This is a genomic window from Pseudonocardia acidicola, from assembly GCF_012911935.1.
GTDB classification, from domain to species: domain Bacteria; phylum Actinomycetota; class Actinomycetes; order Mycobacteriales; family Pseudonocardiaceae; genus Pseudonocardia; species Pseudonocardia acidicola.
This window is the reverse complement of sequence record NZ_JAAXLA010000008.1, coordinates 1-57,142: the sequence shown is the minus strand read 5'-3', so window position 1 is coordinate 57,142 and position 57,142 is coordinate 1. Positions and strand designations below refer to the sequence as shown.

The following is a 57,142-nucleotide window of genomic DNA, read 5'->3' as shown; positions in this document are numbered from 1 at the left end:
CCCGAATGGATCCGGGGCGGCGGGCGCACTACGGCGAGTTCTACGGCGGTGCCGGTGGTGGCGGGATCGGCGGCGCCGATGACCGGCCGCTGGCGTTCGTGCACGGCAACTGCCATGCGGAGTCGTTGCGGGTGCTGCTCGCCGGATCGCCGGCGTTCCCGTACCGCACGGTCCGGGTGCCACCGGTGCACGAGCTCACCGCGGACGACCTACCGCACCTGCGGGCGTTGCTGGGACGCGCCGCGCTGCTGCTCTCCCAGCCGGTCCGCGACGGCTACCGGAACCTGCCACTGGGCACTGCGCAGGTCGCCGCGCTGCTGCCTCCGGGCGGGCAGGTGCTGCGCTGGCCGGTGGTGCGCTACACCGGGCTGCACCCGTTCTCCGCGATCGTGCGGCACCCGTCGGATCCGGCAGCCGTCCCACCCGTCGTGCCCTACCACGACCTGCGAACCCTCGCCGTCGCCGCGGGCGGGGCCGGGCGTACGACCGCACCGCCCGACGCGTTGCGCGCGGTGGCCGCGGGGTCGGCCGCCGAGCTGCACCGCCGCGAACGCCGCGACTGCGACGTCGCCGTGTCCGATCTGCTCGTCGGCCTCGGCGCGGACGCCGTCCACACGCTCAACCACCCGGGCAACCCGCTGCTCGTCGCGCTCGCCCGGCGAGTGCAGGATGCCCTCGGCGCGCCGGCTGACGCCGCCGATCCCGGCCGGACCCTGCTCGGCGGGGTACGCGCGCCGCTGGAGGAACCGGTGATCGCCGCGCTGGACCTGGGCGTCGCGGCCCGCGCCGACTGGCTGGTCGACGGCGTCGCGGTGCCGGCCGGGACCGTGCACCGCGCCCAGCTCGACTGGTATGCCGCGCATCCGGCATGGGTCAGCGCGGGCCTGCGCCGGCACTCCGACCGGATGGCACTGCTGGGGCTGAGGTCCTGACCGGGTGTGGCGTCGAGTTGTGCGCCGACGGGGGCGGACCGATGATGGTCTTGATCGGGTTCAGCAAGCAGCTCGAGTAGACATCCATTCATACGGACCCGATCGGTCGTCGCCTCGGCGGCGAGCGGCGGATCCGCGCGGCTCGACGCACTCGGGGACGGCACAGATGGCTCAATCGGCACGTCACGGCGATCCTGCGCTGCCGCGGTGAGCGCACTGCGTATCGCCCTGATCGCCTCGGCCCGCCACCCGATCCGCCAGCCGTTCCCGGGCGGGCTGGAGGCGCACACGTGGCAGCTGGCGCGGCAGCTGCACAGCCGCGGCCACCAGGTCCAGGTCTTCGGCGGGCCGGGCTCCGACGCGAGCCTCGGCGTGCGTGAACTCCCGGTGCGGGTACCGATCTCCGACCACGCCCGCCGCGATGTGAGCATGCCCCCCGAATCGTTCCTCAGCGAGCACCACGCCTACCTGGCGCTGATGCTCGAGCTGGCCGACGACGGCGACCGCTACGACGTCGTGCACAACAACTCGCTGCACTATCTGCCGGTCGCGATGGCGCCCAGCCTGGCGATGCCGCTGGTCACGACGCTGCACACGCCGCCGACGCCGTGGCTGGAGTCGGCGGTGCAGGCGCGGCCGGGGAGCAGCTCACCGGTGCGCTTCGCCGCCGTCAGCCGGTACACCGCGGCGCAGTGGTCCGGCTCCGTGCCGGGCGCGACCGTCGTCCGCAACGGCGTCGACACCGCCTTCTGGACGCCGGGGCCCGGCGGCGGCTCGCCCGTGTGGTCGGGTCGGCTGGTCCCGGAGAAGGGCACCGAGCACGCCGTCCGCGCGGCCCGCCGGGCCGGCACCGGGCTGCGGCTCGCCGGGCCCATCTCCGACCCCGCGTACTTCCGGGAGCGGATCGAGCCGCTGCTCGGCGACGACATCCACTACGTCGGGCATCTCGACCACGCCGAGCTCGTCGAGCTGGTCGGGTCGGCGAGCGTCGCGGTCGTCTCGCCGTGCTGGGACGAACCGTACGGTCTGGTGGTGGCCGAGGCGCTGGCCTGCGGCACGCCGGTCGCCGGGTACGCCCGCGGCGCGCTGCCCGAACTGCTCGACGACAGCTGCGGCGTGCTCGCCGCCCCCGGCGACGTCGGCGGGCTCGCCGCGGCAATCGTCCGGGCGGCCCGGCTCCACCGCGCCGCCGCCCGCCGGCGGGCGGAGCGGGTGTGCTCGGTGGAGGCCATGGTCCTCGGCTACGAGCGGCTCTACCGGGACCTCGTGGCGTGATCGGCTACTACGTGCACCATCACGGCAGCGGTCATGCGCACCGGGCGGCGGTGATCGCCGCGGCCACCCGCACCCCGGTCGTCGGGTTCTCCACCCGGCCCGCGCCCGACGGGTGGCGTGGCCGGTGGCTCCGGTTGCCCGACGACGCCGGTGGCGAGGCCCGCGACGTCAGCGGGGGCGGCACGCTGCACTGGGTGCCCCGCCACCACGACGGCCTGCGAGCCCGGATGGGCCTCATCTCCGACGCCCTGGTCAACGGCGCGATGCGTCTGTTCGTCACCGACGTCTCGGTGGAGGTGGCGCTGCTGGCCCGGCTGCACGGCGTCCCGGTCGCGGTGATGGCCCAGCCCGGCGACCGCACCGACCGGGCGCACCGGCTGGCCTACGACCTGGCCGACCGGCTGCTGGCCCCGTGGCCACGGCGGCCCGCGCCCGACTGGCCCGAACGCTGGCGGGCCAAGACCGTCCACCTCGGCGGCATCTCCCGGTTCGACGGCCGGGTGCCGTCGCCGGTGCCGGGTGAGCGCCGGGTGCTCGTGCTGTGGGGTTCCGGCGGGCTGGACGTGAGTGCCGGGCAGGTGCGCGCGGCGGCCGCCGCCACCCCGGACTGGTGCTGGGACGTCCTCGGGCCACCGCCGCCCGCGCCCGGCGACACGGCGAACCTGCGCTGGCTGGGCTGGCTCGCCGACCCGTGGCCGGTGCTGTGCGCCGCCGACGTGGTGGTCACCCACGCCGGGCAGAACGCGATCGCCGAGGTGGCCGCGGCGCGTCGGCCGGCGGTCGTCGTCCCGCAGGACCGTCCGCACCGCGAGCAGCGGACCACTGCCGCCGCGCTGAGCCGAGCCCGGATCGCGCGCGTCGCGGCGCGCTGGCCGGAGCCGACGCGGTGGCCGGGCCTCCTGGCCGGGGCCGTGGCGCGGGGCGGCGCGGCCTGGCGGGAATGGTCCACCGGCTGCGGCGGCCAGCGGGCCGCGGCGCTGCTCGACGAGCTGGCCTGCGCATGAGGACCGCCGTCGTCACGATCACGCACCGCCGCGATCGGCACCTGCACCGCCAGCGGGCGGGCCTGGCCGCGGGGCCCCCGGACCTGCACGTCGTGGTGGGGATGGGGGAGGAGCCGCGGCTCGCCGCGGTCCGCGGGGCCCCGCCGACCAGGATGCTGTGCGTCCCGCTGCCCGCGGAGGGACTGCCGCTCGCGGCCGCGCGCAACGCCGGCGCCGAAGCGGCCCGGGCCGCCGGCGCCGAACTGCTGGTCTGGCTGGACGTCGACTGCATCCCCGATCCGCGGCTGCTGCCGCGCTACGCCGAGGCAGCCGGCGGGGTGCCCCGGCGGCCCGCACTGCTCTGCGGCCCGGTCGGCTACCTGCCGCCGGCGCCGCCCGGGGGATACCCACCCGACGGGCTCGGTGAGCTGGCCGTCGCGCACCCGGCGCGGCCGGTGCCCGCGGCGGACGAACTGCGGGCCGAGGACCGCTTCGAGCTGTTCTGGTCGCTGTCGTTCGCGCTCACCACGGGGGACTGGGAGCGGCTCGGCGGCTTCTGCGAGGACTACGTGGGCTACGGCGGCGAGGACACCGACTTCGCGATGTCCGCGGCGGCCGCCGGTGCCCGGATGTACTGGGTGGGCGGGGCGTGGGCCTACCACCAGCACCACCCGAGCACGCGGACAGCGCCCGGTCAGGTCGAGGCGATCGTCCGCAACGCCCGGACGTTCCACGACCGGTGGGGCTGGTGGCCGATGTCGGGCTGGCTCACCGAGCTGGCCGAGGCCGGGACGGTGGAGTTCGACCCGGCGCGGGACGTGTTGCGGATACGGTGATCGTCCGGCCGACCCGAACGGACCCCCATGGAGCCCCCGGCACGTCGAGGGCCGGCACACCGTGGTCCACGTCGGCGACGACGTCCGTCCGGCGCGGTGGCCTGGGTGTTCGTCCTGATCGGGAGATACTCCGGCGGGGATGATCGTCGACGGCGACGTTGACTCGTCGGTGCTCACCCGGGCTCTGACCGCGCCGCCCGCGATCGGGCGGAGCCGCGGAGGTGGGCCCGTCGCCACTTGGCGGATCCCACCGGATCGGCCCGGCGCGGCGGGGCGCCGGTGGGCGGGTCAGGTGCGCCGGGCAGTCCGGCCTCGCCGTCGGCGAGCCGGTGGGTATGTCACGTGCGCGGGCGCAGCCGGAGGAACCGGCCTTTCCGGGGACGTGGACCGGGGTCCCGGCCGTCGTCACATCGCCACGTTCCGCAGCCGGCACCGCCGGGTGATGTGCCCGATATCTGGTACTATCGAACATGTGTTCGAACCGGTCGCGGGTGTCACCACGGTGTCGCAGCCGTGGCACCGCGGCTGGTTCGCGCGGGCTGGTGGGCGTTCGGGCGCCCCGCGGTGGTCGTGGGAGCGCCCGGACGGGTTGCTCGCCGACGCGCTGGAGAGCGCCCGGGATCGGACGGATGGCTTCGAGTGCCTGGAGCGCATCGGCGGCTGGCAGAAGGTGATCGCCTGGGCCCAGGCCTGCCAGGCCAGGGAGATCGCCGGGTTCGTCGGCCGGGCGGAGGCTGATCCACCGCGCGGATGCACCCGGGCGGAGGCGGTGGATCCCGCGACCGCGGAGATCGGGTTGATGCTGCGGGAGTCGGCGGGGGCGGCGGCGTGGAAGGTCGACGAGGCCCGTCGGTTGGTCGAGCGCTTCCCGGCGACGTGGGCGGTGCTGGCCGCCGGGGAGATCACCGAGTACAAGGCGCGGATCATTGCGGAGGGCTGTGCCGACCTGGATGACGAACTGGTGGCGCGGGTGCAGGCGCGGGTGTTGCCGAGCGCGCCGAAGCAGACGCCGGGGCAGTTGCGGGCGGCGGTGCGGCGAGCGGTGCACCAGGTCGACGAGCGGGCCGCCGAGCGCCGCCATGAGCGTCAGCGCCGCAAGCGGGCGGTCGCGCTGTATCCGGAGCGTGACGGCATGGCCACGCTTTCGGCGACGTTGCCCGCGGTGGAGGCTGTCGGGGTGTACGCGGTGCTCGACGAGTGTGCCCGCCGAGCCGGTGGGGCCGGCGAGGGGCGCGGGATGGACGCCCGGCGGGCGGACGCGTTGGTGGATCTGGTGCTGCACGGCACCGGGAACTGCAGCGCCGGCACCGCGGCCGCGCTGGCCGGCACCGGCGCCGGTGGTGCGGCCGACCCCGGCACGCGGGAGGCCGGTGCCGCGGAGACCGGGACGCGCCGGGCGCCGGGCTGGGCGCCGGGCCGGGCGGCTCACCCGGCAACCATGGCGGCCGGCAGCGCAGCCGGGCCCGGTGCTTCCTCGGAGAACAGCCCCGAGCCGACCGCCGCTGCGTCCGGGACTGCTGCCGCGTCTGAGATTGCCGCCGTCTCCGAGGCCGGCGCAGCGTCCGAGACCGGCGCCGGGCACGAGCTCGGGGGTACGCACGAGACCTCCCCGGGGGAGGACACCGCCCGGGCTCGGCACGAGTCCGGCGCCGAGGCTGCCGGTGGTGGCGTCGGGGCCGGTGCGGCTGCGGTAGCGACCGGGGCGGCGTGGGCCGGGCGGCTGCCCGGCGTCGTGTCGTCCGGGGGCATTCCCACCCTGGCCCGGCCGGTCGCGATGAACGTGCAGATCCGGGTCACCGTGGCGTTGTCGACCCTGATGGGGCTCGACGACCAGCCCGGCGAGCTCGCCGGCTACGGCCCGATCACCGCCACTCAGGCCCGGGGGCTGGCCGCCGACCCGGGCAGCACCTGGCGCCGGCTGGTCACCGACCCGCTCTCGGGCACCCTGCTCGATGTCGGGACCACCCGCTACAGCCCACCGCCGGGCCTGGCCGAACATGTCATCGCCCGGGATCAGACCTGCCGGTTCCCCGGCTGCCGGGTGCCCGCACACCGCTGCGACCTCGACCACACGATCCCGTTCGACCCCGCCGGTGGCACCGGCCCCACCGCCGCCACCAATCTCGGACCCCGCTGCCGGCGCGACCACCGCCGCAAGCAACGCCCCGGCTGGCACGTCCAGCAGTTCACCGACGGCACCGTCGTGTGGACCACCCCCAGCGGCCATACCTACACCGTCGAGCCCCCACCGCTGGCCCCACCCGAACCGGCAACCCCACCGGCCCCGCCCGGCGACGACCCGCCACCGTTCGACCCGCCGCCGTTCTGACGACCGGCATCCCACGCGCACGATCGTGTGCGTGACCGCCCGGTACGCCGGAGAACGTTTCAGCCGTTCGCTTCGGCCCACCCCAGGACCGCGCGGAACCGGCATCTGCACCGCGCCTGCGAAGGGACGGTGAGCGCCGTGGCATTGACCGACGAGAACCTGGACGCGATGGAGGTTGGGCCGCCTCTCGGTCACCACCCGCTCGTCGCCCAGCCTCATACCGACCGAGAGGGTCCCATCGCCGAGGCCGAACGGGAGGCGGCATTGCTCGCCACCGTGGACCGCCCCCTCGGCCAACCCGGCGCCCCGCTCAACCGCCGGTCCCCGTTCATCATCGGCCTGACCGGGGCCGCGGGGGTCGCCGTCACGTACGTGCTGTTCCAGGTGGTCGTCTCCGCCCACCAGGCGCTCGTGCTCATCGGCCTCGGACTGTTCGGCGCGATGGGCCTGGAACCGGCGGTGTCCTACCTGGCGCGGCGCTGGCTGCCGCGGTGGGCGGCGGTGACGGTGGTCGTCGCCGGCCTGGCCGTGCTCGTCGGCGGCTTTCTCGCCGCGGCCATCGTTCCGCTCGCCACCCAGTCATCCGCGCTCGCTCAGGAGGCGCCGCGGTTGCTGCAGCAGATCCACGATCGCAGCACGGTCCTCGGCCAGCTCTACGATCGCTTCCAGCTCCAGCAACGCCTGGAACATCTGCTCAGCGGGGACACCTCGGCGCTGCTGACCGGGATCTTCGGCGCCGGCGCGGTGGTGTTCAGCCTGGTGACGAGCGTGGTGGTGGTTCTGGTACTCACGGTGTACTTCCTGGCCTCGCTGCCCATGATCCGGGCCGTGCTGTACCGCTTCGTCCCGGCGTCGCGGCGGCCCCGGGCCGTCCTGATCGGCGACGCGGTGTTCGCCAAAGTCGGCGCCTACGTGCTGGGGACCGGGATCCTCGCGGTGATCGTGGGGCTGGGTACGTTCATCTGGCTGGAGATCTTCCACGTGCCCTACGCGCTGACGCTCGCCATCCTGGTGGGCCTGCTCGACCTGATCCCGGTGATCGGCTCCACGCTGGGTGGCCTGATCGTCTCGCTGGTGGCGCTGACCGTGTCGTGGCCGGTCGCGCTGGCAACCGCCGCCTTCTACGTCGGCTACCGCTTCTTCGAGGACTACCTGCTCGTCCCGACGATCATCGGTCGGACGGTGAAGGTGCCCAGCGCCCTGACGGTGGTCGCAGTGCTGCTCGGCGGGGTGCTGCTGGGCGTCGTCGGCGCCCTCGTCGCGATCCCGACCGCCGCCGCGGTGCTGCTCATCGTGCGCGAGGTCGTCTTCCCGCGCCTCGACCGGGCCTGACTCGTCGGTGTCAGTGGCTGCTGAGTACGGCAGATGAGACTGATGGATGGGTCCGTCAGAGGAGTGCATACCCGGGGGTGGCAGGGCAGCGGCTGCACAGAGCGGTGGGATGCGGAGTTGCCGGAGGGCTGCCTTGTCATCCCCGGGTTGACATGGCCGGAGCGGTTGTCGCAGACTCTGCGGCGTGAGGCGTCAACCCAGAGGTGACACCACGCTCGACTGGGACGTGGCGCTCGCGCATCGGCCACAGCCGCAGGCGCGAGCGGAGGCCGCGGCCCGACTGGCCGAGTGCGGAATCACCGCGGAGCAGGTGGTGCAGGTGCTCGCCGACGGCGGCGACGACCTGTTCGCCGCCAGCCGCTCCGGCGATCCGCAGTGGGCCGATCGCTTCGGCGGCCCGCTGGCGGTCGCACTGCTGGCCGCCGAGGTCGGCGCGCTGACCGCGCACCTGACCTCGCGAGCCGCCGCAGTGCGGGCCACCGCCGTCGACGCGCTGCTGGAGGAGTTCAGCGCTGTCTCGGTCGCGGCAGCGCTGGGGGTCTCCCGGCAGAAGGTCTACGACATCGCCAGGGCTCAGCGGATGGGCCCCTTTCTCGACCACGTCCCCTGGAGCCGACCGTGAAGGAACTGACCGAGCTCGTCGATCTGCCCGACCCGGCGGTCCAGCCGCTGGTGCATCCGCTCGACCTGCCCGAGTCACGGCGCCCGTTCCGGACCGCCCACCTGCTCGATGCCGTAGCCGGCCCGGCGGTGAGCGCCTGTCTGGCCGCGCTGGTCTGGTTCGCCAGCACCAGCGCGGTGGTGCCGCTGGTCGCCTTCGTCGCGACGGCGGGACTCGGTGCCCTGGCCCGACGCCACTACACCGCCCAGGCGTGGTCGTTCATCCCCCGGCGCCGCCAGGACCGAGACCGGGCCTCGCCTCTGGCCTGGGAACTGGCCGGTGCGGCGTTGCTGGCGGTTGCACTCGGCGCGGTTCTGCTGCTCGTCGCCGGCCGTCTTACCCGCGCAGACGTCCCGGTCGGGGCGCGGGAGTTCACGCTCGGTGCGGCGGTGGCGGTCGCCGTCCTCATGGCCATCGACCTGGCGGTGACGCTGCTTCGCTCGCCGCGAAGGGCCGCCCTGGCCCTGCCGGCCGCCGCCGTGGTGGCCGTGATCGTGGCGATGAGCTACCCGCGCCTCCATGAAGGCGCGGCGTGGGCAGCGATGGTGGGGGGTGCGGGCACGATGCTGCTCGCCGCCATCAGCTGCGCGGCGGTCGGCCATGCGAACCACCGGCGTGCGTCCGGGAGCATGGACCCACCGCATCAGTCTCATTAGCCGTGCAACAGGCGCTCCAGCACCTCCCGTGCCGCCGCATCCCGCGCGGCCAGTCGCGTGATGTCCTCCGCGAGCGCCTGCAGCCACTGTTCGATGCCGACAGCCTTCCGGCTGATCACCACCCCGCGCACGACCTGCCGCACCTCGGCCTCGACCCCGCCGCGCGGGCCCTCGCGCAGTGCCAGCTCGCGGTTCTCGCCGTGCACGGTCACCCCGACTGCGCGGCCGTCGCGTCCCGCGACTCGGTCGGCGAGGCTGCGCCGCGTCTGGACCTCCACCATGCCCGGTGGCAGTGCGTCGGCCAGCGCGCCGCTGAGCACCCGGGCGTAGGAGGCGACGTCGGTCCGGTCCGCCCGCAGCCTCGAGGCGAGCAGCTGGACGTCGCCCATCGGCCCCAGCCCGCTCGGCTCCATGGTCATGAGTCGACCAGCGGGAGCACGAGCTGCGGGGTGGCGATCCGGTGGTCCGGGCGCAGCGGACGGACCGCCGTGCCGATCGCGAAGAACTCGGTGGTGTGCCCGCCCCACCGGTGTCCGTGCGAGAGCAGCTGCACCCCGACGATGCCCTCGGCGTGCAGCTGTTCGGCCTCGGTCTGCATCCGGCTCATCGCGAGCTCACGCGCGTCGTAGAGCGCCTCGGTGAACTGCGGCAGCTCCACGTTCTGCCCGATGTTGCTCATCGCCTGCCAGAACCGCTGGTGGGCGATGTGGTAGACGCAGGTCCCCATCACCATGCCCAGCGGCGCGTACCCGGCCTGGATCAACGTCCAGAAGTCCTGCCCGGACAGGTCGGAGGTGAACGGCTGATTGCGGTTGTTGCGCCACGATCCGCCGTCCGGAGTCTGCGGCTCGTCGGCCTTGACCGCCGTGCCGACGGCGATGAACTCGGCGAGATCGGAGCCGAACTCCTTGAACTCGATGTCCAGCCGCACTCCGACGATCCCGTCGGCGCCGAGCTGGTCGGCCTCGGCCTCCATCCGGGTCATCGCGAGCTCGCGCGCGTGGTACATCGCCTGCGACAACGTCGTCAGCTCCTGATTGCGGTTCCATCGCCCCACCTGGAACCCGACGTGATAGATGCTCGAACCCAGTACCAGCCCGAGCGGGCGGAATCCCGCCTCCCGGACCAGCAGGAACTCGTTGACCGACAGGTCCGAGGTGAACAGGCTGGTCGTCTGGCCCGGGCGCATCTCGGCCAGCCGGCGCATCGCATCGGAGGGGATGCCCAGCTCGGTGGGATCGGCGGTCACGACTCTCTCCTCGGCGGTCGGGAGCTCGGGCGCAGCGGTAGGACGGTCAGCGAGCGGGTGGGTGCGGTGGGCTGGGCGTGGAACCGCACGAGCGCGGTGCCGAACACCGTCGCCTCGGCGACGTGGTCGCGATGGTTCTCCGACGGCTCGATCTCCCCGACGTGCAGGCTCATCGACGACACGATCGCGCCCTCGGCGCCCACCTCCTGCACCTGCCGGGCGAGCCGGGCCCGGGCGTCGGCGCGCGCGTGCGTGATCAGCTCGGTGTAGCCGGAGACCTCGACGTTGCCCGCGCCCCACGACGCCTGCCGCTGGGTCTGCCAGTCGTCGTGCCGGATCGCGACCGAGATGCCGTAGACGATGTCGGTGGGCATCCAGCCGGCCAGCACCAGCTTGGCGACGTCCTGGCCGACCAGGTCGGTGCTGAACAGCCGCCCCGGTCGCTGCCGGCTCCTGGCGCGCACCGCGGTGCCCAGCGCGGTGAACTCGCGGGCCCCGCCGTCGAGGTGCGACATCGTCAGCCGGACCCCGACGACGCCGTCGCCGCCGATCGCGGCGGTCTCCTGGCGCATCCGCGACAGCGCGGTGCCGTAGCCGCGGTAGAGCGCCTCGACGTAGGGCCGGTAGCCGGCGAACGAGCTCGGTGCCGAGGAGGTCACGGTGCCCGGGCCGAACCCGCCCCCGAACCCGCCTCCGAAGCCGCCGTACCAGCCGCAGCCGCGGTAGCCCGCCCAGCCGATCCGCTGGACCATGGAGCCCATCACCTCGCCGGCGGGTTCGAAGCCGGCGGCCTGCAACCCGGCTGCGCCCGGGACCGGCAGCAGGGACGTCCACGGCCCGCCCGCCGCCGCGCGGCGCACGCGTTCAGCGGCCACCGGCGGCAAGCCGTGCCCGTCCCACTCTGCCACCGCGTCTCCTCCGTACCCGGTTCCGGAGGCGACCCTATCCCTCTCCGCTGCCAGGTCGCGAGCGGATCACCGCAGGTCAGGGACGGTCCGGACACGGCGGGACATCACGGGACACACCGGACGCCACGGCGGCTCAGGAGATGGCCGCCCACCCCAGCTGGACCCCGGTGCGGCCCGCGTCGAGCAGGTCCTGGATCTCCGGCAGCAGGTAGCCGTCGGAGTCGAGCATGTCCCGCCAGCTCCGCGAGGGCTTCCAGCCCAGCAGCCGGACGGCCTTGGCACACGAGATCCCCGACGCGTCCGCGCGTGGCACCGGACGCAGTTCCACCTCGTCACCGAAGTGCCGGCGGACGAGTTCGTGCAGCGGCATCCCGTTGGCATTGTCGGCAGCCGCGGCGTAGAGCACCTCGTGACCGGGCAGGTCGGCGGTTGCGGCCAGGCCGATCAGGTCGGCCACGTCGTAGACGGACACGTACGACCAGAACGACGCGCTCGTGTCGGCGCCGCGGGCGCGCACGATCGGCCCGACGTTGCGCTCGATGTTGCCCTCCCACTGGATCCACGTCGGCCGGATCGACACCCCGGCCATGTCCGAGCGCGCGACGGCGGCATCCATGAGGGTCTCGCCGACCCACTTGGAGAGTCCGTAGCTGTCCTGCGGCGCGACGCGGTGCTCCTCGTCGACGGGCGCGTAGTCGGCGTGGAAGTAGCGCGTCGGATAGGAGAAGCCGGGGACGGTCTCGCTGGACAGGTGCACGAAACGCCGTACGCCGGAGCGCTCGGCGGCCTCCAGCGTGTTGTAGGCCGCCATCACGTTGTTCTGGAAGATCACGTGCGGTGGGTTCTTCACCGGGCTGGCGATCGCCGCGGCGTGCACCACGGCGTCGTGCCCGGGGACGACGGCCGCGGCGTGCCCGGCGTCGGTCAGGTCCGCCTGGATGTAGCGGACCTCCCGGGCCCGCTCGTAGACCGGCGGTGCGCTGTCGACGGCGGTGAGTTCGTGACCGGATCGGAGCAGATGGTGGATCGTCGCGGCACCGACCTTGCCGCGCGCGCCGGTGACCAGGATGCGCATTCTGCAGGCTACCCACGGCGACCCGGCGTAACCCCCGGCACACGCGCTGGAAGCGCGCGCGTCGCGCTGACTAACCTGCCGAACGCCCTGCGCGCCGCATTCCGGGTGCTCCCCGTCTTCCCGGCGACCGGCGCGCGCATGTGGGAGGAGAGTTCGTGAGCGTTCGGTATCCCCTGGTGCCTGTTCCCTGCAAGCACTGCCGCGCGACCCGTGTATCCGGCGAACTGCAGCACCAGCCGGGCTGCCCCGTGGACCACCGGAACTTCGCGTTCTTCGCGCACCCCGACCTCATGGAACTCGACGTGCTGCTCGCCTCCTTCTACCCGGAGGTCTAGCCGCATCAGTGCTGGAGGGCCTGCAGCATTCCGAGGGTGCGCGACGCGGTGTCCTTGGACGACGCCGGGTTCTGCCCGGTGATCAGGTCACCGTCGACGACGACGTGCGGCTGCCACGGCGGGCCCGCTTCGAAGATCGCGCCGCGTTCGCGCAGCCGGTCCTCCAGCAGCCAGGGTGCGCGGTCGGCGAGCCCGCCCTGGCGTTCCTCCTCGTCGGTGAACGCGGTGAGCCGGCTCCCGGCGAACAGCCAGCTGCCGTCCTCCCGGTTCGCCGACAGCAGCCCGGCCGGCCCGTGGCAGAGCGCGACGATCAGCCGGCTGCTGTTCCACAGGTCGGTCAGGATGCTGCCGAGCGCGGCGTTCGTCGGCAGGTCCTCCATCGGCGCGTGTCCGCCGGGGATGAACACGGCGTCGTGGTCGCCCGCGCGGGCGGCGGCCTCCTCGAGCGGCAGCGGCCGGGCGAGCTCACCGTCGATCGACTCGAGGTACTGGCGCAGCTCCATGACCTTCTGCTCGTCGCCGCCGTTGCGCTCGGGGCTGAGGCTCACCGGGTCGACGATCGGCCGCACCCCACCGGGAGTGGAGACCTGCACGTCGAGCCCGGCCTCCCGGAACATCCGGTGCGGCACCGCGAACTCCTCGGCCCAGTAGCCGGTCGCGTGGCGGGTGCCGTCCTTGAGCGTCCAGTGGTCGCTGCCCGACAGCACCATCAGGATCCGAGCCATGCCCACCTCCAGCTGATCGCGGGCCGTCACCCGCGCGACCCAGCCTCGTCGGTGGTGCGCGCCGGCTCCCCGGCCCGTCGGGTGGAATCCCGGTGACCCCGGTGGCCCTCCCGGGTCAGCCGCGGTGGGCCCGGGCGAACGCGTCCTCGGCCTCGGGGTTGAACAGCACGAAACGGGCTTCCCGGACCGATGTGGGGGTGGCCCGCACGGTCTGCACCGCGATCCGCGCCGCGTCGTCGAGCGGCCAGCCGTAGACCCCGGCCGAGACCGCCGGGAACGCGACCGTGGCCGCGCCCAGCTCATCGGCGACCCGCAGCGACTCGCGGTAGCAGGAGGCCAGCAGTTCGGAGCGGTCCTCCGACCGGGAGTGCACCGGGCCCACGGTGTGGATCACCCAGCGGGCCGGCAGCCGACCGGCGGTGGTGGCGACCGCGTGCCCGGTGGGCAGCCCCTCGGGATAGCGGGCGGCCCGCAGCTCGCGGCACGCGGCCAGGATCTCGGGGCCGCCGCGGCGGTGGATCGCGCCGTCGACGCCGCCTCCGCCCAGCAGCGAGGAGTTGGCGGCGTTGACCACGGCGTCGACCTCCTCCTCGGTGATGTCGCCGCGGACGAGGACGATCTCGGTTTTCATGACTGACCTCCCTGCCCCATGGTGCCCTGGCGCAGTGCCTGCAGCAGCGGGATTGCGGCGATCTTCTCCTCGGTGAGCTCGGACCAGCGGATGAACTCCGCGGGCCGCTCGCCGCGCCGTCCCCGGCAGTCGATGATCCGTTCCGGGGTGACGATCAGGTCGACGGGGGCGTCGTGCGCGGCCGTCGGGATCGTGCCGGCCGGGCGGACCTGCAGTTCGTGCACGGTGGTGACGACGACGGTGTCCGGCCCGATCAGCCCCGCCTCGGACGCGAGCGCGAACTCCAGATCGGCGAACCCGCCGCCCTTGCCCAGCCGCGCCCCGTCCTCACCGACGGCGACGCACCCGGTGACGACGAGCTCGACCGGGCTCAGGTCGGCCACCGCGACCCGCCGGGCCGACCGGGTCGCGTTCTTGATCGACACGGCGCGGCGCGGCGGATCGGCGAGATGGTCGGGGTCGAGCAGGAAGAACGGGTCGGGCTCGGCCAGCTTCGGCACGGCCATGTAGACGGTCTTGCCGTCCTCCAGTGCGCGCTGGCGCACCGGCAGCTGCGCGGAGTCGGGGTTGGATTTCACGCACCGGGCCCGCGCCCACTCACGCGTCTCGCGCAGTCGCTGCGCGGCCGCCTCGGCGCCGGTGAAGTTCGAGATCCGATTGCGGGCGCCGGGGAAGCGGGCCACCCCGGCCTCGGCCAGGGCCGTCCACACCTCGTCGCGCAGTGCGGCCTTGGCCGCCAGCAGTTCCGGGTCGCCACCCGCGTCGTGATCGTGTCGTCGGCCTCGTGCCATGGGGGAAGCCTGTCACGGGGGGCGGTGCCGATGGTGATCGACGTTCCCGGGACGTTCCGGTCACCGATGGCCGGGTGGTCCCGGGACCGGCGATCATGAGTAACGCACGCGGCGAGCCGGAACGAGCCGGTCGTCGACCGCAGCTGTCGCGTACGCGCACCGAGGAGGCAGGCAATGAAGTACGTGGTGTTCTACGAGGCCGTCGACGACGTCGCGACCGCGGCGGCGCCGCACCTGCAGGCGCACCAGGAGCGGCTGAAGGACTTCCACGCCCGCGGAACCCTGCTGATGGCCGGTGCGCTCGGCTCCCCGCCGACCGGCGCCATGGGCGTGTTCACCTCCCGCGAGGCCGCCGACGAGTTCATCGCCGGCGACCCGTTCGTCACCGGTGGCGTGGTGCGCAGCCACCGGGTGCAGGAGTGGAACGAGGTCCTCACTCCCTGAGCATCAGCTGACCAGGACGACGATCAGCGTCCGCGGCCCGTGCACGCCCTCGACCCGCTGCAGTTCGATGTCGCTGGTGGCCGACGGCCCGCTGACGAACGTGATCGGCCGGTCGGGGACGAGCCGTCCGATGAGCTCCGGGACGGTCTGCACGACCTGGCCGGTGTGCACGACGCAGAGGTGTACGTCCGGGACGAGCGTGATCGCGCGGCGCCCCTGGTCCGGGGAGCCGTCGAGGGCGATGGTGCCGGTCTCCGCGCACGCGGCCGCGCACCCGCTGACCACGGCGGCGAACCCGTCGAGGTCGACGGGGGTGGGGGTGCCGTCGTCGAGGGTGCCGTGCAGGCCCCAGTCGGCGGGCGGCTCCGGCGGCAGCAGCACCGGGCGGCCGGTCGCGCCGACCTGGTCGAGCGCAGCCCGCAGGGTCGCGGCGAGTTCGGCCGCCGGGGTGCGGTGCACGACGGCCTTGTAGTCGACGAGCCGGTCGGCGAACAGGTCGAGCAGCGCGGGGGAGCCCGGCAGGTGCTCGCCACGGCGGCGGTAGGTGCGTTCGATCGCCGGCACCACCGGCGCGGAGGTGTTGGCGGTGCGGATCGCGGCCAGGATCGCGTCGCGGGAGCTCATCGCGCAGGTCCTCTCGTCCGGCCCCACCATTCGCGGAACGTCTCCTTCGGTGGCACCGGGGCGTTGCGGCTGGCGGTCCACGCCGACAGCGGCGGGGGCAGGACGCCGATGCTGCCCGAGTCGCGGCCCAGCAACCGGCCCAGCCGGGAGGCCTTCTCGGCCCGGGCGAAGCGGGCGGGGGAGGCCATCGTCCAGGCTGCTGCGGCCATCGCGACCGCCTCGGCGGTGGGCACCCGGTGCGTGGCCCGGTGTTCCTCCACGTGCTCGGCGCGCAACCGGACCAGCAGCGACGGGATGTCGATGCGCACCGGGCACACGTCGAAGCAGGCTCCGCACAGGGTCGAGGCGTAGGGCAGCGACGCGTTGTCCTCCACCCCGGTGAGCTGCGGGCTGAGCACCGCACCGATCGGCCCGGGGTAGACCGAACCGTAGGCGTGGCCGCCGGTCCGCTCGTACACCGGGCAGATGTTGAGGCAGGCGGAGCACTTGATGCAGTGCAGCGCGGCCCGGCCCACGTCGTCGGCCAGCGTCGCGGTGCGGCCGTTGTCCAGCAGCACCAGGTGGAAGGCCTGCGGGCCGTCCCCGGGGGTGACCCCGGTCCAGGCCGAGGTGTACGGGTTCATCCGCTCGCCGGTCGAGGAGCGGGGCAGCAGTTGCAGGAAGACCTCCAGGTCCTGCCAGGTCGGCACCACCTTCTCGATGCCCATCACGGTGATCAGTGTCTCGGGCAGGGTCAGGCACATCCGGCCGTTGCCCTCGGACTCGACGACGACGAGCCCGCCGGTCTCGGCGACCCCGAAGTTCGCCCCGGAGACGGCGACCTTGGCGTGCAGGAACTTCTCCCGCAGGAACCGGCGGGCGACCTCGGCGAGCTGGTGCGGGTCGTCGGTCAGCGAGCGGTCGACGCCGGGGATGGTGTGCAGGAAGATCTCCCGGATCTCCGCACGGTTGCGGTGGATGGCCGGGACCAGGATGTGCGAGGGCTGGTCGTGGCTGAGCTGGACGATCAGCTCGGCGAGGTCGGTCTCCTGCGCGCTGATGCCGGCGGCCTCGAGCGCCTCGTTGAGCCCGATCTCCTGGGTGGCCATCGACTTGACCTTGACCACCTCGCGGTGGCCGGTGGCCAGGACGAGATCGGTGACGATCCGGTTGGCCTCGGCGGCGTCGCGGGCCCAGTGCACGGTGCCGCCGCGGGCGGTGACCTCGCGCTCCAGGCGTTCCAGGTGCTCGTCGAGCCGGGCCATGGTCGCGGCCTTGATCGCCTCGCCGGCCCGGCGCAGTTCCTCCCAGTCGGTGAGCTCGGAGACGACGGCGGCGCGTTTGGCGCGGATGGAGTGCGTGGCGTGGCCGATGTTGCGCCGCAGCTGGGGGTCGCCGAGCGCCTTGCGGGCGGCATCGGGGAACGGCTCGGCGCCGCGCAGGTGCCCGACGCCGCGCGGGGCGTGCACGGGCAGTCCGAGGAATGTGCTCACGCCGGGGCCTCCGTGTGGGCCAGGATCTGGGCGAGATGCACGGTCGTGGTGCCGCTGCGCAGCCGTCTCAGCCCGCCGTCGATGTGCATCAGGCACGAGGAGTCCCCGGCGGTGGTGAACTCCGCGCCGGTGTCGAGGGCGTTGCGCATCTTGTCGGCCAGCATCGCGGTGGAGGTGTCGGCGTTCTTGACCGCGAACGTGCCGCCGAACCCGCAACACTGGTCGGCCTCGGGCAGCTCCAGCAGCGTCATCCCGCGCACCCGGCGCAGCAGCCGCAGCGGCTTGTCGCCCACCCGGAGCATGCGCAACGAGTGGCACGTCGGGTGGTAGGTGACCCGGTGCGGGTAGTAGGCACCGACGTCCTCGACGCCGAGGACGTCGATCAGCAGTTCGGACAGTTCGTAGGTGCGCGCGGCGACGGCCTCGGCGCGCGCGGCGAGCGGCTCGTCCCCGGCCCGGCGCGCGACCATCGTGTGCTGGTGGCGCACCGACCCGACGCAGGACCCGGACGGCGCCACGATCACGTCGTAGGGCTCGAACGTCTCCACGTGGTGGCGCACCAGCGGCAGCGCCTCCCGTTGGTAGCCGGTGTTGACGTGCATCTGCCCGCAGCACGTCTGCGCCGCCGGGAACACCACCTCGTGCCCGAGCCGCTCCAGCAGCGTCACCGTCGCCTTCCCCACGTCGGGGTACAGCGCGTCGGCCAGACACGTGACGAACAGCGCGATGCGCACGAGGGCCTCTCCTCTCCGCCGGCCGGTCGGGCCCGGGGTACCCACTATCGCGGTGCTCCCCGGGACGCGCAGCGGCGGACCCGTCCGGCCGGCCTACACCGGGCCGCCGCGGAGCACGGCCCGCAGGTGCTCGGCGGACGCATGCACGTCGGCGACCGGGCCGTCGCCCCGCGGTTCCTCGGTGAGGATCGTGTCCTGCTCGAGGACGTACCAGCCGTCATAGCCGTGGGCCCGCAGGTGCCCGACGATCGCGGGCACGTCGACGTCGCCGGCACCGAGGGGGCGGTACATCCCCCTCCGCACGGCCTCGGTATAGGTGAGCCGTCCGGACTGCACCCGCGCGGCCAGCGTCGAGTCGACGTCCTTGAGGTGGGTGTGGGCGATCCGCTCCGGCGCCTGCCGGGTCAGCTCCGCGGGATCCGTGCCGCCGATGAGCAGGTGCCCGGTGTCCAGGCACAGCGGGATCGACGATCCCTCGAGCACCCGCTGCACGTCCTCGCCGTTCTCGACCATGGTGCCGACGTGCGGGTGCAGCACGGCCCGGACCCCTCGGCCCGCGGCGAGCGTGGCGAGCCGGTCCAGGTTGGACAGCAGGGTCGCCCATCCCGGCTCGTCGAGCTCGGGACGGGTGTCGTAGCCGTCGGAGCCGGTGACGGCCGACAGGACCAGGGTCGCCGACCCCGTCGCGCGGTAGGCCTCCAGCAGGGTCTGCACCTCGGGGACCGGATCGTGGCCGGGGACGTGCAGCAGCAGCGGGGTGAACCCGCCGACGGCCTGCAGGTGGTGCCGGGCCAGCACGTCGGCCGTCGCGGCCGGCGCGGCGGGCAGGAACCCCTCGGGCCCCAGTTCCGTCGCCGCGAGCCCGACCTCGTGCATCTCGGCGAGCACCCGCTCCGGGGCCAGCTGGTAGCCCCATCCCGGCACCTCGCAGACGCCCCACGAGATCGGCGCCCCGGCGATCCTGCCGGTGGCCGTGTCGGCAGCGGTCATGCTCGCCCCTCCAGCTCGTAGACGACGCCGTCGTCCCTACGGTGCGGCTTCACCGCGACCGGCAGCCCCGTCCGCCAGGACCGGTCGGCGGCGCGTGCCAGGTCGAAGGCGGCGAGCGCGTCCAGTCCGGTCACCCGCGGCGGGCTGCCGTCGCGGACGCAGCGCGCGAACGCGTCGAGCTCCTCGGCGTAGGCCCACGGGAAGCGGTCGGAGAAGTCCCGGACCAGGTCGCGCGACGCCTGCCCGGGTGTGCGCCATTCGTACTGACGGCGCTGCGGGGCGTCGATCCGGGCGGTCGCCCTGCTCCCCATCACCTCGGTCGAGCACTCGTAGCCGTACCCGGCCGCCCGGCTGTTGTCGATCACACCGAGCGCGCCGTCCTCGAACCGCAGCACGACGACGGCGGTGTCGATGTCGCCGATCTCGGCGAGCGCGGGATCCGACACGGCGGCGCCGTGCGCGCTCACCTCCACGATCTCGCCGACCATCCAGCGGGCGGTGTCGAGGTCGTGCACCGTGACGTCGAGGAAGAACCCGCCGGAACCGGCCAGGAACTCCACCGGCGGAGCCGTCATGTCCCGCAGCGAGGTCCGGAACAGGTGCACCTCGCCGAGCTCCCCGGCGCGGATCCGGTCCACGACCGCGACCCAGTCCGGGTCGAACCGGCGGTGGAACCCGACCTGGAAGGTCACCCCGGTCCGGCGCATCGCGTCGATCGTGTCCAGTGCGGTCCGCCGGTCCAGCGAGATCGGCTTCTCGCAGAAGACGTGCTTGCCGGCCTGTGCCGCGGCGACGGACAGGTCCGCGTGCGACCCGCTGGGCGTCGCGACGGCGACCGCCTCGACCCGGTCGCCGGCCAGCAGGTCGGCGAACGAGGTCACCCAGGGCACGCCGAACTGCTCGCCGACCTCCCGCGCGACCGCCTCGTTGGCGTCGTAGACCCACGCCAGCCGGGCCGCCGCGCAGCGCGACGCCAGGCTGGTGGCGTGGATGCGCCCCATCCGGCCCAGCCCGGCGAGCCCGACCGCGACCTGCCCGCTCACGAACGGCCCGCGCCGTACTTGGTCACGTATTCCTGTACCTTCTCCCGGTTGAACACCAGGGACTCGCGCGCCCGCTCCTCCCAGGCGAAGACGCACACCGTCGCGATGCCGTCGAAGCCGACCTCGGCCAGGGTGGTGAAGAACAGCTCCCAGTCGACCTCGCCCTGTCCGACGTCGAGGTGCTGGTGGATGCGTGCGGTGGAACCGGGCGGGTTGACGATGTAGCGCAGCCCCGACGACCCGGTGTGGTCGAACGAGTCGGCGATGTGCAGGTGGGTGAGCAGCGGACCGGCGTGGCGCATGATCTCCGCGAGGTTGCCGCCCTGGTGGAAGGTGTGCGGAGCGCAGTAGAGGAACGACACGAACTCGGAGTCGATGCCGCGGATCATGTTCACCGCGGCGATGCCGTCCTCGATGAAGTCGTCCGGGTGCGGTTCCAGGACCAGCCGGACGCCCTCCCGCTCGAACACCGGCAGCAACTCCTCGAGGGAGCGCCAGAACTGCGCCTCACTGGCCGCCGACGCCTCGGGCCTGCCGTTGAACTCGGAGTTCATCACGTCGCAGCCGAGGTCCACGGTGATCTCGATGGCCCGTCTCCAGTAGCGGACGGCGGCCTGGCGTTCGTCCTCGTCCGGGCCGGACCACGCGTAGAGCGGCAGCACCGACGAGATCTCCACGCCCGCCCCCGCCAGCGCCTGCCGGAACGCGGCGATGGTGGCCCGGTCCGCCCGCGGATGCAGGAAGAACGGCATGAAGTCCTCGCGCGGGGACAGCTCGATGTGCCGGTACCCCAGCTCCGCGACCAGTGCGGGCAGCTCGAGCAGCGGGACCCTGCGCAGCATGTACGGATCGACGGCGATCTTCACGATCAGATCTCCTTGTAGAGGTCGGGCCGCTCGCCCAGGACGACCGGGATGCGCTGCCCGCTGCTCAGCGCCGCCAGACCGGCGTCGCACACGACGGTGGCGGCATACCCGTCCCACGCGCTCGGACCGGTGGTGGTGCCCGCGGTGACCGCGTCGATCCAGGCCTGGAATTCGGTGTCGAACGCGCGGGCGAAGCGCTCCCGCCAGTCCGCGGGCACCCGCCCGGAGAAGTGGCCCGCGCGCTTGACGATCGCGCCCGCGCTCTCGGACAACTCGACGGTGCCGTCCTCGCAGACGACCTCGCCGCGGATGTCGTAGCCGTACGCCGCGTTCACCGAGGCCTCGACGTCGACGAGCACGCCGCTGGTCATCTCCAGCAGCACCACCAGCGGGTCGTCGAACCCCGCCGCGGCCTTGCTGCTCACCCGCGGCTTCAGCACCGTGACCGCGGCGATCTCGTCGTCGAACATCCACCGGGCGACGTCGATGTCGTGGACCGCGCTGTCGTTGATGATCATGTCGCTGGTGAAGAAGGACGGCACCGACGGGTTGCGGTGCGACGCGTGCATCAGCAGCGGCGCGCCGATGTCCCCGCTGGTCACGGCCTCCTTCATGGCCCGGTACCGGGCGTCGTAGCGGCGCATGAAGCCGACCATCACCAGTCGCCGACCGGCGGCGACCTCGGCATCGACGATGCGCTGGCAGGCTTCCCGGGTGGTGGCCAGCGGCTTCTCGCAGAACACCTGCTTGCCGGCCGCGATGCACGCGAGCACGTACTCCTCGTGGGTCGGTCCCCACGAGGTGACCAGCACCGCGTCGACGCCCGGGGCCGCGATGAGGTCCTGGCCGCTCGGGTGCAGCGTGGCGCCGGGCAGGTCGTCCGCGACCGTGCGGGCGCGGTCGAGGTCCACGTCGGTGACCGCGGCGACCCGCGCCCCCGACAGGACGTCGGTCAGCCGGCGGATGTGGTCCTGGCCGATCATGCCCACGCCGATGACACCGACGTTGAGTGTCACGTCGAGTACTCCTCTGGTTGGGAAGGGGCTTACCGCTTCAGCTCGTGCGACAGTTCGGCCAGCTCCTGGCCGCCCGCCATCTCGGTGGTGAGCTCCTCGAGGGTCACCTCCGCACGCTTCTTGTCCAGCACCCGGCGGCCGAGCTTCAGGATGATGAAGTGATCACCCACCATGAAGGCGTGGTGCGGGTTGTGGGTGATGAACACGACGCCCAGGCCCGCGTCACGGGCGGCGGCGGTGTACTTGAGCACCACGCCGGACTGCTTGACGCCCAGGGCCGCCGTCGGTTCGTCGAGGATCAGCACCCGGGCGCCGAAGTACACCGCGCGCGCGATCGCCACGCACTGGCGCTGACCGCCCGACAGCGTGCCGATCGGCTGGTTGATGTCCTTGACGTGGATGCCCATCTTCTTGAGCTCGGTGTCGGCGATCTCCCGCATCGCCTTGATGTCGAGCGGGGCGAGCGGGTAGTTGCCCTTGCGGATCTCCGAACCGAGGAAGAAGTTGCGCCAGACCTCCATCAGCGACACCACGGCGAGGTCCTGGTACACGGTTGCGATGCCGAGGTCGAGCGACTCCCGTGGCGAACCGAAGTGGACCTCGGTGCCGTCGACGCGCAGCGTGCCCTCCGTGTGCGGGTGCAACCCGGAGATGATCTTGATCAGGGTCGACTTGCCGGCGCCGTTGTCGCCCAGCACGCACGCCACCTCACCGGCGTTGACCCGCAGGTTGATGCCCTCCAGCGCGCGGATGGCGCCGTAGGCCTTGCCGACGCCTTCCATCTCGACGAGCGGTTCGCCCCGGTGCAACTGCGGATCGGCGTGCTCCATGATCGTGTCGGTCATGGTGATCACCTCCTCCGGCTCGAGTAGTTCTTCACGTAGAGGTTCACCAGCACCGCGAGCAGGAGCATCGCGCCGAGGAAGGTGAAGAACCAGTTCGGGTCGAAGCCGGCGAAGACGATGCCCTGCGTGGTCATCCCGAAGATGAACGCACCGATCGCCGCACCGATGACCGAGCCGTAGCCACCGGTGAGCAGACAGCCACCGACCACCGCCGCGATGATGTAGATGAACTCGTTGCCGACGCCGAGGCCGGACTGCACGCTGCTGAAGTTGAACAGCAGGTGCATCCCCAGGAACCAGCCCAGGAACGCCACGGTCATGAACAGACCGATCTTGACCTTCGGCACGGGCACGCCGACCGCGCGGGCGCTGGCCGCGTTGCCACCGGAAGCGAAGATCCAGTTGCCGATCCGGGTGCGGAGCAGGACCCAGGTGCCGATGGCCACGAACAGCAGCCACCACAGCACCGTCACCTTCACGGTCATGAAGCCGAGGTTGAGATCGGAGGCGAAGATCGCCTTCGCCGTGCTGAAACCGTCCAGCCTGGAGGCGTTGTCCGACGCCACCGTGCCGGTCAGGGCCTTTGTGACACCCAGGTTGATCCCGCGGAGCATGAAGAACGTGCTCAGCGTGATGAGGAAGCTGGGGATCCCGGTGCGCACCACCAGGTAGCCGTTGATGAAACCGATGAGCAGCGCGACGCCCAGGCTGATGACGACGCCGGCCCACACGTTCAGGGACAACTGGTAGGACACCAGGGCCGCCGCGAGCGCCGAGGTGACCACGGAGACGCCGGCCGACAGGTCGAACTCGCCGCCGATCATGAGCAGGGCCACGCCGACCGCGACGATCCCGATCGTCGAACTGGCGTAGAGCACCGTCGACAGCGCCGCGGTATCCCGGAACGGCGGCGCGACGGCGAAGAAGAAGATGAAGATCGCGATGGCCGCGGCGACGGCGCCGATCTCCGGCCGCGCAAGCAGCCGCGAGAACAGCGACCGAGGGGGACGTACCGGTTCTTCGGTGATGGGCGACGGCTGCGTCGCCACGGGTGAACTCATGGGGTGCTCCCGGGGTGGGCGGTGGGCCGGGGGAGCCGATCGGTGTCGGCTCCCCCGGGGCCGGGCTACCGCTTGTTGTTCTGGGTGTACTTGGCGATCTGGTCGATGTTGGTCTTGTCGACGAAGGACGGTCCGGTCAGAACCGGCCTGCCGCCGCCCAGGTCGTTGCCGTTGGTCAGGTTCAGCCACAGCGCGGTGACGGCCATGTAGCCCTGGACGTAGGGCTGTTGGTCGATCGAGAACTCGATCTGGCCGTTCTTGATCGCCTGCGCGGCGTCGGCGTTGAGGTCGAAGGTGGCGATCTTGGCCTTGCTGTTCACGGCCTGCTCGGCCTGCAGCGCGGCCATCGCGATCGGCGCGCCGAGGGTGACGATGTGGGTGATCGACGGGTCCTGCTGCAGCTTGGAGCCGATCGTCTGCTGCACCGACGGCAGGTCGGCGCCGTTGACCTGGAGGTTCTCGGTGTTCGGGTTGGCCTTCTTCACGCCGGCGCACCGGGTCTCCAGCGCCACCGAACCCTGGGCCTGGATGACGCAGACGGTCTTCCCGCCGCCGCCTTCCTGCGCGATCCGCTGACCGGCGGCCTGACCGGCGAGATCCTCGTCGGAGCCGAAGTACATCTTGCCGCCGTACTGCTTGTACTGGTCGAAGCCCTGGTTGAACACCACGACCGGGATGCCCGCGGCCGCGGCCCGCTGGACCGCCGGGCCGACCGCCGCCGGGTCGGACAGCGTGACGGCGAGGCCGTTGACCTTGCTGTCGATGGCGTTCTGGACCAGTGTCGCCTGCTCGGGCGAGTTCTCGTTGTTGGAGTACTTCAGATCGATGTTGAGCTGTGCCGCCGCGTCCTGTGCGCCGGCCCGGATCTTGTCCCAGAAGGTGTCACCGGCCTGCTCGTGGGTGACCATCGCGATCGTGTATCTCGTGCTGGTGGCGCCGCCGGCCTGGCTGGACTGAGCCTTGCCGCCCCCGCTGCTGCAGGCCGCCAGCACCGTCGCGAGGATGGCTGCGACGGCCAGCCCGCGCACCGACTTCCGGGTACTCCTCATCGAGTGATCCTTTCTGTGGGCAGCCGACCGGGCGGAGGGCTGCGCGAGGGGGTTGTCGGGGATCTCAGGCGCGGCGCGAGACCGGGCGGAGTCCGCAACTGCCGAGGTACTGGGCCGTGCGCGTCGCGATGGGCAGCGGCACGTCCTTGTCGCAGGGGTAGAGGTCCTGCTCGACGATCGCGAACAGATCCACGTCGAGGCCGCCGAGGACGTCGAGCAGCGGTTGCATCTCGGGGACACCGTTCGGCGGTTCCACCATCACACCGAGCCGGACCGCCGGGGCGAAACCGAGCTGCTGCTCGCGCACGCGCTGGACCACCGCCGGATCGACCTGCTTGAGGTGCACGTAGCCGATGCGCTCGGGGAAGGTCCGGATGATGGCGATGTTGTCGCCGTCGTAGTAGGAGATGTGCCCGGTGTCCAGGCACAGCTGCACGTGGTCGGGGTCGGTGTCGGCGAGGAACCGCTCGACCTGCGGCTGGGTGCCGACGTGGCTGTCGGCATGCGGGTGGAACACCAGCTCCACGTCGGACTCGTCGTGCAGGGTGCGGGCCAGCGTCGACATGCCGGTGGTCAGGTCTCGCCACTGATCCGGGCTGAGGTCGACGGGCTGGTTCAGCGAACCGTCCAGTTCGGAGTAGATCTCCGGGAGCAACACGAGGTGCCTCGCGCCGAGCGCGGTCAGCAGCCTCGCCTCCTGCCGGCAGTCCTCGACGGCCCGAGCCAGCGCGTCGGCGCCGCGGTGCAGGCCGGCGAACACCGCGCCGCCGGACAGCCGCAGGCCGCGGCGGCCCAGCTCGTCGCGCAGCCGCTCGGGGTCGGTCGGCAGGTAGCCGTACGGACCCAGCTCGATCCAGGAGTAGCCGGCCTCGGCGGCCTCGTCGAGGAAACGGTCCCACGGGACCTGGTTCGGGTCGTCCGGGAACCAGACGCCCCACGAGTCGGGGGCGGTGCCCAGGCGGAGGCGGGAGAGATCGGTCATCGGTGACCTTCAGTTCGCCGTAGGGAAGTGGTAGGTGGCACCGCTGGCGGCCTCGACGTGCGGCCACCGCGAGGTGACGACCTTGGCGCGGGTGTAGAACGAGACACCCTCGGGACCGTGGATGTGCTTGTCCCCGAACAGGGAGTCCTTCCAGCCGCCGAACGAGTAGTAGGCCATCGGCACCGGGATCGGGACGTTGATGCCGATCATCCCGACGTTCACCCCGCGCTGGAACCGCCGCGCCGCCTCACCGCTGGAGGTGAAGACGGCGGTGCCGTTGCCGTACGGATTGGAGTTGATCAGTGCGATGGCGTCGTCCACCGAGTCGGCGCGCACCACCGAGAGCACCGGTCCGAAGATCTCCTCGCGGTAGACGTCCATCTCGGTCGTGACGTCGTCGATCACCGTGGGGCCGACGAAGAAGCCGTTCTCGTGGCCCGGGACCGACAGGCCGCGCCCGTCGACGGTGAGCCGCGCACCCTGCTGCTCACCGGTGCCGATGAGGCCCACGATGCGGTCGCGGGCGGCGCGGGTGACGACCGGACCCATCTCGCTGTCCGGGTCGCGGCCGGGGCCGACCTTGACCGCGCGGGCCTTGTCGCTCACGGCCGCGACGAGCTCGTCGGCGGCGGAGCCGACGGCGACGGCCGCGGAGATCGCCATGCAGCGCTCTCCCGCCGACCCGAAGGCTGCGGCGACCAGGTGGTCCGAGGCGTAGTCGATCGGCGCGTCCGGGAGGACGATCGCGTGGTTCTTCGCCCCGCCGAGGGCCTGCACGCGCTTGCCGTTGGCCGTGCCGCGCCGGTGGATGTACTTCGCGATCGGTGTCGACCCCACGAACGACACCGCCGCGACTCCCGGGTGGTCGAGCAGCGCGTCGACGGCCTCCTTGTCGCCCTGCACGACGTTGAACACGCCCTCGGGCAGCCCGGCCTCGGCCCAGAGCTCGGCGACCAGCAGCGACGCGCTCGGGTCGCGCTCGCTCGGCTTGAGCACGAACGTGTTGCCGCACGCGATCGCAACCGGGTGCATCCACATCGGCACCATGATCGGGAAGTTGAACGGGGTGATCCCGGCGCAGACGCCCAGCGGCTGGCGGAAGGAGAACACGTCCACCCCGGTCGAGACCTGGTCGGAGTACCCGCCCTTGAGCAGGGTCGGGATGCCGCAGGCGAACTCCACGACCTCGAGCCCACGCTGGACCTCGCCGCGGGCGTCGGAGACGACCTTGCCGTGCTCGTCGGCGATGACCTCCGCCAGCTCCTGGGTGCGGGCGTTCACCAGCTCGCGGAAGGCGAAGAGGATCTTCGACCGCTGGCTCAGCGACGATTGCGACCACCGCTCGAACGCCGCCTGCGCGGTCCGGACCGCCGCGTCGAGGTCCTCCGCGCCCGCGAGCACCACCTCGGCCTGCTGCTCGCCCGTGGCCGGGTTCCACACCGGACCGGTGCGGGTGGACGACCCGGACACCGGCTTGCCGCCGATCCAGTGCGTGATGGTCCTCAACGCGATCCCTCCTGGGAGATTGGCGTGATCAGGGGCCGTTGGTCGGCCTTGTGCGCCTCGTAGGTCTTGCGGGCCTGCTGGGTGCTCGTCAGCTGGGCCACCTCGGAGACCGGCACGTCCCACCAGCTCTCCGGGGAGGGCACGGGCGCGAGCGGGTCGGTCTCGATGTGGATCGCGGTGGTGCGCGTGGCGGCGCGGGCCTGCGCGACGGCGGCCCGGAACTCCTCGATGCTCGTCACCCGGATCACGTCGGCGCCGAGGCTCTCGGCGTTGGCGGCGAGGTCGATCGGGAGCTTCGCGCCGTCGAGCAGGCCGGTCCCGGCGTCGCGGTAGCGGTAGCTCGTGCCGAAACGCTGGGAGCCCAGCGATTCGGACAGCGCGCCGATCGAGGCGAACCCGTGGTTCTGCACGATGACGAGGTTGAGCTTGATCCCCTCCGACACCGCGGTGACGATCTCCGACGCCATCATCAGGTAGGAGCCGTCGCCGACCAGCGCGAACACCTCGCGGTCCGGGGCGGCCATCTTGACCCCCAGTGCGCCGGCGACCTCGTAGCCCATGCACGAGTAGGCGTACTCGACGTGGTACTGCTTCGGGTCCTGCGCGCGCCACAGCATCTGCAGGTCACCGGGCATCGAGCCGGCCGCCTGCACCACCACGGCGTCGGGACCGATCGTCTCGTTGAGCGCGCCGAGCACCTCGGTCTGCGCCGGCCGCGGCTGGTGTCCGAGGTGACAGGCCTCGGCGACGACCCGGTCCCACCGCTCGCGGTGCGCGCTCCACGTGTTCTGCACGCGGTAGCCGTCCAGCGCCTCGGTCAGCGCCTCCAGCCCGCTCCTGGCGTCGGCCACGAGCATCTCGCCGGCGTGCTTGGCCGCGTCGAAGGAGGCGACGTTGAGGTTGACGAACCGCACGTCCGGGTTCTGGAACGCACTCCGGGAGGCGGTGGTGAAGTCGCTGTAGCGGGTGCCGACACCGAGCACCACGTCGGCTTCCCGGGCCAGCGCGTTGGCCACCGGGGAGCCGGTCGAGCCGACCCCGCCGACGGCGAGCGGGTGCTCCCAGAGGATCGCGCCCTTGCCGGCCTGGGTGTCGGCCACCGGGATGCCGGTGGCCTCGGCGAAGCGGCGCAGCGCCGCGGTGGCCTCGCTGTAGTGCACCCCGCCGCCGGCCACGAGCAGCGGCCGCCGCGCCGAGCGCAGGGTCGCCACCGCGCGGGCCAGCGCGGCCGGCTCCGGCACCGGGCGCGGGATGTGCCAGACGCGCTTCGCGAACAGCTCGTCGGGCCAGTCGTGCGCCTCGGCCTGCACGTCCTGCGGCAACGCCAGGGTGACCGCGCCGGTCTCGGCCGGGTCGGTGAGCACCCGCAACGCCCCCAGCAACGCGGCCGGGAGCTGCTCGGGGCGCCAGACCCGGTCGAAGAACCGCGACAACGGGCGGAATGCATCGTTGACCGACACGTCGTAGCCGTCGGGCCGCTCCAACTCCTGCAGCACCGGGCTCGCGACCCGGGTGGCGAAGACGTCGCTGGGCAGCAGCAGCACCGGGATCCGGTTCGTGGTCGCCAGCGCGGCCCCGGTCAGCATGTTCGTCGAGCCCGGGCCGATCGAGGCGGTGCAGGCCAGCGCTTGCAGGCGGTTGCGCATCCGGGCGTAGCCCACTGCGGCGTGCACCATGCCCTGCTCGTTGCGGGCCAGGTAGTAGGGCAGATCCGCCGACCCCACGGCGTGCGCCTCCAGCAACGCCTGCCCCACCCCGGCCACGTTGCCGTGACCGAAGATCCCGAAGCAGCCGGGGATCAACCGCTGCTGCACGCCGTCGCGCTCGCTGTACTGGTTCGCCAGGAACCGGACCAGCGCCTGGGCGACGGTGAGACGGACGGTACTCACTGCTGCTCCTCGGTGATGGTGAGCGGGAGGCGGGAGTCGACGGGTTGGCCCTCCCAGGTGCCGCGGACCCAGGAGTGCGCCGGGTCGTCGCAGATCAGCCAGGCCCGCTCCGGACTCGGACCGGCCATGACGTTGAGGTAGTAGAGGTCGTAGCCCGGGGCGGCCATCGACGGGCCGTGCCAGCCGTGCGGGATGAGTACGGTGTCACCGGAGCCGACCTCGGCGCAGATGTCGATCTCCCGGCCGGGCCCGGAGGTGTAGACGCGCTGGTATCCGACGCCCGGGCCGGCCGGCCCGTCCGCGACCTCGAAGTAGTAGAGCTCCTCGAGCTGCGCCTCGCCGTCGCGCTGCTCGTCGTGCTTGTGCGGCGGGAACGACGACCAGTTGCCGGCCGGGGTGAGCACCTCGACGGCGATGAGCTTGTCGGCCTCGAACGCCTCCGGGGTGCAGAAGTTGTTCACCTGCCGGCTGGCCTGCCCGGCCCCGCGCAGCTCGACCTGGACGTTCTCGGCAGGGCCGTAGCGGGCGGGCAACCGGCGGGTGGCCCGCGCGCCGGGCAGGGCGAACCGGCCGCCGGCCTCGGACGAGACCGTGACCTCGGCGTCACGGGGCACGTAGACGAAGTCGCTGACACGGCTGAAGACGTTGCGCCGCCCGGCGAGCTCGAAGCGCTCGTCGTCGCAGATCACCGTGCAGGACCCGGACAGCGGGAGGACGACCATCTCGTCCTCGCCGGTCCCGAACGACACGCCGCCCCCGGCCGGTAGCTCCAGGACCCGCAGGCTGCTGTAACCCCAGCCGGCCTGCTCGGGGGCGATGACGAGTGAGAACGTGCCGTCGGCGGTCTCGCCGCGGCGGACGACGGGGGGGAGCCGGGTGGGGGAGTGCCGGCCGGTCACAGCAGGCTCACCGCTGCGTCGACGGCCGCCGCGACGTCGTCGCCCGGCGGGTAGAGCAGCGAGCGGCCGATGACCAGCCCCTGCACGGTGGGCAGCGTCAGCGCCTTGGCCCAGCTCGCGAACGCGGCGTCCTGGTCGTCGGTGACCTCGCCGCCGAGGATGAGGGCCGGCAGGGTCGTGGCCGCCATGACTCGTTCCATGTCGTCCACCATCGGGACCTTCAGCCAGGTGTAGGCCGACGTCGATCCGAGCCCCGCGGCCACGGACATCGCCCGGGTCATCGCCTCACCGGTCAGCTCGTTGCGGACCCGGCCGTCGAGGCGGTGCGAGATGAAGGGCTCGATCATCGCCATCAGGCGGTGCCGGGCGAGGTCGCTGACCGCCCGCCCGCAGGCCTCGAGGGTGGCCACGGTGCCGGCATCGTCCGGGTCGATGCGGGTGAGCATCTTGCCCCCGTCGAAGCCGGCGGCGGCGATGCTCGCCGCGTCGTAGGCGGTGAACCGGTCGTCGATCTCGAAGGAGGTTCCGGCCAGGCCACCGCGGTTCATCGAGCCCACCACGACCTTGCTGTCCAGGGCCCCGAGCAGCAGCAGGTCCTCGAGGACGTCGGGGGTGCCGAGCACCCCGTTGACCCCGGGGCGGGACAGCGCCAGGCACAGCCGATCCAGCAGGTCGACCCGGTCACCCATCGCCATCGGCCGATCACCGGCCCGTAGCGCCCCCCGCGCCGGGTGATCCGCTGCGATCATCATCAGCCTGCCGTGCTCGCCGAGGAGCGAGTCGGGCCGCCGGCGGCGGCTCGCGGCCTCCGCGATCGCAGCGGGCCGCTGGACGCGCGTCTCGATGAGCTCGCGGAGCTGGTCCTCACGCACGGACGGCCTCCTCGATCTTGGCCTCGACCTCGGCTGCGGTCGGCATGGCGTCGGCACACGCGAGGCGTGATGCGACGATGGCACCGGCGGCGTTGCAGAACCGCATGGATCGCTCCAGTTCCCACCGTGCGAGAAGGGCGTGGCAGAGCGCGCCGCCGAAGGCGTCGCCCGCGCCCAGTCCGTTGAGGACGTCGACGGGCACCGGAGGGACCTCGACCTCGGCCCGGCCGTCGGAGGCCAGGACACCGGCCGGTCCCTGCTTGACCACCGCCAGCTCCACGCCGGCCTCGTGCAGGGCCCGCGCGGCCGTGCGCGGTTCGCGCACCCCGACCGCCGTGTCGCACTCGTCGAGGTTGCCGACCGCGACGGTGACGTGCGGCAACGCCTCCTGGACCCAGCGGCGCGCCGTCTCGCGAGAGGGCCAGAACATGGGGCGGTAGTCCAGGTCGAGGACCGTCGTACCGCGGCGGCCACGGGTGCGCAGGGCGTGCAGGGTCGCCTCCCGGCTGGGCTCCTGGCACAGGCCCGTGACCGTCACCCAGAGGATGCCGGCGTCGCGGACGGCGTCGAGGTCCAGCTCGTCGGCGTGGATCTCCAGGTCGGGGGCCTTCGGGAAACGGTAGAAGTACAGCGGGAAGTCGTCGGGCGGGAAGATCTCGCAGAAGGTCACCGGCGTGGGCAGGGACGGCACGGCCGACACGTACCGGTCGTCGACGCCGAACCCCCGAAGGGCGTCGTGCACGAACTCCCCGAACGGATCCGCACCGGTCCGGGAGATGATCGCGCTGCGCCGGCCGTAGCGGGCGGCCGCCACCGCGACGTTCGCCGGGCTGCCCCCGAGGTACTTGCCGAACGTCTCGACCTCGCGCAGCGACACCCCCACCTGCAACGGGTAGATGTCGACGCCCATCCGGCCCATGGTCAGCACCTCGGGGGCGCTCGCACCGGCGCTCATCGGTGGGGCCCTGGGTAGAGCATGTACAGCGCCATCGCTGTCCTCTCGTTCGCTCCCGCACATCGGCGCCGGGGACCCGGCGAGGCGGCCCCGCGTCCAGCTGGAAGCAGGTGTCGGTGCTGGGCGACTTCGGCCGCCGTGACGTCGGCCACCGCGTCAAGGTGTACGCTCGTTACAGCAGTACGTCAATACTTTGTCCTGACATAAGATGTCAGGACATACGAGGGGTTGCAGTGGTGAACGGATCAATCGGCGGCGGACTGGTTCCTGACGTGGCGCTCGACCGGTCCAGCCCGGTCCCGCTCTACTTCCAGGTGGCCACCCGGTTGCAGCAGCAGATCGAGAGCGGCGAGATGCCGGTGGGTGGCCGGCTGGAGAACGAGGTCGAACTGGCCGACCGCCTCGGCGTGTCGCGGCCGACGATGCGGCGCGCGATCGCCTACCTCGTCGAGCGGGGGATGCTCGTGCGCAAGCGCGGTGTCGGTACCCAGATCGTGCATCCGAAGGTCCGGCGCCCCGTCGAGCTGACCAGCCTCTACGACGACCTCGTCAAGACCGGTCAGCAGCCGCGCACGGTCATCCGCTCCCTGGAGATCAAGCCGGCACCCGATGCGATCGCGGAGGCGCTGGGCGTGCCGTTCGGAACCGAGGTCACCTGGGTCGAGCGGCTGCGGTACGCAGGTGACGAACCGCTCGCCCTCATGCACAACGCGGTACCGCTCGATGTCCTGCCGCTGCGCCGCGCCGACCTCGAGGAGAGAGGGCTCTACGAGTTGCTGCGGGCGGCCGGGCACGTCCCGCGCATGGCGAACCAGGTGGTGGGCGCCAGGGCGGCGACCGCCGCCGAGGCGCGGGTGCTGGGCGACTCCCGCGGCGCCCCGATGCTGACCATGGCCCGCACGGCGTGGGACGAGCAGGGACGGGCCGTCGAGTACGGCTCGCACCTCTACCGTGCCAGCCGGTACTCCTTCGAGCTCACGCTGACCAGCTAGGACCGCGTCCGGCCCCGTGCGGGAGCGGAGCGGATCAGAGGCCGCTCGCGGCGCTGTGCAGGTTCTTCGCGGCCAGGGCGAGTCCCTCGGTCCGGGAGTAGGCGGCGTCCTCGTGCTCGATGTTGACGGCCATGTCCGGGTCGATCTCGGCGAGGGCGCGCAGGAACTCGGTCCAGTAGGAGAGGTCGTGTCCGACGCCGACGGCCACGAACCTCCAGGCGGGGTTCTCCGGCCAGGCGTTGCACCAGAACCCGTAGCCCGTGGGCACCTTGCCGGGGGCGTCGGCGGGCACCCGGGTGAACGAGGTGTCCAGCACTCCCCGGATGTCGGCGCCGGGGCAGAGCATCGCGTCCTTGGCGGCGGCGTGGAACACCAGCGGGCCCAGCCACCTGACGGAGGCCACGACGTCCATGCCCTGCCACATCAGGTGCGACGGGTCCATCTCCGCGCCGACATTCGTCGCGCCGGTCTCGTCGACGAGGCGCTTGAGGGTGACGGGGGAGAACACCACGTTGTGCGGGTGCATCTCGATGGCGACCCGGACGTCGTTCTCCCGGGCCAGGGCGTCGATCTCGGTCCAGAACTCGACGGCCACACCCCACTGGTGGTCCAGGACGTCCATGTAGACGCCGTCCCAGGGGTTCACGACCCAGGAGGGGTACTTCGCGTCGGGGTCGGAGCCGGGGGTGCCGGACATCGTCACGACGTGCTTCACACCGAGCAGGCCCGCGAGCCCGATGGTGCGGCGCAGGTCGTCGGCGTGCTTCGGTCCGACGCCCGGCAGCGGGTTGAGCGGGTTGCCGTTGCAGTTGAGGCCGGTCAGCTCCATCCCGCGGTCGGCGAAGGTCGCGAGGTACTCCGCGCGGGCGGTGGCCGAGGACAGCAGCAGGTCCACGGGGCAGTGCGGGGCGGGGAGGAACCCGCCGGTGTTGACCTCGACGGAGGTCAGGCCGTTGGCCGCCACCACGTCGAGGGCCTCGGTGAGGGGCAGGTCGTGCAGGCAGGCGGTGTAGGCGCCGAGCTTGAGGGGCATGATCAGCTGCTTTCCGGTCGGTGAGGGTGCTCAGGCGGCGGGGACGGGCGGGACCTCGACGGTGGCGCCGCCGTTGCGGGAGGACTCCACGACGGCCTGGATGACCTCCATGGTCCGCAGGGCGTCGGCGAAGGTGGCGCATGCGGGGAGCGGATCGGCGACGCCCGCGACCTGGTCGAGGAAGGCCCGGGCCTGGTAGACGAACATCTCGGCGTTGCCGCCGCCGACCCCCGGTGCCTCCATCGGGTAGCCGCCCGCGAAGTAGGGCATCTGCGGGCCGGCGATGACCTGCCGGGCGCCCCGGGTGCGGGCGTCGGGCTGGCTGTCGTCGAAGAGGTACTCGGCGGGCCGGTGCTGGTCGAACGCGGCCCGTCCGCGCAGCCCCAGGACGTCGAAGGCGAGCCCGTTGGGCAGGCCGAAGGCGGTGCGGGACACGGAGAACGTGCCCATCAGGCCGGAGGAGAAGCAGGCGGTGAAGGAGGCGGTGTCCTCGTTCTCGACCTTGCCGAGCTCGTCGGAGACCGGGGCGGCGTTGTGCCCGACGACCGCGCCGAGGGGCAGCGGCCGCTTGCCGATCTGTGTCGAGAGCGACGCGCCGGAGACCGCGACGACGGGCCCGGCGATGAACTCCGCGGTGTCGATCACGTGGGCGCCGATGTCGCCGAGCGCGCCGGAGCCGGCGCCACCGGAGAACCGCCAGCTCAGCGGGCCGTTCGGGTCGGTCGCGTAGTCGCACCAGTAGCGGCCGCTGAACAGCGTGAGATCGCCCAGCTCGCCGCCCTGGACATGGTCGCGGATCGCGGCGATGGCGGGGGAGCGGCGGAAGGTGTACCCGACGGCGGTCACGACGTCCGCGGAGCGCTCGAGGTCGGCCATCGCGCGGGCGTCGGTGATCGAGCCGGCCAGCGGCTTCTCGCACAGCACGTGCTTGCCCGCGGCGACCAGCGCCTCCGCGATCGGCCGGTGCAGGGAGTTGCCGACGACGATGCTGACGGCGTCGATCGTCGGGTCCTCGGCGACGGCCTCCCAGCTCGGGAGCGCCTTCTCGTACCCGTAGCGGCGAGCGGCGTCCGCGCCGAGCTCGGCGTTCGCGTCGGCGATCGCGGCCAGGCGGACGGGCGGCAGGCCGGCGCCGAAGACGGTGTTCACGTTGCGGTAGCCGGCGGCGTGGCTGCGGCCGGCCATGCCGGCCCCGATCACCGCGACGGAGACGGGCTTGCCGGAGTCGGGCTGGGTCGACATGGGCTGCCTTTCGGATGCAGGACGCCGCGGACCGGTCTCGGGTCTCCGGGATGGGTGCGCAGGTGGACAAACGCCGGCGGGGCACCCGGAACGTTCCAGTCGAAATGGCTGAGAACAGCTCAGAAATATTACCGGAACGTTCCGGTACGTCCGCTGAGAAGGTAGCCAGGCGTGGGTTAGCATGTCAAGACAAAGTCGGGGCCGGATCGGTCCGGGACGCGCGAGGAGTGCAGGTGGCGGCGAGGGCCGGGCGGGTCACGATCGTGGACGTCGCGCGGGCCGCGGGCACATCCGTCTCCTCCGCGTCGGTGGCCCTGCGCGGCGAGCCCGGTGTGTCGGAGGAGACCCGCCGCCGGATTCTGCGGACGGCCGACCGGCTCGGCTACCGGCCGGACCAGCGCGCGCGGATGCTGCGCGAGCAGAACTCACGACTGCTCGGTGTCACGTTCACCGTCTCCCAGGCCTTCCACGCCGAGGTGGTCGAGCACCTGTACCGGGCCGTCGCCGACACCGGCTACGACCTCGTGCTCAGCGCGACCACCCGGACGCGCACCGAACTCCAGGCCGTCGAGAGCCTGCTGCAGGAGCGCTGCGCCGCGCTGGTCCTGGTCAGTCCGGACATCGGCAACCACGATCTCGCCGCGCTCAGCAGGCGGGTCCCGGCGGTGACGGTCGGCTCGGAGTTGCACGCCGAGTCGGTGGACTCGGTGCGCGCCGACGACCGGCGCGGGGTCGGGGCGGCGGTCGAGCACCTGGTCGCTGCGGGGCATCGCGACATCCACTACGTCGACGGCGGCCGGGCGGTGATGAGCCGCACCCGGCGCGAGGGCTACCTGGACGCCATGTCCGCGCACGGTCTCGCCGACCGGGCCCGTGTCCTCGGGGGGCACGCCGACGAGGAGTCCGGGGTCGCGGCGGCCATGGAGTTGCTGGCCGCGGCCCGCCCGCCGACGGCTGTGCTGACGCACAACGACATGACCGCGTTCGGGCTGCTGCTGACCCTGCGGGTGCGCGGCGTCGACGTTCCGGGCGAGATCTCCGTGGTGGGCTACGACGACACCCGGCTCGCGTCGCTGCGCAACGTCGAGCTGACCTCGGTCAGCCAGGACCCCGCCGCCCTCGCGGCCACCGCCGTCCGGCGCGCCGTCGCCCGTTGCGAGGGGCAGGAGGTGCCGGCGGGCGAGTTCGTCACACCGCCCCGGCTCGTCGTCCGCACGAGCTCGGGCCCACCGCGCAGGATCAGCCGGTGAGATCGACGGGGTGGGTCCGCCACGCCGGCAGCCGCGGCGAGCGGACGACCTCAGCCCGCGGCGATCAACGGCTTGCCCAGCTCGAGCCCCTTGCCGCCGAGCGCCAGGCTCAGCGAATTCGCGAACAGGTACACCCCGATGGCGGCGAAGGTGAACACCAGGTAGCCGGCGATGGCCAGTAGGCCGGAACTGGCGCCCTTGAGATATCCGGCGAGCGCGAGCGCCAGTGCCGCGTCGACGACCACCAGAAGTGCGGTGAACGCGAGCGGGAACCGCAGGGTCACCACCGTCAGCATGACGATCAACGCGAGCCAGCAGATCAGGAACAACACGACGGAGCGGTTGACGTCGCCCGTGGACGCCGTCGCCGAGGCGGCGTCGGCGGCGGGAACGATGCCCCACCAGCTGTGCAGGATGCCCACCGCCAGCAGCGAGTAGCTCAGCCAGAACCCCGCGAAGATGCCGAACACGCAGGCCACCGCGTTCTGGCCGAGGGCTGCGGCCCAGACGGCGGCGATCACCTGTCCGACCCATGTCGCGCAGATGATCACCGCGACGGCGCCGAAGTTGCCCGCCGGGACGAAGCCGATCAGCGTCAGGCCGAGCGCGATGGACCCGACGATGAACAGCGGTACACCGATCACGGTCGGATCCCCGGCCAGCGGGCCGACGGTCGGAGCCGTCACCTCCAGTTCGGCGGCCTCACCGCCGACACCGGCTCGAGTTGCGTTGACATCGCCCGTTGTTGCCATCCCACTCCTCCTTACCCGAGACCTGAATGTGCGGTGAGCCGCCGCCGGGTGACGCGTAACGAGGCCCTGGATCACGACGTGGCCGTTGCCGGCTCACCACAGAGGAAGCGCCCGAGCATGAACGGCGTCTACGTCACCGCGAGGAATCGCGTAGTTGTCCGGATGCCGGCGTCGGCACCGCCCGTACCGTGCAGGGCGGTGCCGTCACGATCTGCCGGCGGCGGGACCGACAGGGCGGGATCGTCGCGCGGGCAGCGCCCGGGACCCGACGTCCCGACGAGCCGGGAGCTCGATGGTGAGTCGCATCGGCGGCAGCCTCCTAGTCACGCCCCGACTAGGGACCTCAGCGGCCGTAGCCGCGGCGCGGGTGAGCCCCGATCACCTGGGCCTGCAGTATCTGCCGTCCGGCGAAAGCTTGTCCAGTCCCTGGATCGGCCGCGCCGGAGCGGGCGATCGAGGGCGTCGATCCGCTGCGGCGACCGTCCGGGCGGGGGCGCGGCGGGGCAGAATCGGCCGGTGAGATCGACATCGGAAGCGGGTCCAGGTGGCGGCCGGGCACGCTCGCCGCTGGGCCGGCTGCTGGCGCTGGGCGGTCTGTCGACCTTCGGACCGCTGTCGCTGGACCTGTACCTGCCCGCGCTGCCGCGGCTCACCGCGGACCTGCGCACCTCCGAGGCGCTGGCGCAGCTGACCATGTCGCTGTGTATGATCGGGCTGGCCGCCGGGCAGTTGCCGGCCGGGCCGTTCAGTGACCGGGTGGGCCGGCGCCGCCCGCTGCTGGCCGGGACGGCGCTGTTCGCGATCACCTCGGTGTCGTGCGCGCTGGCCCCGTCCGTCGAGGTGCTGCTCGTGGTGCGGCTGCTCAACGGCATGGCGGGCGCGATCGGGCTGGTCGTGGCCCGCGCGATGGTCCGCGACCTCTACTCCGGTGACGCCGCGGCCCGGATGTTCTCGCTGCTGATGGTGGTCAGCGGGTCGGCGCCGGTGATCGCGCCGCTGCTCGGCAGCCAGCTGCTGCGGGTCACCGACTGGCGCGGCGTGTTCGTCGCGCTCGGCGTGATCGGCCTGGGGCTGCTGCTCGCGGCGTCGACGCTGCCCGAGACGCTGCCGCCCGAGCGGCGGCATGTCGGCGGGTTCGCCGACACCGGGCGGGCGCTGCGCGCCGTGGTGCACGACCGCACGTTGCTCGCGCCCGCGCTGGTGCTCGCGCTGGGCTGCTGCGGGATGTTCGTCTACATCGCGATGGGCAGCTTCGTGCTGCAGGGCGGCTACGGGCTGAGCGCGCAGGCCTACGGGGTCATGTTCGCGGTCAACGCGACCGGGATCGTGCTCGCCAGCCGGCTCAGCGCGCTGCTGGCCGGGTGGATCGGGCCACGCCGCACGCTCGCCCTGGCCGTCGCGATCGCGGTCGCCGGCGCGGTCGCGCTGCTCGCCGGGGTGCTGCTGTCGCGATCGGTGTGGGCGGTGCTGCCGCCGCTGTTCCTGGTGGTCGCCAGCGTCGGGCTGATCATGCCCAATGCGACCGCGCTGGCGCTGGCCAACCAGGGCCGCGCCGCGGGCACCGCGTCCGCCGTACTGGGTCTGCTGCAGTTCGCCCTCGGCGCGCTGGTGCCGCCGCTGGCGTCACTGGGTGGGGTCACTCCCGTCGTGATGGGCACGACGATCCTGGCCACCGCGGTGGCGGCGGCGCTCGCCACCGTGCCGGTGCTGCGCGCGGGCGGGCGACCCTCCCGATGAGCCGGGGGCCCCGGCGGCAGCAGCCGGTGTTTCGGCCGGCGGGCGCCGGGTAGCCGTGCCCGACGTCGTCGGCGGGAGCCCGGGCGTCCCCGGGTTCGCTGGGTGCCGCCCGGGGGCGCCCGCCGAGCGCATCCGCGCGCCGCTACCGGCGGCGTGGGTGCCCGTCTCCGGAGTCCGGTTCGGCGGCCGGACCCCGGGGACGGGTGCCCTCCTCACCGGCCGTGGGTCGGCCGGCGGCCGTGCGGTGCTCATCGGGCCCGCACGGGGCCGTCTCCTTCCCGGCGACGTCGCGCGGGCCGTTCGTGCCCAGGCCGGCCGGTCGCCGGACGCCCGGGCGGGAAGGGCACGCGGACCGGGATCGGACCGGCGAAACGGACACCAGGCCGAGGTGTAGCCGGCGGCGGGGTGGGCACCCCGCGCTGCCCCCCTCACCCTGCGCGCCCGGAGGTCGCCATGCCGCCCCGTTCGACCGCATCACGGATCGTCTTCGTGCTGCTCGTCCCGTTGGGCGTGGTGGGGCTGGCGACACTGTCACCGGCGGTCGTGATGCTGGGGCTCCTCACCGCGACCCTCACCGGGCTGGGGGCATTCGGCTGGGCACAGCAGCGCCACGGCTGGCCCGACGGTGCCAGCCGGAGCACGCGCACCTTCGCATGGCGGGCCGCCGGGATGGGCCTGCTCGTGGTCCTCGGCCTCAGCGGGCTGGTGGGCCTGTTCGGTGCGGCCGCCGTGCCGGTGCTGGTGCTCGCGGCGGCCAGTGGGATGACCGTGGGGGTGGGGCGCAGGCTGGGGCGGGGCCGCAGGAGAGGGGAAGTGCCCGGAGAGGCGGCCGACCACACCCCACCGGGCCCCGAACCGCCGGTGACACAGTTCCCGGCGGCCCCGGTCCGTGACGACGAGTGCCCGCAGTGGCTGGTGCCTGCGCTGTCCACCGAGATGCTCTGCTGGGAGTGGCGACGCAGCTACGTGGCGGTCGGCCGGACCCGGGACCCGAAGGAGCTGGTACAGCTGGTCGTGCTGCGTGCGGCCTACCTCGACGAACTGGAGCGGCGCGACCCCCGGGGCTTCCGGCGCTGGCTCGACAGCGGGGCGCGGGCGGCCGGAGACCCGGCCCGGTTCCTGACCGGTGGCTGACCCGGTGCCCGACCGCTGCCGGACCCGTGCCCCCAGGGGTGATCGCCGCTCACGGCGACAGCACGACCTTCAGGCAGTCGTCCTCCTTGTTCCGGAACATCTCGTATCCGCGCGGGGCGTCGTCGAGCGACATCCGGTGGGTGATCACGAAGCTCGGGTCGATGTCGCCCGCCATGATCAGGCCCAGCAGTGGTTCGAGGTAGCGGTGGACGTGGCACTGCCCGGTGCGCATCCGCAGCGAGCGGTTCATGAACGCGCCCATCGGGAACTTGTCCACGAACCCGCCGTACACACCGATCACGGAGATCACGCCGCCGTTGCGGCAGCTCATGATGGCCTCGCGCAGCACGTGCGGGCGGTCGGTCTCGGCCCGGGTGGCCTGCTTCACCCGATCGTAGGCGTGCAGCGGCCCCAGGTCGTGATGGGCTTCCATGCCGACGGCGTCGATGCACGCGTCCGGGCCGCGACCGGCCGTGATCTCCTCGAGCGCTTCCCGCGTCGAGACCTGCTCGTAGTTGACGACGTCGGTGGCGCCGGCCCGCTCGGCCGCGATGCGCAGCCGGTAGTCGAACCGGTCGATCGCGATGATCCGCTCCGCGCCCATCAGCCGCGCGCTCGCCATGGCGAACTGGCCGACCGGTCCGGCGCCCCAGACCGCGACGACGTCGCCCGGGGTGATGTCGCACATGTCCGCGCCCATGTACCCGGTCGGGAAGATGTCGGACAGGAACAGCACCTGCTCGTCGGGAATGCCGTCGTCGATCTTGATCGGGCCGACGTCGGCGAACGGCACCCGCGCGTACTGCGCCTGCCCGCCGGGGTAGCCCCCGAGCATGTGCGAGTAGCCGAAGATCCCGGCGGGGGAGCGGCCGAGCAGCTTCTCGGCGATCGGGGCGTTCGGGTTGGAGTCCTCGCACACCGAGTACAGGCCCTGCTCGCAGGCGCCGCATCGGCCGCACGCGATGGGGAAGGGGACCACGACCCGGTCGCCGACCGACAGGTTGGTGACCGCCGGGCCCGTCTCGACGACCTCGCCCATGAACTCGTGGCCGAGCACGTCACCCTTGCGCATGGTGGGGATGAAGCCGTCGTACAGGTGCAGGTCGGACCCGCAGATCGCGGCGGAGGTGATCCGCACGATCGCGTCCCGGGAGTTGAGGATCTTCGGATCGGGGACGTCGAGTACCTCGACGCTGTTCTTCCCGGTCCAACAGTTCGCTCGCATGAGATGCGCTCCGTTCTCCAGAGGATCGGGTCAGCGGGGGAGCGGCTGGGCGGGCCGCTGGGCCAGCAGCCGGCGGGTCCGGGTGCCTTCCGGGTCGGCCTCGGAACGCACGACCTCACCGGTCTCGAGGACCTGCTTGAACCGGCGGAGATCGTCGCGGACCTGCTGTCCGGGCTCCTCGCCGAACAGCTTCGCGAGCGCGGCGCCGATCTTCCCCGCCGGTGGCCGGTAGTGCAGGTGCACCCGGACCTCGGTGCCCCGGTCACCCGGAGCGGGAGTGAACCGCACCGATCCGGAGTTCTGCACGGTGGCGCCGCCGACGGAGCGCCAGGAGATGTACTCGTCGATCTCCCGGGCGGTGACCTCGGCCTCCCACTCGATCTCCATGCCGGCCGGGGCCTTCGCCCGCCAGCGGGAGCGGTCTGCGCCGAGACGCGTCACCGACTGCAGGTGGCGCATGAACCGCGGCAGGTTCTCCAGGTCGTTCCAGAACGCGAAGACCTCGGCCACCGGCCGGTGGATCGTGATCTCGGCCTTGGCCTCGATCTCCTTGACGCCTCCGCCGCCGTGCCCGTTCGCCGCGTGCTCCCCGGCGTGCTGCAACTGCAGTGCGGCGCGGACGTCGGCCGCGGTCACGCCCAGCACCGCGGCGGTCGCGGCCGCCGCCCGCCGCCGTTGTTCGGGCCGGTGGCGTGGGTCGGCCAGCACCGCGCCCAGCAGGGTCAGGTCCAGGACGTCCCCGGCGACCCGGGCCCACAGCCAGCCGGTCGTCCGGTACCGGGCCTCGATGCCCACCCCCGCGGCGAGCTCCCGGGCCCCGCCCGCCCAGCGCTGAATCCGCCGGTTCCGCGGATCGTCGTCGGCGCCGACCAGGCGGTTCATCTCGCCCGGGGCCACCAGCTGGGCGGTGCCGAGCCCGAGACTGAACATCCCGAGCCCGTCCACCATGCGATCGCTCGACCGGTCCGCGGGTTGCCTCGCCCGCCGTGTCGTCCGTGTCGTCCGTGCACTGCCGTCCACGTTCGCTCCCTCCGCCGCGACGCCCGCGGATCCGGACGCACCCCCCGAGTGCCCGCCCCGCAGCGCTCACCCGCGTGTCGTGACACGCGACCTCACGTTCATGAGGCGGTGCCTCACGGCCGTCGGTATCCGGGAGGGGAGGGGTAGCTCGATGGAACTACGGCAGCTGCGGTACTTCGTCGCGGTGGCCCAGGAACGGCACTTCGGGCGCGCGGCCCGCTCCCTGCATCTCGCGACGCCGTCGCTGTCCCAGCAGATCCGCGCCCTCGAACGGGAACTGCAGGTGGTGCTGCTGGAACGGAGCTCGCACGGGGTGGGGCTCACCCCGGCCGGGGAGGTGCTGCTGGAACACGCCCGGGCGCTGCTCGGCAGGGCCGAGCACGCCCGCGACGCCGTGCACTCCGCCGTACCCGGTACCAGCAGGCTCGCGCTGCGGCTGGCCCCGGGAGTGCCCGCCGTGCTGGGCGCGGCGCTGCGCGGGCTCGCCGCACTGGCCCCGGAGGTCGAGGTGGACGCGGCGGTGTCGCACCAGCGCGACGCGCCGTCGGCGGTGCAGCAGGACCGCGCCGACGCCGCCGTCGTGTGGGCCGGGGAGGACACCCTGGGGCTGGCCGCCCGGGCGCTGTGCCGGGTCCCGGTCTGCCTGGTGATACCGCCGGGGCACCGGCTCGCGCGCGCGAACCCGGTGCCGCTGCACCGGGTGGCCGAGGGGGAGACGGTGCTCTACCCGTCGCACCTGGCCGCCGTGCTGCGCCAGCGCTGGACCGGTGACCTCGCCGTACACGGCCACCGGGTCCGGGTACGCCGCATGCCGGATCCGGCCGCGGAGGGACCGGCGGCGCTGTTCCGGGCGGTGCGGGCGGGCCGTGGGGTGGCTCTGATCGCCGCTCCGCACGTGGCCGAGGCCGGCGACGGCCTGGTCGTGCGCCAGCTGGCCCCACCACTGGACGCGACCCTGCAACTGGTGTGGCGAGAACCGGCGAAGCCGGCGCTGCGCCGGCTCATCGCCGAGATCACCGGGGCCTGTACCCGGTCGCCCGCTACATCGAGTAGTACTCGTCACTGAACGTGGCGGCCCGGGCGAGACCGGGTTTAATGACGCGCGCGCGGGCCACCCGGGGCGGTGACCTCCGCCGAACGACCGCCGGCGTCCGCGAAGCCGAAGCCCACACCAGAGCCCGATCCCGACGAGCCGCAGCCGGTCCCGCACGAACCCGTCCCGCCCGAGCCGGTGCCACCTGGGCCGGTCCCGTTCGACCCGGACGGGCAGCCACCCGTCCCGCCGGGGGCGGTCCTGTTCGACCGCGACGGCACGCTCGTCGTCGACGTGCCCTACTGCGCCGACCCCGACCAGGTGCGGCCCATGCCGGCCGCCCGCCGGGCGTTGGCGATGCTGCGCGAGGCCGGGATTCCCGTCGGGGTCATCACCAACCAATCGGGCGTCGCGCACGGGTTGATCGACTCGGCGGACGTGCGTGCGGTCAACCAGCGGGTCGAGGAACTGCTCGGCCCGTTCGCGGTGTGGCGGATGTGCCTGCACCCGGCTGTCGAGGGCTGCTCGTGCCGCAAGCCGCGACCGGGCATGGTGCTCTCGGCGGCGGCCGAGCTCGGCGTGCCCCCGGCCCGCGTGGTGGTCATCGGCGACATCGGTTCCGACATGGCGGCCGCGGCCGCGGCCGGCGCGAGGGGCGTGCTGGTGCCGACACCGGCCACGCGCCCCGCGGAGGTCGAGGCCGCGCCGGTGGTGCGCGCGGATCTCGTGGCGGCGGTGCGGCACCTGCTGGGCGTGGCGTGAACATCCTCATCTGGAACGTGCACGGCCCGTGGACCACGGCGTTCGTCACCGGCCGGCACCGCTACCTGCTGCCCACTCTGTCCGGGCGCGGCCCCTGGGGCCAGGGCCGCCCGACGACGTGGGAGTGGCCGGCCGACGCGATCGAGGTGACCCCCGAACGGCTGGCCGACACGGACGTCGACGTCGTCGTGGTGCAGCGGCTCGAGGAGATCGCGCTCACCGCGCGCTGGTTGCGCCGGACCCCAGGCCGCGGGGTCGCCGCGGTGTACCTGGAGCACACCGCGCCGCGCGGGCCCGCTGCGACGTCCCGGCACCCGATGGCCGACCGCGACGACCTGACGCTGGTGCACGTCACCGCGTTCAACGCCCTGATGTGGGACGCCGGCCGCACCCCGACCGCGGTGGTCGAACCCGGGATCGCCGACCCCGGGCACCGCTACACCGGCGAGCTGCCCGCCGCCGCGGTAGTGGTCAACGAGCCGTTGCGGCGCCACCGGATCACCGGTACCGACCTGCTGCCGGGGCTGTCCCGGGCGGCCCCGCTGGACGTGTTCGGTGCGGGCACCGGCGGGCTCGGCGAACGGCTCGGCTGCGAGACCCGGATCCGCGGCCTGGGCGCCCTGCCACCGCAGCGGATGCACGCCGAACTGGCCCGCCGCCGGATCTACCTGCACCCGGCGCGCTGGACCTCACTCGACCTCGCGCTGATCGAGGCGATGCAACTCGGGATGCCCGTGGTCGCGCTGGCGACCACCGAGGCGCCGGCCGCCGTGGCGCCGGCGGCCGGGCTGTGCGCGACCGACCCGGGCCGGCTCACCCGGGCGCTCGCCGAGCTCGTCGCCGATCCGGAGCGCGCCCGGGCCCACGGCGCCGCCGCCCGCGCGCACGCGCTGCGCCGCTACGGGCTGCGCCGTTTCCTGCGCGACTGGGACGTGCTCCTCGAGCGCGTCGTCGCCGACCACCGGAGCCGCCGGCCGCGGGTCGACCGCCGCCGGGACACCCACCTGCGGGTCGTCCGGCCCGCCGTCGAACCGAGGAGGTGACGCCATGCGGATCGCGATGGTGTCCGAACACGCCAGTCCGCTCGCCGCCCCCGGCGAGCCGGACGCGGGCGGGCAGAACGTGCACGTCGGCGAGCTCGCCAAGGCGCTGGCCGCGTTCGGTCACGAGGTGACCGTCTGGACCCGCCGGGACTCGGCGGACAGCGCCGAGAACGTTCGGATGGGGCCCGGCGTCACGGTCCGGCATGTGCCCTTCGGACCGCTGGGCCCGTTGCCCAAGGACCAGATGGTGCCATACCTGCCCGACCTCGCCGAGGCGCTGCGGCAGGCCTGGTCGCTCGATCCGCCCGACGTGGTGCACGCGCACTTCTGGATGTCCGGGCTGGCGGCGCTGGCCGCGGCCCGGCCGCTGCACCTGCCGGTCGTGCAGACCTTCCACGCGCTCGGCCACGTCAAGCGCAGGCATCTGGGCGACGCCGACACCAGCCCGGACGGCCGGGTGCTGGCCGAACGCGCCATCGCGCGCGGCGCCGACCGGGTGCTGGCCACCTGCGGCGACGAGCTGTTCGAGCTGGCCCGGCTCGGCGCCCCGCGGCGCCGGGTGGCGGTGGTGCCGTGCGGGGTGGACACCGACGCGTTCCTGCCGGCCGGCCCGGTGTTCGAGCGTGGCGAGCGGCCGCGACTGGTGGTGCTCGGGCGGCTGGTGCGGCGCAAGGGCGTCGACGAGGCGATCGACGCGCTGCGCCGCGTGCCGAACGCCGAACTGGTGATCGCCGGTGGCCCCGCCGAGGAGGATCTCGGCGACGATCCCGACATCGGACGACTGCGCGCCCGGGCGTCGATGGCCGGGGTGGTCGACCGGGTCCGGTTCCTCGGCAAGGTGGCCCGCATCGACGTGCCCGCGTTGCTGCGCTCGGCCGACTGCGTGGTCTGCGTGCCGTGGTTCGAGCCGTTCGGGATGGTGCCGCTGGAGGCCATGGCGTGTGCCCGGCCGGTGGTCGCGAGCGCGGTCGGCGGGATGAACGACACCGTCGTCGACCAGGTCACCGGGCTGCACGTGCCGCCGCGGCGCCCCGACGTGCTGGCCGCGACGCTGCGCAAACTGCTCAGCTCGCCGGCGATGCGGCAGGCCTTCGGGGCGGCCGGCCGCACCCGGGTCGTAGCCCGGTACCGCTGGGACCGGGTCGCCGGGGCGACCGCCGAGGTCTACGACCAGGTGCTGACGATGCGCGCGCAACAGCAGGCCCAGCCGGTCGCCCGGGTGGGCCGGTGACCCCGTCGCCGCAGACCGAGGTGGCGGCCATGCCCGCCCCGGCGGCCCCCGGCCCGCCCCCACCCGGCGCGTCGCCGTGGCACGAGCGGCGCCGGGTCGGCACCGTCCTCGTCACCGGCGCCGCCTCGGGCCTGGGCCGGGCCGTCGCCCGGGCGGTGGGTGCGGCCGGCGGCCACCCGCTGCTGCTCGATCGCGTCGCCAGCCGGGACGCGAGCCCGGAACTGGCCGGCGCCCTGTCCGCCGTGGTGGACCTGCGCGACACCCGGAGCGCCGAACGGGCCGTCGCCGAGCTGGTGGCCGAAGCCGGCGAGCTGGATGCGGTGGTGACCACCACCGGCATCGACCGGCGCGGCCGGATGGCCGACATCCCCGGCGGGGCGTGGGACGACGTCGTGCGGGTCAACCTGCTCGGCACCGCCGCGGTGATCCGGTCCGGGCTGCCGCGGCTGCGGGAGAGCCGCGGGCGCATCGTCATCGTGGCCGCCACCGTCGGGCTGCGCGCCCTGCCCGAGGCCACCGCCCGGTGCGCGGCCGACTCCGGTGTCGTCGGGATGAGCCGTGCGCTCGCCGCCGAGCTGGCCGGGCAGGTCGGTCTCACCCTGCTCGTCACGGACGCCACGGACGCCACGGACGCCACGGACGTCACGGACGTCACGGGCGGGGCGTTCGCCGAGGGCGGGCCCGGGCCGCACCGCGGCGACCCGTACGAGGTCGCCGACGCCGTGCTCTATGCGCTGACCAGGCCGGTGGGCTGCGAGGTACGGGAGATGGTGGTCGGCCCGGCCACCGAGTCGTCCTGGCCCTGACCGCGGGCGTCCGCACGGGCCCCGGCCGTCAGGCCGGGCGCGGCACCCCGCACACCTGCGGCACCGCCGCGAGCACCTCGTCCACCTGCACCCCGAGCAGTGCGGGATCCGGGTCCTCGGCGAGCGGGTCGCCGCGCCGGGCCGCCGCGTCGGTCAGCACGACGTGCGGTCCGGTGGCCGGTGGACCCCACTCGGCCGGATCGACCGGCCCGAACAGCACCACCGACGGCGTGCGGAACGCCGAGGCCAGGTGCGCGATCCCGGTGTCCCCGCTGATCACCAGCCCGGCGCCGGCGACGAGCCCGCACAGCTGCCGCAACCCGGTCCGCCCGGCCAGCACCTGCCGCTCGGGCAACCCGGCCGCTTCGGCCACCGCCAGGGCCAGCGGTCGCTCCACCGCCGTCCCGGTGACGGCCACCGCGTGGCCGTCCCGCTCCAGCGCCGCGGCGACGGCGGCGAACCGCTCCGCGGGCCAGCGTTTGGACCCGTGCCGGGCCCCGGGGTGGACGAGCACCGGGCGCACCGAGAGCCGGCCCAGCCGAGGCGGCAGGTCCAGTACGAGATCGGCCGGGTCGGCCAGGATCCCGTGCGCCCCGAGCAGCGCGCACCAGCGTTCCCGCTCGTGGACGAACCGGCGGGCAACGGCGGCCCAGCTCGGCCCGTCCCAGCCCGGGGCCTTGAACCCGATGCGCCGCCGGGGCGTGAGCGTGTCCAGCGCCTGATGGCTCTCCGGCCCGGCACCGTGCAGGTCGACGGCGACCTCGGGTGGGCGCGGCCAGGGCCACTGCAGGTGCGCCGGACTGGGGGTGGGCAGCAGTTCGTCGACGGCGCCGGTCAGCGCGGCCACCGGGGCGAGCGAGCGGGGCGCGGCCAGCACCACCCGATGGCCGGGATGGGCGCGGCGCAGCGCGCGCAACGCCGGGACCGCGACCAGCAGGTCGCCCAGATGCAGTGCGCGCAGCGCCAGCACGGCGCCGTTCTCCGGCCGTCGCACGGGGCCCGGTTACCCACCACGGTGCCCGGTAACCGGACCGGGCGAGGCGACCGCGGCCGGTGCCGGGTTGCCCGGGCTCACGCCGTCGCCGAGACGCTGGCCGGGGCGCCGGATCCGCCTCGTGCACCGGCTCGCTCGGCTCGTTTCGGCGGGCCCTCCGCGGGTAGCCCGGCCCCGTGGCTGTGCTGAACCCCGTCCGGGGAAGAGGGCCGACACCGACCAGACCGATGTGACCCTCGCCCCGACCTCTCCCCGTGGCTCCCGCTCATCCGACGGGGAGACGAGGCCGGCCCCGCCGACACCCCCGTCGTCGGCGGGGCCGGCTGCGGTATCACTGCGGCGGGGCCGGCTGCGGTATCACCGACGGGCCTGCGCGGAGTCGCCGGTCGTGCCGGCGCCGCCGGAGTCGCCCGCCGACCCGCCCTCGGGGGACCCGTCGTCCGCGCCGCCGGCATCGAAGTAGCCGCACTCGGACCGGGACTCCTCGGCCGCCCCGGACTCGGCGACGTCGACCGTCGGCTCCAGCGGCTGGGGATCGTCCTGCACGTCCATCTGCAGCCCCGCGTCCCCGGTGTCGATCAGGAGGCGTTTGCCGGGCCCGATCCGGCCGGCCAGCAGCATCTCGGCGAGCCGGTTGTCCACCTCGCGGCGGATGATCCGGCGCAGCGGACGGGCGCCGAAGTCCGGCTGGTAGCCGCGCTCGGCCAGCCACCGGACCGCGGCTCGGGTGAACTCCACCCGGACGCCCTGCCCGGCGAGCCGGCGCTTGGTCTCCTCGAGCAGCAGTTCGGTGACCGTCGCCAACTGCTCCTCGTCGAGGCGGCGGAACACGATGGTCTCGTCGATGCGGTTGAGGAACTCCGGGCGGAACACCTCCCGCAGCCGGGGCAGTAACCGCTCGCGCAGCACGGCGTCCTCGCGGGACTCCTCCGCGGCGCTGCGCTCGGCCGTGCTGCCGAAGCCCAGCGTCGCGCCCCGGTTGGTGATCAGCTCCGAGCCCACGTTGCTGGTCATGATGATCACGGTGTTGCGGAAGTCGACGGTGCGGCCCTGGCCGTCGGTGAGCCGGCCGTCGTCGAGCACCTGCAACAGCGTGTTGAAGACGTCCGGGTGCGCCTTCTCGATCTCGTCGAGGAGCAGGACGGAGTAGGGCCGGCGGCGCACGGACTCGGTGAGCTGACCGGCTTCGCCGTAGCCCACGTAACCGGGTGGGGCGCCGACCATCCGCGCCACCGTGTGCCGCTCGCTGTACTCGCTCATGTCGAGCCGCACCATCCGGTCCTCGTTGCCGAACAGCGTGACCGCCAGCGCCCGGGCCAGCTCGGTCTTCCCGACGCCGGTGGGCCCGAGGAACAGGAAGCTGCCGACCGGCCGGTCCAGGTCGCCCAGCCCGGCGCGGGCCCGGCGGATCGCCTCGGCCACGGCGTGCACCGCGTCGTCCTGACCGACGACCCGCTGGTGCAGCTCCTCCTCCAGCCGGACCAGGCGGTCCCGTTCGGCCTCGGTGAGCTGGTTCATCGGGATCCCGGTGGACCGGGAGACCACGTCGGCGACGTCGGTGACGTCCACCTTGGGCACGGCCCGCCCGGTGGCGCCCATGCGATCCATCTCCGCGCGGACCCGGCCGATCTGGTCGCGCAGCTGACTGGCCCGCTCGTACTGCTCGTCGGCGACGGCCTGGTCCTTGTCCTGGATGAGCTGTTGCAGCCGCATCTCCGCACCGCGGCGGTCGTTCGACGGGGTGCGGGTGCGCAACCGGACCCGGGCCCCGGCCTGGTCGATCAGGTCGATCGCCTTGTCCGGCAGGAACCGGTCGGTGATGTAGCGGTCGGAGAGCTCGGCCGCCGCGCGCAGCGCGTCCTCGGTGTAGCGCACCTGGTGGTGGGCCTCGTAGCGGTCGCGCAGCCCACGCAGGATCTGGATGGTCTCCTCGACGCTCGGCTCCGGGATGTACACCGGCTGGAACCGCCGGGCCAATGCCGCGTCGGACTCGATGTGACGGCGGTACTCGTTGAACGTCGTGGCGCCGATGACGTGCAGTTCACCGCGGGACAGCGCCGGTTTGAGCAGGTTGCCGGCGTCCATCGCGCCGCCGCCCTCGGTGCCGCTGCCTCCGCCCCCGGCCCCGACCATGGTGTGGATCTCGTCGATGAAGACGATGAGCTCGCGGCCGTGCGTGCGGATCTCCTCGATGAGCTGGCGCATCCGCTCCTCGAAGTCACCGCGGTAGCGGGTGCCGGCCACGACCCCGGACAGGTCGAGCTGGACGACCCGGCGCCCGAGGAGGGTGTCCGGCACGTCGCCGTCCACGATGCGTTCCGCGATGCCCTCGACGACGGCGGTCTTGCCGACGCCGGCCTCGCCGGTCAGGACGGGATTGTTCTTGCGCCGCCGGGAGAGCACCTCGATGGTCTGCTCGATCTCGTCGGCGCGCCCGACGACCGGGTCGAGCTGCCCGGCCCGGGCCGCTGCGGTGAGGTCCTGGGAGAACTGGTCGAGCGTCGGGGTCAGGCTCTGCGTCTGCGGTTCCGGCGTCGTCGGTCCCTGCCCCGGCCGGCCGGACATCGAACCTGGGGAGAACCGCGACTCCGCGAGCAGCCGACCGGCATCCGACTCGTTGTTCGCGGCGAGGGCCAGCAGCACGTGCTCGGGTCCGATGTAGCTCGACCCGAGCGAGCGGGAGATCTGATGGCCGTCGAGGAGCGCCCGCTTCGCGGCCGGGGTGAGCACCGGGGCCCGCCCGGTCGGCGCGGCGTCCCGGGGCAGCCTTTCGTCGAGCACACGGCCGATCGCATCCGGATCGGCGCCGGCGCGGGCGAGCCATTGCCGGGTCGGATCGAGCATGGTGGTGGCCAGCAGCATGTGCTGGGCGTCCAGGTCGGAGTCACCGCGATCCATGGCCTGCTGCGCCGCCGTCGCCATCAGCTGGCGGGCGCCGGCGCTCATCAGCCTGCTCAGGTCGATCCGGTGCGCCGCAGGGCCGCCCGGGCCGTAGCCCTGACCCGGGCCGAGATCCGGGCCTCGGCCGGGACCGTTTCCCTGGTCCTGGTCCTTGCCTTGTTCGCGGCCCCGCGCCTGGTCCTGACCCTCCTGGCCCTGACCGCGTTCCGGACTCTGGCTCTGGCCCTGGTCCTGGGTGTCGTCGGCCGCACCGGTGTCACCCGGGGAGAAGAAGCCGGTCATCGGAGTTACCTTCCGCCGGGAAAGAGGCCTTCCCTCGTTCCCCTTGCGGCGGATCCCGAAACCGCGTACTGACCCGTCCCCGGGGAGCCGGTCAGTGGTTGCGGAGTGCGTCGATGAGCTCGTCCTTGGTCATCGACGACCGGCCGTCGATGCCGATCTTCTGCGCGCGCTCGTACAGCTCGTCCTTGGTCATGTCCTCGTAGCTGCCGGCCGACCCGCCGCGCTCGCCGACCTTCGACCGCCCCTCGTCGGCCGAGGCGTTGGCGATGCGTGCGGCCTTCTCCTTCGACGCGCCCTCCTTGCGCAGCTCCTCGTAGACCTCGTCGTCCTTGATGCTCGAACCCGCCACGGGCCACCTCCTCGGCACGGTTGATCGGAAGATCACTGCTGCGGGCCGCATACCCGGTCACACCGCACGGCACACCGCACGGCACACCTGGGCACCCGGACGCGTGATCGGCACGCGTGTTTGGCCACCGCGGTGCCCGGGGCATGAGAGGTTCGTGGCTGTGCGGGGCGTGCGAACGTGGATCGAGAGCTGGCCGGTCTTCCGGCAGGTGACCGGGGACGACCCGTTGGGCCGGGGGGCGGCTGCGCGATCGCCGCGCACCGACGCCAAACGGGCCCGCACGGTCGACGCGGACACGGTCACCAAGTCGGTGTGCCCGTTCTGCGCCGTCGGCTGCGGCCAGCAGATCTTCACCCGCGACGGCGAGGTCACCCATGTCGAGGGCGACCCGGACTCGCCGATCAGCCGCGGCCGGCTGTGTCCCAAGGGCTCGTCGACGCTGAGCCTGGTCACCGCGCCGACCCGGGTCACCAAGGTCCGCTACCGGCGCCCGCACGGCACCGAGTGGGAGGACCTCGACCTCGACACCGCCGTCGACATGATCGCCGACCGGGTGCTGGAGACCCGGGCGCGGACCTGGCAGGACGTCGACGAGCAGGGTCGGCACCTGCACCGCACGATGGGCATCGCGAGCCTCGGAGGAGCGACCCTCGACAACGAGGAGAACTACCTCATGAAGAAGCTCTACACCGCCCTCGGAGCGGTACAGATCGAGAACCAGGCCCGTATTTGACACAGCTCCACCGTCCCCGGTCTGGGGACCAGCTTCGGTCGCGGCGGCGCGACGAACTACCAGCAGGACCTGGTCAACTCCGACTGCATCGTGATCCAGGGCTCGAACATGGCCGAGGCGCACCCGGTCGGCTTCCAGTGGGTCATGGAGGCCAAGCGGCGCGGTGCGACGGTGATCCACGTCGACCCGCGGTTCACCCGTACCTCCGCGGTCGCCGACCTGCACGTGCCGATCCGGGCGGGCTCGGACATCGCCTTGCTCGGCGGCCTGATCAACCACGTGCTGCAGACCGGTGCGTACTTCGAGGAGTACGTGCGCGCCTACACGAACGCGCCCATGATCGTCCGGGAGGACTTCCGGGACACCGAGGACCTCGACGGGTTGTTCTCGGGCTTCGACCCCGGCGAGGGGACCTACGACGTGCGGTCCTGGCAGTACGAGGGCGCCGACGTCGAGGCCTCCGCGGGGCAGCGCGACGAGAGCGACATGGTCCCCGAGCACGAGCGGGGGCAGATCGCCGGTTCCGGCGGGGCGCCGTTCTCGGGCACCCCGATCCGCGACGACACCCTGCAGCACCCGCGGTGCGTCTTCCAGATCCTCAAGCGGCACTTCGCCCGCTACACCCCGGAGATGGTGCACGAGGTCTGCGGCATCCCACCGGAGACGTTCGCGGCGGTGGCCGACGCGCTCGTACGCAACTCGGGCCGGGAGCGCACCAGCGCGTTCTGCTACGCCGTGGGCTGGACCCACCACACCGTCGGCGTGCAGTACATCCGGGCCGCGTCGATCCTGCAGACGCTGCTGGGCAACATCGGCCGGCCGGGCGGCGGCATTCTCGCGCTGCGCGGGCACGCCAGCATCCAGGGCTCCACGGACATCCCGACCCTGTTCGACCTGCTGCCCGGCTACATCCCGATGCCGCACACGCACCGGGAACAGGACCTGGCCGGGTTCGTCGAGGCGAACGCGGGTGAGAAGGGCTTCTGGGGCGACATGGACGCCTACCTGGTGAGCCTGCTCAAGGCCTGGTTCGGCGACGCAGCCACGCCCGACAACGACTTCTGCTTCGACCACCTGCCCCGGCTCAACGGCGACCACTCGAGTTTCCGCACCGTCATGGACCAGGCCGCGGGCAAGGTGCCCGGCTACTTCGTGATCGGCGAGAACCCGGCGGTCGGCACGGCCAACTCGCGCCAGCAGCGGCGCGGGCTGGCCAACCTGGAATGGCTCGTCGTCCGCGACCTGAACATGATCGAGACGGCGACGTTCTGGAAGGACGGGCCGGAGATCGCCACCGGCGAGATGCGCACCGAGGACATCGGCACCGAGGTGTTCTTCCTGCCGGCGGCCGCGCACACCGAGAAGGACGGCACCTTCACCAACACCCAGCGGCTGCTGCAGTGGCACCACAAGGCCGTCGAGCCCCCGGGTGACTGCCGCAGCGACCTGTGGTTCTACTACGAGCTCGGGAAGCGGATCAAGGCGAGGCTGGCCGGCTCGACCGATCCGCGGGACCGGCCCATCAAGGACCTGACCTGGGACTACCCGGTGCACGACGGGGAGCCCAGCGCGGAGGCGGTGCTCCGCGAGATCAACGGGACCGGGCCGGACGGTCGCGCGGTGAACGGCTACACCGAGCTGAAGGCCGACGGGTCGACGGCGTGCGGCTGCTGGATCTACTGCGGCGTGTACGCCGACGAGGTCAACCAGTCCGCGCGCCGGCGCCCCGGCACCGAGCAGGACCTCGTCGCGGCCGAGTGGGGCTGGGCGTGGCCGATGAACCGCCGGATCCTCTACAACCGCGCGTCCGCCGACCCGGACGGCAAGCCGTGGAGCGAGCGCAAGAAGCACATCTGGTGGGACGGGAAGCGCTGGACCGGTGCCGACGTGCCGGACTTCCCGGCCACGACCGCGCCCGGCTACGTCCCGCCGGAGGGCGCGCGGTCCGCCGAGGCGATCGCGGGCACCGAGCCGTTCGTCATGCAGTCCGACGGCCGGGCGTGGCTGCACGCCCCCGCCGGACTGATGGACGGGCCGATGCCCGCGCACTACGAGCCGGAGGAGTCGCCGCTGCCGAACGCGCTGTACCCGAGACAGCGGGCCAACCCGGCCCGGCAGCGGTTCGACCGGCCGGAGAACCGCTACCACCCGGAGCCGGGCACGCCGGGCGCGGAGATCTACCCGTTCGTCTTCACGACGTTCCGGGTGACCGAGCAGCACACCGCGGGCGGGATGAGCCGCTGGACGCCGCGGCTCAACGAGTTGCAGCCCACGATGTTCCTCGAGGTGTCACCGGAGCTGGCCGCCGAGCGCGGGCTGTGCAACGGGGAGTGGGCGCACGTCGTCACCGCGCGGTCGGCGGTGGAGGGCAAGGTGCTGGTCACCGAGCGGGCCAAACCGCTGCGGCACGGCGACCGCGTCGTGCACCAGATCGGCATCCCGTGGCACTGGGGGCCCAACGGGCTCTCCACCGGCGACGCCGCCAACGAGCTGCTGAGCGTCGCGCTCGACCCGAACGTGCACATCATGGAGACCAAGGCCGCGACCTGCGACATCGTCCCCGGCCGGCGTCCGCGAGGGCCGGCGCTGGTCGAGTACCTCGCCGGCTACCGCCGGCGCGCAGGCCTGGAGGACCCCGCATGACCAACAGCCTGTACGGGCCGCTCGCGGACCCGTCCGCCGACGCCGGCTACCCCGCCGACCACCCGCCGCGGGTCGGCTTCTTCACCGACACCAGCGTCTGCATCGGCTGCAAGGCGTGCGAGGTGGCGTGCAAGGAGTGGAACGCGCTGCCCGCCGACGGGGTCACCGACCACGGTGCGGGCGGCGACGTGCTCGATCTGACCGGGATGAGCTACGACAACACCGGCGGGCTGGGTGCCAGTACGTATCGGCACGTCGCGTTCATCGAGCAGCGGGTGCCGGCGCGGCGCTCGGCGACGGTGGACCTCGGGATGCCGGCCACCCAGCTGCCCGGTGCGGTCTCGCCGGGCGCGGACCGCAACGGTTCCGGGGACGGGCAGGCCGGCGAGGCCACCGAGGTGCGCTGGCTGATGTCCTCGGACGTGTGCAAGCACTGCACGCACGCCGCCTGCCTGGACGTCTGCCCGACCGGGGCGCTGATCCGCACCGAACACGGCACCGTGCTGGTGCAGGACAACATCTGCAACGGCTGCGGATACTGCATCCCGGCGTGCCCGTACGGGGTGATCGACCAGCGCAAGGGCGACGGCCGGGCGTTCAAGTGCACGATGTGCCAGGACCGGCTCGGCGCCGGGTTGATGCCGGCGTGCGCGACCGCGTGCCCGACGGAGTCGATCCAGTTCGGGCCGCTCGACGAACTGCGGGCCCGGGCGGCGGAGCGGGTGGACGCGCTGCACGCCGCCGGGGTCTCCGAGGCCCGGCTCTACGGGCACGACCCGGACGACGGCGTCGGCGGCGACGGGGCTTTCTTCCTGCTGCTCGACGAGCCGGAGACCTACGGGCTGCCGCCGGACCCGGTGGTGACCACCCGTGACCTGCCGTCGATGTGGCGGCACGCCGCCGCGGCGGCGCTGACCGTGGCCGGCACCGTGGCCGCCGCCTTCCTGGGAGCCCGCCGATGACCCGCCCGTCCACCCGCGAGCAGCAGCCCGGACGCGATCTGCAGGCCGGCGGGGCGCCGCCGCGGCGCCGCCGGCGGGGGCGCGGCGAGCGGCTGATGGTCGAGGAGGCGACGTTCCGCTCCTACTACGGCCGGCCGATCATCAAGCCGCCGGTGTGGAAGGTCCCGGACGTCCCGGCCTACCTCTATCTCGGCGGCATGGCCGGGGTGACCGCGGCGCTGGCCGCCCTCGCCGATGCGACCGGACGCCCGCAGCTGCGCCGGGTCGGCCGGCTCGCCGCGGCAACCGGGGCGACGATCAGCGTCGGCGCACTGGTCCACGACCTGGGCCGCCCGGAGCGGTTCCTGCACATGATGCGGGTGATCAAGCCGACCTCGCCGCTGTCGGTGGGCTCCTGGATCCTGGCCCCGTTCGGGACCGTCGCGGGGGCGACCGCGGTCTCGGAGCTCACCGGGATCGCGCCCGGCCTCGCGCACGTGAGCGGCGCCGCCGCCGGGGTGCTCGGGCCGGCGATGACCACCTACACCGCGGTCCTGCTGGCCGACACCGCGGTACCCGCCTGGCACGAGGCGCACAAGGAACTGCCGTTCGTGTTCGCCGGCAGCGCGATGGCCAGCGGCGGCGGGGTGGGGCTGTTGTCCGGCCGGGACGCCGCCCCGGCGCGCCGGGTCGCGGTCGCCGGCGCCGCGCTGGAACTCGCCGCGACGGCGGTGATGGAACGCCGCATCGGGCTCGCGGCCCGGGCCTACCGGACCGGCCGGGCAGGGGCGGTGCTGCGCGCGGCGCAGGCGGCCACCGTCGCCGGCGCCGCCGGAGCGGCACTGTCCGGCCGGATCCGCGGCCGCCGCGGCCGGCTGCTGTCCTGGGCGTCCGCGGCGCTGCTCAACGCGGGCGCCGCGGCCACCCGGTACGGGGTGTTCGAGGCCGGGATGGCCTCGGCCCGCGATCCGGAGTACACGGTCGTCCCCCAGCGCCGGCGGCTCGCGGAGCGGGAGCGCCAGGCCGCGCAACGCAACGGCCACCCCACCCCGTAGCCCCCCGCACGTCGCCCCT

53 protein-coding genes are annotated in these 57,142 nt (G+C 73.1%); 22 read left to right on the top strand and 31 right to left on the bottom strand.

Annotated elements, in window-relative coordinates:
* Positions 1-5: 5 nt before the first annotated feature.
* The 8 genes from HF526_RS06545 to HF526_RS06510 all read left to right on the top strand — a co-directional run bounded on the left by HF526_RS06545 (position 6) and on the right by HF526_RS06510 (position 9,004).
* On the top strand, positions 6-932 hold the full coding sequence (locus HF526_RS06545; protein ID WP_169380363.1) for a WcbI family polysaccharide biosynthesis putative acetyltransferase: 927 nt from the start codon (positions 6-8) through the stop codon (positions 930-932).
* 207 nt (positions 933-1,139) lie between these two features.
* Positions 1,140-2,207 carry a glycosyltransferase gene (locus HF526_RS06540; RefSeq protein WP_169380362.1) on the top strand — a complete coding sequence of 356 codons (1,068 nt, stop codon included), beginning with the start codon at positions 1,140-1,142 and terminating at the stop codon, positions 2,205-2,207.
* Positions 2,204-3,211 (top strand): glycosyltransferase, encoded by a 1,008-nt coding sequence (locus HF526_RS06535; RefSeq protein ID WP_169380361.1) that lies wholly within the window; start codon positions 2,204-2,206, stop codon positions 3,209-3,211. The genes HF526_RS06540 and HF526_RS06535 overlap by 4 nt, the downstream gene beginning before the upstream one ends.
* Positions 3,208-4,026 (top strand): glycosyltransferase family 2 protein, encoded by an 819-nt coding sequence (locus tag HF526_RS06530; protein ID WP_169380360.1) that lies wholly within the window; start codon positions 3,208-3,210, stop codon positions 4,024-4,026. The genes HF526_RS06535 and HF526_RS06530 overlap by 4 nt, the downstream gene beginning before the upstream one ends.
* A gap of 472 nt (positions 4,027-4,498) precedes the next feature.
* Positions 4,499-6,355 carry a DUF222 domain-containing protein gene (locus HF526_RS06525; RefSeq protein WP_169380359.1) on the top strand — a complete coding sequence of 619 codons (1,857 nt, stop codon included), beginning with the start codon at positions 4,499-4,501 and terminating at the stop codon, positions 6,353-6,355.
* A 138-nt stretch (positions 6,356-6,493) separates the two neighbouring features.
* A complete protein-coding gene (locus tag HF526_RS06520) occupies positions 6,494-7,687 on the top strand; it encodes an AI-2E family transporter (protein ID WP_338051335.1) in 1,194 nt (397 codons plus the stop codon).
* 184 nt (positions 7,688-7,871) lie between these two features.
* Positions 7,872-8,309 (top strand): hypothetical protein, encoded by a 438-nt coding sequence (locus HF526_RS06515; RefSeq protein WP_169380358.1) that lies wholly within the window; start codon positions 7,872-7,874, stop codon positions 8,307-8,309.
* The gene (locus HF526_RS06510; RefSeq protein ID WP_169380357.1) at positions 8,306-9,004 is read left to right on the top strand and encodes a hypothetical protein; all 699 of its coding nucleotides are present in this window, start codon (positions 8,306-8,308) and stop codon (positions 9,002-9,004) included. Before HF526_RS06515 ends, HF526_RS06510 begins: the two co-directional genes overlap by 4 nt.
* On the opposite strand, the gene HF526_RS06505 is transcribed toward HF526_RS06510, so the two are convergent.
* From HF526_RS06505 to HF526_RS06490, 4 genes are all read right to left on the bottom strand, one after another.
* On the bottom strand, positions 9,001-9,423 hold the full coding sequence (locus HF526_RS06505) for a hypothetical protein (protein ID WP_239028389.1): 423 nt from the start codon (positions 9,421-9,423) through the stop codon (positions 9,001-9,003). The genes HF526_RS06510 and HF526_RS06505 overlap by 4 nt on opposite strands.
* Positions 9,420-10,253 (bottom strand): heavy metal-binding domain-containing protein, encoded by an 834-nt coding sequence (locus HF526_RS06500; protein WP_338051334.1) that lies wholly within the window; start codon positions 10,251-10,253, stop codon positions 9,420-9,422. The genes HF526_RS06505 and HF526_RS06500 overlap by 4 nt, the downstream gene beginning before the upstream one ends.
* A complete protein-coding gene (locus HF526_RS06495; RefSeq protein ID WP_169380356.1) occupies positions 10,250-11,161 on the bottom strand; it encodes a heavy metal-binding domain-containing protein in 912 nt (303 codons plus the stop codon). The genes HF526_RS06500 and HF526_RS06495 overlap by 4 nt, the downstream gene beginning before the upstream one ends.
* Before the next feature lie 133 nt (positions 11,162-11,294).
* Entirely contained in the window at positions 11,295-12,236 is a 942-nt protein-coding gene (locus HF526_RS06490) for an NAD-dependent epimerase/dehydratase family protein (RefSeq protein ID WP_169380355.1), read from the bottom strand.
* A 155-nt stretch (positions 12,237-12,391) separates the two neighbouring features.
* Between HF526_RS06490 and HF526_RS06485 the strand changes: the two genes are divergently transcribed.
* A complete protein-coding gene (locus tag HF526_RS06485) occupies positions 12,392-12,571 on the top strand; it encodes a hypothetical protein (RefSeq protein WP_169380354.1) in 180 nt (59 codons plus the stop codon).
* Between the two features lie 5 nt (positions 12,572-12,576).
* Here HF526_RS06485 and HF526_RS06480 read toward each other — a convergent pair whose 3' ends face one another.
* The 3 genes from HF526_RS06480 to HF526_RS06470 form a co-directional block, all read right to left on the bottom strand.
* Complete coding sequence (locus HF526_RS06480; RefSeq protein ID WP_169380353.1) at positions 12,577-13,296, bottom strand: type 1 glutamine amidotransferase domain-containing protein; 720 nt, start codon at positions 13,294-13,296, stop codon at positions 12,577-12,579.
* Positions 13,297-13,411: 115 nt separating this feature from the next.
* On the bottom strand, positions 13,412-13,927 hold the full coding sequence (locus tag HF526_RS06475) for an O-acetyl-ADP-ribose deacetylase (protein WP_169380352.1): 516 nt from the start codon (positions 13,925-13,927) through the stop codon (positions 13,412-13,414).
* Entirely contained in the window at positions 13,924-14,718 is a 795-nt protein-coding gene (locus HF526_RS06470) for a 5-formyltetrahydrofolate cyclo-ligase (RefSeq protein ID WP_169380351.1), read from the bottom strand. Before HF526_RS06470 ends, HF526_RS06475 begins: the two co-directional genes overlap by 4 nt.
* Positions 14,719-14,892: 174 nt before the next feature.
* On the opposite strand from HF526_RS06470, the gene HF526_RS06465 reads away from it, so the two are divergent.
* Complete coding sequence (locus HF526_RS06465; protein ID WP_169380350.1) at positions 14,893-15,162, top strand: YciI family protein; 270 nt, start codon at positions 14,893-14,895, stop codon at positions 15,160-15,162.
* 3 nt (positions 15,163-15,165) lie between these two features.
* Here the strand turns inward: HF526_RS06465 and HF526_RS06460 are convergent, their stop codons facing one another.
* The 16 genes from HF526_RS06460 to iolC form a co-directional block, all read right to left on the bottom strand.
* The gene (locus tag HF526_RS06460) at positions 15,166-15,786 is read right to left on the bottom strand and encodes a LutC/YkgG family protein (protein WP_169380349.1); all 621 of its coding nucleotides are present in this window, start codon (positions 15,784-15,786) and stop codon (positions 15,166-15,168) included.
* Positions 15,783-17,258, bottom strand: coding sequence for a LutB/LldF family L-lactate oxidation iron-sulfur protein (locus HF526_RS06455; RefSeq protein ID WP_169380348.1), 1,476 nt, complete (start codon positions 17,256-17,258; stop codon positions 15,783-15,785). The genes HF526_RS06460 and HF526_RS06455 overlap by 4 nt, the downstream gene beginning before the upstream one ends.
* Positions 17,255-17,992 (bottom strand): heterodisulfide reductase-related iron-sulfur binding cluster, encoded by a 738-nt coding sequence (locus HF526_RS06450; RefSeq protein ID WP_169380347.1) that lies wholly within the window; start codon positions 17,990-17,992, stop codon positions 17,255-17,257. The genes HF526_RS06455 and HF526_RS06450 overlap by 4 nt, the downstream gene beginning before the upstream one ends.
* A 93-nt stretch (positions 17,993-18,085) precedes the next feature.
* Positions 18,086-18,982: a sugar phosphate isomerase/epimerase family protein gene (locus tag HF526_RS06445; protein ID WP_169380346.1), complete on the bottom strand. Its 897-nt coding sequence runs from the start codon at positions 18,980-18,982 to the stop codon at positions 18,086-18,088.
* Positions 18,979-20,025 (bottom strand): Gfo/Idh/MocA family oxidoreductase, encoded by a 1,047-nt coding sequence (locus tag HF526_RS06440; protein WP_169380345.1) that lies wholly within the window; start codon positions 20,023-20,025, stop codon positions 18,979-18,981. Before HF526_RS06440 ends, HF526_RS06445 begins: the two co-directional genes overlap by 4 nt.
* Positions 20,022-20,891: a TIM barrel protein gene (locus HF526_RS06435; protein ID WP_169380344.1), complete on the bottom strand. Its 870-nt coding sequence runs from the start codon at positions 20,889-20,891 to the stop codon at positions 20,022-20,024. The genes HF526_RS06440 and HF526_RS06435 overlap by 4 nt, the downstream gene beginning before the upstream one ends.
* Before the next feature lie 2 nt (positions 20,892-20,893).
* Complete coding sequence (locus HF526_RS36825) at positions 20,894-21,907, bottom strand: Gfo/Idh/MocA family oxidoreductase (protein ID WP_169380343.1); 1,014 nt, start codon at positions 21,905-21,907, stop codon at positions 20,894-20,896.
* A 29-nt stretch (positions 21,908-21,936) separates the two neighbouring features.
* Complete coding sequence (locus HF526_RS06425; protein ID WP_169380342.1) at positions 21,937-22,752, bottom strand: ATP-binding cassette domain-containing protein; 816 nt, start codon at positions 22,750-22,752, stop codon at positions 21,937-21,939.
* 5 nt (positions 22,753-22,757) lie between these two features.
* A complete protein-coding gene (locus HF526_RS06420; RefSeq protein WP_169380341.1) occupies positions 22,758-23,813 on the bottom strand; it encodes an ABC transporter permease in 1,056 nt (351 codons plus the stop codon).
* A 65-nt stretch (positions 23,814-23,878) separates the two neighbouring features.
* The gene (locus HF526_RS06415) at positions 23,879-24,862 is read right to left on the bottom strand and encodes a substrate-binding domain-containing protein (RefSeq protein ID WP_169380340.1); all 984 of its coding nucleotides are present in this window, start codon (positions 24,860-24,862) and stop codon (positions 23,879-23,881) included.
* A 64-nt stretch (positions 24,863-24,926) separates the two neighbouring features.
* Positions 24,927-25,844 (bottom strand): TIM barrel protein, encoded by a 918-nt coding sequence (locus HF526_RS06410; protein ID WP_169380339.1) that lies wholly within the window; start codon positions 25,842-25,844, stop codon positions 24,927-24,929.
* A gap of 9 nt (positions 25,845-25,853) precedes the next feature.
* Complete coding sequence (locus tag HF526_RS06405) at positions 25,854-27,350, bottom strand: CoA-acylating methylmalonate-semialdehyde dehydrogenase (protein ID WP_169380338.1); 1,497 nt, start codon at positions 27,348-27,350, stop codon at positions 25,854-25,856.
* Positions 27,347-29,239, bottom strand: a complete 1,893-nt coding sequence (gene iolD, locus HF526_RS06400; protein ID WP_169380337.1) for a 3D-(3,5/4)-trihydroxycyclohexane-1,2-dione acylhydrolase (decyclizing) — start codon at positions 29,237-29,239, stop codon at positions 27,347-27,349. Before iolD ends, HF526_RS06405 begins: the two co-directional genes overlap by 4 nt.
* Positions 29,236-30,138: a 5-deoxy-glucuronate isomerase gene (gene iolB, locus HF526_RS06395; RefSeq protein WP_338051333.1), complete on the bottom strand. Its 903-nt coding sequence runs from the start codon at positions 30,136-30,138 to the stop codon at positions 29,236-29,238. The genes iolD and iolB overlap by 4 nt, the downstream gene beginning before the upstream one ends.
* Positions 30,135-31,010, bottom strand: a complete 876-nt coding sequence (locus HF526_RS06390; protein ID WP_169380336.1) for a Cgl0159 family (beta/alpha)8-fold protein — start codon at positions 31,008-31,010, stop codon at positions 30,135-30,137. Before HF526_RS06390 ends, iolB begins: the two co-directional genes overlap by 4 nt.
* The gene (iolC, locus tag HF526_RS06385) at positions 31,003-31,965 is read right to left on the bottom strand and encodes a 5-dehydro-2-deoxygluconokinase (protein WP_169380335.1); all 963 of its coding nucleotides are present in this window, start codon (positions 31,963-31,965) and stop codon (positions 31,003-31,005) included. Before iolC ends, HF526_RS06390 begins: the two co-directional genes overlap by 8 nt.
* Before the next feature lie 236 nt (positions 31,966-32,201).
* On the opposite strand from iolC, the gene HF526_RS06380 reads away from it, so the two are divergent.
* Positions 32,202-32,957 carry a GntR family transcriptional regulator gene (locus HF526_RS06380; RefSeq protein WP_338051332.1) on the top strand — a complete coding sequence of 252 codons (756 nt, stop codon included), beginning with the start codon at positions 32,202-32,204 and terminating at the stop codon, positions 32,955-32,957.
* Positions 32,958-32,991: 34 nt separating this feature from the next.
* Here HF526_RS06380 and HF526_RS06375 read toward each other — a convergent pair whose 3' ends face one another.
* Together HF526_RS06375 and HF526_RS06370 are read right to left on the bottom strand one after the other, a co-directional pair.
* Positions 32,992-33,990 carry a sugar phosphate isomerase/epimerase family protein gene (locus tag HF526_RS06375; RefSeq protein WP_169380334.1) on the bottom strand — a complete coding sequence of 333 codons (999 nt, stop codon included), beginning with the start codon at positions 33,988-33,990 and terminating at the stop codon, positions 32,992-32,994.
* A 30-nt stretch (positions 33,991-34,020) separates the two neighbouring features.
* Positions 34,021-35,232: a Gfo/Idh/MocA family protein gene (locus HF526_RS06370; RefSeq protein WP_169380333.1), complete on the bottom strand. Its 1,212-nt coding sequence runs from the start codon at positions 35,230-35,232 to the stop codon at positions 34,021-34,023.
* A 233-nt stretch (positions 35,233-35,465) separates the two neighbouring features.
* Between HF526_RS06370 and HF526_RS06365 the strand changes: the two genes are divergently transcribed.
* Positions 35,466-36,482, top strand: coding sequence for a LacI family DNA-binding transcriptional regulator (locus HF526_RS06365; RefSeq protein WP_338051331.1), 1,017 nt, complete (start codon positions 35,466-35,468; stop codon positions 36,480-36,482).
* 50 nt (positions 36,483-36,532) lie between these two features.
* Here HF526_RS06365 and HF526_RS06360 read toward each other — a convergent pair whose 3' ends face one another.
* The gene (locus HF526_RS06360) at positions 36,533-37,234 is read right to left on the bottom strand and encodes a GPR1/FUN34/YaaH family transporter (RefSeq protein WP_169380331.1); all 702 of its coding nucleotides are present in this window, start codon (positions 37,232-37,234) and stop codon (positions 36,533-36,535) included.
* A 516-nt stretch (positions 37,235-37,750) separates the two neighbouring features.
* Here HF526_RS06360 and HF526_RS06355 point away from each other — a divergent pair.
* Both HF526_RS06355 and HF526_RS06350 read left to right on the top strand, forming a co-directional pair.
* Positions 37,751-38,971: a multidrug effflux MFS transporter gene (locus HF526_RS06355; RefSeq protein WP_338051330.1), complete on the top strand. Its 1,221-nt coding sequence runs from the start codon at positions 37,751-37,753 to the stop codon at positions 38,969-38,971.
* A 453-nt stretch (positions 38,972-39,424) separates the two neighbouring features.
* Positions 39,425-40,105 (top strand): hypothetical protein, encoded by a 681-nt coding sequence (locus tag HF526_RS06350; protein WP_169380330.1) that lies wholly within the window; start codon positions 39,425-39,427, stop codon positions 40,103-40,105.
* 49 nt (positions 40,106-40,154) lie between these two features.
* Here HF526_RS06350 and HF526_RS06345 read toward each other — a convergent pair whose 3' ends face one another.
* A complete protein-coding gene (locus HF526_RS06345) occupies positions 40,155-41,330 on the bottom strand; it encodes a zinc-dependent alcohol dehydrogenase (protein ID WP_169380329.1) in 1,176 nt (391 codons plus the stop codon).
* 30 nt (positions 41,331-41,360) lie between these two features.
* On the bottom strand, positions 41,361-42,278 hold the full coding sequence (locus HF526_RS06340) for an SRPBCC family protein (protein ID WP_211176843.1): 918 nt from the start codon (positions 42,276-42,278) through the stop codon (positions 41,361-41,363).
* Positions 42,279-42,501: 223 nt separating this feature from the next.
* Between HF526_RS06340 and HF526_RS06335 the strand changes: the two genes are divergently transcribed.
* The 5 genes from HF526_RS06335 (at position 42,502) to HF526_RS06315 (ending at position 47,225) form a co-directional block, all read left to right on the top strand.
* Positions 42,502-43,416 carry a LysR family transcriptional regulator gene (locus HF526_RS06335; RefSeq protein WP_169380328.1) on the top strand — a complete coding sequence of 305 codons (915 nt, stop codon included), beginning with the start codon at positions 42,502-42,504 and terminating at the stop codon, positions 43,414-43,416.
* Between the two features lie 165 nt (positions 43,417-43,581).
* A complete protein-coding gene (locus HF526_RS06330; RefSeq protein WP_338051329.1) occupies positions 43,582-44,145 on the top strand; it encodes a D-glycero-alpha-D-manno-heptose-1,7-bisphosphate 7-phosphatase in 564 nt (187 codons plus the stop codon).
* Complete coding sequence (locus HF526_RS06325; protein ID WP_169380326.1) at positions 44,142-45,188, top strand: glycosyltransferase; 1,047 nt, start codon at positions 44,142-44,144, stop codon at positions 45,186-45,188. Before HF526_RS06330 ends, HF526_RS06325 begins: the two co-directional genes overlap by 4 nt.
* A 4-nt stretch (positions 45,189-45,192) precedes the next feature.
* Positions 45,193-46,419: a glycosyltransferase gene (locus HF526_RS06320; RefSeq protein ID WP_169380325.1), complete on the top strand. Its 1,227-nt coding sequence runs from the start codon at positions 45,193-45,195 to the stop codon at positions 46,417-46,419.
* Positions 46,416-47,225, top strand: coding sequence for an SDR family oxidoreductase (locus tag HF526_RS06315; protein WP_338051328.1), 810 nt, complete (start codon positions 46,416-46,418; stop codon positions 47,223-47,225). The genes HF526_RS06320 and HF526_RS06315 overlap by 4 nt, the downstream gene beginning before the upstream one ends.
* 28 nt (positions 47,226-47,253) lie before the next feature.
* Here HF526_RS06315 and HF526_RS06310 read toward each other — a convergent pair whose 3' ends face one another.
* From HF526_RS06310 to HF526_RS06300, 3 genes are all read right to left on the bottom strand, one after another.
* Positions 47,254-48,219, bottom strand: a complete 966-nt coding sequence (locus HF526_RS06310) for a glycosyltransferase family 9 protein (RefSeq protein ID WP_169380324.1) — start codon at positions 48,217-48,219, stop codon at positions 47,254-47,256.
* A 357-nt stretch (positions 48,220-48,576) separates the two neighbouring features.
* Positions 48,577-51,402, bottom strand: a complete 2,826-nt coding sequence (locus HF526_RS06305; RefSeq protein ID WP_169380323.1) for an ATP-dependent Clp protease ATP-binding subunit — start codon at positions 51,400-51,402, stop codon at positions 48,577-48,579.
* 91 nt (positions 51,403-51,493) lie between these two features.
* On the bottom strand, positions 51,494-51,751 hold the full coding sequence (locus HF526_RS06300; protein ID WP_338051327.1) for a DUF7218 family protein: 258 nt from the start codon (positions 51,749-51,751) through the stop codon (positions 51,494-51,496).
* Between the two features lie 154 nt (positions 51,752-51,905).
* On the opposite strand from HF526_RS06300, the gene fdh reads away from it, so the two are divergent.
* Genes fdh through nrfD form a run of 3 tightly spaced genes read left to right on the top strand, consistent with a single transcriptional unit; the run spans position 51,906 to position 57,123 of the window.
* Positions 51,906-55,127, top strand: coding sequence for a formate dehydrogenase (fdh, locus tag HF526_RS06295; protein WP_476705394.1), 3,222 nt, complete (start codon positions 51,906-51,908; stop codon positions 55,125-55,127).
* Entirely contained in the window at positions 55,124-56,089 is a 966-nt protein-coding gene (locus HF526_RS06290; protein ID WP_169380320.1) for a 4Fe-4S dicluster domain-containing protein, read from the top strand. The genes fdh and HF526_RS06290 overlap by 4 nt, the downstream gene beginning before the upstream one ends.
* Positions 56,086-57,123, top strand: a complete 1,038-nt coding sequence (gene nrfD / locus HF526_RS06285) for an NrfD/PsrC family molybdoenzyme membrane anchor subunit (RefSeq protein ID WP_169380319.1) — start codon at positions 56,086-56,088, stop codon at positions 57,121-57,123. Before HF526_RS06290 ends, nrfD begins: the two co-directional genes overlap by 4 nt.
* Positions 57,124-57,142 lie beyond the last annotated feature (19 nt).

Coding starts and splice junctions, on each gene's coding strand:
- HF526_RS06350 (WP_169380330.1), top strand. CDS start 39,425: ATGCCGCCCCGTTCGACCGCATCACGGATCGTCTTCGTGCTGCTCGTC.
- HF526_RS06465 (WP_169380350.1), top strand. CDS start 14,893: ATGAAGTACGTGGTGTTCTACGAGGCCGTCGACGACGTCGCGACCGCG.
- nrfD (WP_169380319.1), top strand. CDS start 56,086: ATGACCCGCCCGTCCACCCGCGAGCAGCAGCCCGGACGCGATCTGCAG.
- HF526_RS06305 (WP_169380323.1), bottom strand. CDS start 51,402: ATGACCGGCTTCTTCTCCCCGGGTGACACCGGTGCGGCCGACGACACC.
- HF526_RS06360 (WP_169380331.1), bottom strand. CDS start 37,234: ATGGCAACAACGGGCGATGTCAACGCAACTCGAGCCGGTGTCGGCGGT.
- HF526_RS06320 (WP_169380325.1), top strand. CDS start 45,193: ATGCGGATCGCGATGGTGTCCGAACACGCCAGTCCGCTCGCCGCCCCC.
- HF526_RS06425 (WP_169380342.1), bottom strand. CDS start 22,752: ATGACCGACACGATCATGGAGCACGCCGATCCGCAGTTGCACCGGGGC.
- HF526_RS06490 (WP_169380355.1), bottom strand. CDS start 12,236: ATGCGCATCCTGGTCACCGGCGCGCGCGGCAAGGTCGGTGCCGCGACG.
- HF526_RS06480 (WP_169380353.1), bottom strand. CDS start 13,296: ATGGCTCGGATCCTGATGGTGCTGTCGGGCAGCGACCACTGGACGCTC.
- HF526_RS06410 (WP_169380339.1), bottom strand. CDS start 25,844: ATGACCGATCTCTCCCGCCTCCGCCTGGGCACCGCCCCCGACTCGTGG.
- iolC (WP_169380335.1), bottom strand. CDS start 31,965: ATGAGCGCCGGTGCGAGCGCCCCCGAGGTGCTGACCATGGGCCGGATG.
- HF526_RS06370 (WP_169380333.1), bottom strand. CDS start 35,232: ATGTCGACCCAGCCCGACTCCGGCAAGCCCGTCTCCGTCGCGGTGATC.
- HF526_RS06420 (WP_169380341.1), bottom strand. CDS start 23,813: ATGAGTTCACCCGTGGCGACGCAGCCGTCGCCCATCACCGAAGAACCG.
- HF526_RS06340 (WP_211176843.1), bottom strand. CDS start 42,278: ATGGTGGACGGGCTCGGGATGTTCAGTCTCGGGCTCGGCACCGCCCAG.
- HF526_RS06290 (WP_169380320.1), top strand. CDS start 55,124: ATGACCAACAGCCTGTACGGGCCGCTCGCGGACCCGTCCGCCGACGCC.
- HF526_RS06505 (WP_239028389.1), bottom strand. CDS start 9,423: ATGACCATGGAGCCGAGCGGGCTGGGGCCGATGGGCGACGTCCAGCTG.
- HF526_RS06415 (WP_169380340.1), bottom strand. CDS start 24,862: ATGAGGAGTACCCGGAAGTCGGTGCGCGGGCTGGCCGTCGCAGCCATC.
- HF526_RS06470 (WP_169380351.1), bottom strand. CDS start 14,718: ATGGCACGAGGCCGACGACACGATCACGACGCGGGTGGCGACCCGGAA.
- HF526_RS06460 (WP_169380349.1), bottom strand. CDS start 15,786: ATGAGCTCCCGCGACGCGATCCTGGCCGCGATCCGCACCGCCAACACC.
- HF526_RS06345 (WP_169380329.1), bottom strand. CDS start 41,330: ATGCGAGCGAACTGTTGGACCGGGAAGAACAGCGTCGAGGTACTCGAC.
- HF526_RS06375 (WP_169380334.1), bottom strand. CDS start 33,990: ATGCCCCTCAAGCTCGGCGCCTACACCGCCTGCCTGCACGACCTGCCC.
- HF526_RS06530 (WP_169380360.1), top strand. CDS start 3,208: ATGAGGACCGCCGTCGTCACGATCACGCACCGCCGCGATCGGCACCTG.
- HF526_RS06445 (WP_169380346.1), bottom strand. CDS start 18,982: ATGACCGCTGCCGACACGGCCACCGGCAGGATCGCCGGGGCGCCGATC.
- HF526_RS06475 (WP_169380352.1), bottom strand. CDS start 13,927: ATGAAAACCGAGATCGTCCTCGTCCGCGGCGACATCACCGAGGAGGAG.
- HF526_RS06335 (WP_169380328.1), top strand. CDS start 42,502: ATGGAACTACGGCAGCTGCGGTACTTCGTCGCGGTGGCCCAGGAACGG.
- HF526_RS06545 (WP_169380363.1), top strand. CDS start 6: ATGGATCCGGGGCGGCGGGCGCACTACGGCGAGTTCTACGGCGGTGCC.